Annotated in this window: 58 protein-coding genes and 1 other RNA gene (2 of these 59 only partly in view); 37 read left to right on the top strand and 22 right to left on the bottom strand. The window is 42.6% G+C overall.

Annotated elements, in window-relative coordinates:
* Together BV11031_RS07300 and yodL are read left to right on the top strand one after the other, a co-directional pair.
* Positions 1–574, top strand: partial view of a phosphatase PAP2 family protein gene (locus BV11031_RS07300; protein ID WP_121643743.1) — the 3' portion only. Its footprint begins 38 nt before the window's first position; 574 of the gene's 612 nt are visible here — the last part of the coding sequence; the start codon falls outside the window, past its left edge; it ends in the stop codon at positions 572–574.
* 60 nt (positions 575–634) lie between these two features.
* Positions 635–949, top strand: a complete 315-nt coding sequence (gene yodL, locus BV11031_RS07305) for a shape determination protein YodL (RefSeq protein WP_010328037.1) — start codon at positions 635–637, stop codon at positions 947–949.
* Between the two features lie 38 nt (positions 950–987).
* Here yodL and BV11031_RS07310 read toward each other — a convergent pair whose 3' ends face one another.
* On the bottom strand, positions 988–1,113 hold the full coding sequence (locus BV11031_RS07310; protein WP_003218142.1) for a hypothetical protein: 126 nt from the start codon (positions 1,111–1,113) through the stop codon (positions 988–990).
* A 200-nt stretch (positions 1,114–1,313) separates the two neighbouring features.
* Here BV11031_RS07310 and deoD point away from each other — a divergent pair, with 200 nt between their 5' ends.
* Positions 1,314–2,015: a purine-nucleoside phosphorylase gene (gene deoD, locus BV11031_RS07315; protein ID WP_121642742.1), complete on the top strand. Its 702-nt coding sequence runs from the start codon at positions 1,314–1,316 to the stop codon at positions 2,013–2,015.
* 82 nt (positions 2,016–2,097) lie between these two features.
* Positions 2,098–2,919, top strand: a complete 822-nt coding sequence (locus BV11031_RS07320) for a M15 family metallopeptidase (RefSeq protein WP_010328036.1) — start codon at positions 2,098–2,100, stop codon at positions 2,917–2,919.
* Positions 2,920–3,001: 82 nt separating this feature from the next.
* Here BV11031_RS07320 and BV11031_RS07325 read toward each other — a convergent pair whose 3' ends face one another.
* Positions 3,002–3,253, bottom strand: a complete 252-nt coding sequence (locus BV11031_RS07325) for a KOW domain-containing RNA-binding protein (protein ID WP_010328035.1) — start codon at positions 3,251–3,253, stop codon at positions 3,002–3,004.
* Positions 3,254–3,340: 87 nt separating this feature from the next.
* A complete protein-coding gene (locus BV11031_RS07330; RefSeq protein ID WP_010328034.1) occupies positions 3,341–4,042 on the bottom strand; it encodes a class I SAM-dependent methyltransferase in 702 nt (233 codons plus the stop codon).
* Positions 4,043–4,195: 153 nt separating this feature from the next.
* On the opposite strand from BV11031_RS07330, the gene ctpA reads away from it, so the two are divergent.
* A complete protein-coding gene (gene ctpA / locus BV11031_RS07335; RefSeq protein WP_010328033.1) occupies positions 4,196–5,596 on the top strand; it encodes a carboxy-terminal processing protease CtpA in 1,401 nt (466 codons plus the stop codon).
* A 35-nt stretch (positions 5,597–5,631) separates the two neighbouring features.
* Here ctpA and BV11031_RS07340 read toward each other — a convergent pair whose 3' ends face one another.
* Together BV11031_RS07340 and BV11031_RS07345 are read right to left on the bottom strand one after the other, a co-directional pair.
* Positions 5,632–7,122 carry a sodium:solute symporter family protein gene (locus BV11031_RS07340; protein ID WP_010328032.1) on the bottom strand — a complete coding sequence of 497 codons (1,491 nt, stop codon included), beginning with the start codon at positions 7,120–7,122 and terminating at the stop codon, positions 5,632–5,634.
* A complete protein-coding gene (locus BV11031_RS07345) occupies positions 7,122–7,322 on the bottom strand; it encodes a DUF3311 domain-containing protein (RefSeq protein WP_010328031.1) in 201 nt (66 codons plus the stop codon). Before BV11031_RS07345 ends, BV11031_RS07340 begins: the two co-directional genes overlap by 1 nt.
* 184 nt (positions 7,323–7,506) lie before the next feature.
* Between BV11031_RS07345 and BV11031_RS07350 the strand changes: the two genes are divergently transcribed.
* Positions 7,507–8,418, top strand: a complete 912-nt coding sequence (locus tag BV11031_RS07350) for a ring-cleaving dioxygenase (RefSeq protein WP_010328030.1) — start codon at positions 7,507–7,509, stop codon at positions 8,416–8,418.
* A gap of 15 nt (positions 8,419–8,433) precedes the next feature.
* Positions 8,434–9,036 (top strand): alpha/beta hydrolase, encoded by a 603-nt coding sequence (locus tag BV11031_RS07355; RefSeq protein ID WP_010328029.1) that lies wholly within the window; start codon positions 8,434–8,436, stop codon positions 9,034–9,036.
* 41 nt (positions 9,037–9,077) lie between these two features.
* On the opposite strand, the gene BV11031_RS07360 is transcribed toward BV11031_RS07355, so the two are convergent.
* A complete protein-coding gene (locus tag BV11031_RS07360) occupies positions 9,078–9,686 on the bottom strand; it encodes a nitroreductase family protein (protein ID WP_010328028.1) in 609 nt (202 codons plus the stop codon).
* 129 nt (positions 9,687–9,815) lie between these two features.
* On the opposite strand from BV11031_RS07360, the gene yodB reads away from it, so the two are divergent.
* On the top strand, positions 9,816–10,154 hold the full coding sequence (gene yodB / locus BV11031_RS07365) for a transcriptional regulator YodB (RefSeq protein WP_003220087.1): 339 nt from the start codon (positions 9,816–9,818) through the stop codon (positions 10,152–10,154).
* Between the two features lie 508 nt (positions 10,155–10,662).
* On the opposite strand, the gene BV11031_RS07370 is transcribed toward yodB, so the two are convergent.
* Entirely contained in the window at positions 10,663–11,052 is a 390-nt protein-coding gene (locus tag BV11031_RS07370) for a tautomerase family protein (protein ID WP_010328026.1), read from the bottom strand.
* Between the two features lie 595 nt (positions 11,053–11,647).
* Here BV11031_RS07370 and BV11031_RS07375 point away from each other — a divergent pair.
* Positions 11,648–11,884, top strand: a complete 237-nt coding sequence (locus BV11031_RS07375) for a hypothetical protein (protein ID WP_010328025.1) — start codon at positions 11,648–11,650, stop codon at positions 11,882–11,884.
* A 32-nt stretch (positions 11,885–11,916) separates the two neighbouring features.
* Here the strand turns inward: BV11031_RS07375 and BV11031_RS07380 are convergent, their stop codons facing one another.
* Complete coding sequence (locus BV11031_RS07380; RefSeq protein ID WP_010328024.1) at positions 11,917–12,378, bottom strand: Hsp20/alpha crystallin family protein; 462 nt, start codon at positions 12,376–12,378, stop codon at positions 11,917–11,919.
* A gap of 98 nt (positions 12,379–12,476) precedes the next feature.
* Here BV11031_RS07380 and rarD point away from each other — a divergent pair, with 98 nt between their 5' ends.
* The 5 genes from rarD to BV11031_RS07405 all read left to right on the top strand — a co-directional run bounded on the left by rarD (position 12,477) and on the right by BV11031_RS07405 (position 16,244).
* Positions 12,477–13,373 (top strand): EamA family transporter RarD, encoded by an 897-nt coding sequence (gene rarD / locus BV11031_RS07385; RefSeq protein WP_129550714.1) that lies wholly within the window; start codon positions 12,477–12,479, stop codon positions 13,371–13,373.
* 74 nt (positions 13,374–13,447) lie between these two features.
* Positions 13,448–13,723: a hypothetical protein gene (locus BV11031_RS07390; RefSeq protein ID WP_010328023.1), complete on the top strand. Its 276-nt coding sequence runs from the start codon at positions 13,448–13,450 to the stop codon at positions 13,721–13,723.
* Positions 13,723–14,073, top strand: a complete 351-nt coding sequence (locus BV11031_RS07395) for a YojF family protein (RefSeq protein ID WP_010328022.1) — start codon at positions 13,723–13,725, stop codon at positions 14,071–14,073. The genes BV11031_RS07390 and BV11031_RS07395 overlap by 1 nt, the downstream gene beginning before the upstream one ends.
* A gap of 18 nt (positions 14,074–14,091) precedes the next feature.
* Entirely contained in the window at positions 14,092–14,757 is a 666-nt protein-coding gene (bshB2, locus tag BV11031_RS07400; RefSeq protein ID WP_010328021.1) for a bacillithiol biosynthesis deacetylase BshB2, read from the top strand.
* A 134-nt stretch (positions 14,758–14,891) separates the two neighbouring features.
* On the top strand, positions 14,892–16,244 hold the full coding sequence (locus tag BV11031_RS07405) for an IS1182 family transposase (RefSeq protein ID WP_129550715.1): 1,353 nt from the start codon (positions 14,892–14,894) through the stop codon (positions 16,242–16,244).
* A 124-nt stretch (positions 16,245–16,368) separates the two neighbouring features.
* On the opposite strand, the gene rsbRC is transcribed toward BV11031_RS07405, so the two are convergent.
* Both rsbRC and BV11031_RS07415 read right to left on the bottom strand, forming a co-directional pair.
* A complete protein-coding gene (gene rsbRC, locus BV11031_RS07410) occupies positions 16,369–17,217 on the bottom strand; it encodes an RsbT co-antagonist RsbRC (protein WP_010330381.1) in 849 nt (282 codons plus the stop codon).
* 15 nt (positions 17,218–17,232) lie between these two features.
* Positions 17,233–18,591, bottom strand: a complete 1,359-nt coding sequence (locus tag BV11031_RS07415) for an MATE family efflux transporter (protein WP_010330380.1) — start codon at positions 18,589–18,591, stop codon at positions 17,233–17,235.
* 274 nt (positions 18,592–18,865) lie between these two features.
* Between BV11031_RS07415 and cdaS the strand changes: the two genes are divergently transcribed.
* From cdaS to odhB, 8 genes are all read left to right on the top strand, one after another.
* Positions 18,866–19,480 (top strand): sporulation-specific diadenylate cyclase CdaS, encoded by a 615-nt coding sequence (cdaS, locus tag BV11031_RS07420; RefSeq protein ID WP_039074187.1) that lies wholly within the window; start codon positions 18,866–18,868, stop codon positions 19,478–19,480.
* Between the two features lie 232 nt (positions 19,481–19,712).
* Positions 19,713–20,930, top strand: coding sequence for a macrolide family glycosyltransferase (locus BV11031_RS07425; protein ID WP_010331313.1), 1,218 nt, complete (start codon positions 19,713–19,715; stop codon positions 20,928–20,930).
* Positions 20,931–21,297: 367 nt separating this feature from the next.
* A complete protein-coding gene (locus tag BV11031_RS07430; RefSeq protein WP_010331312.1) occupies positions 21,298–22,533 on the top strand; it encodes a C40 family peptidase in 1,236 nt (411 codons plus the stop codon).
* A 287-nt stretch (positions 22,534–22,820) separates the two neighbouring features.
* Positions 22,821–23,411: a superoxide dismutase family protein gene (locus tag BV11031_RS07435; protein WP_010331311.1), complete on the top strand. Its 591-nt coding sequence runs from the start codon at positions 22,821–22,823 to the stop codon at positions 23,409–23,411.
* 63 nt (positions 23,412–23,474) lie between these two features.
* A complete protein-coding gene (locus BV11031_RS07440; protein WP_082246417.1) occupies positions 23,475–24,389 on the top strand; it encodes an AAA family ATPase in 915 nt (304 codons plus the stop codon).
* 10 nt (positions 24,390–24,399) lie between these two features.
* Complete coding sequence (locus tag BV11031_RS07445) at positions 24,400–26,316, top strand: vWA domain-containing protein (protein ID WP_010331309.1); 1,917 nt, start codon at positions 24,400–24,402, stop codon at positions 26,314–26,316.
* 228 nt (positions 26,317–26,544) lie between these two features.
* Positions 26,545–29,379 (top strand): 2-oxoglutarate dehydrogenase E1 component, encoded by a 2,835-nt coding sequence (gene sucA / locus BV11031_RS07450; RefSeq protein ID WP_010331308.1) that lies wholly within the window; start codon positions 26,545–26,547, stop codon positions 29,377–29,379.
* Positions 29,380–29,394: 15 nt separating this feature from the next.
* Complete coding sequence (odhB, locus tag BV11031_RS07455; protein WP_010331307.1) at positions 29,395–30,648, top strand: 2-oxoglutarate dehydrogenase complex dihydrolipoyllysine-residue succinyltransferase; 1,254 nt, start codon at positions 29,395–29,397, stop codon at positions 30,646–30,648.
* A 51-nt stretch (positions 30,649–30,699) separates the two neighbouring features.
* Here odhB and BV11031_RS07460 read toward each other — a convergent pair whose 3' ends face one another.
* Positions 30,700–31,662, bottom strand: coding sequence for a bile acid:sodium symporter family transporter (locus tag BV11031_RS07460; RefSeq protein ID WP_010331306.1), 963 nt, complete (start codon positions 31,660–31,662; stop codon positions 30,700–30,702).
* Positions 31,663–31,892: 230 nt separating this feature from the next.
* On the opposite strand from BV11031_RS07460, the gene BV11031_RS07465 reads away from it, so the two are divergent.
* A complete protein-coding gene (locus BV11031_RS07465) occupies positions 31,893–33,230 on the top strand; it encodes a sodium-dependent transporter (protein ID WP_010331305.1) in 1,338 nt (445 codons plus the stop codon).
* Between the two features lie 31 nt (positions 33,231–33,261).
* On the opposite strand, the gene BV11031_RS07470 is transcribed toward BV11031_RS07465, so the two are convergent.
* From BV11031_RS07470 to dhaS, 3 genes are all read right to left on the bottom strand, one after another.
* Complete coding sequence (locus tag BV11031_RS07470; RefSeq protein ID WP_010331304.1) at positions 33,262–34,107, bottom strand: superoxide dismutase; 846 nt, start codon at positions 34,105–34,107, stop codon at positions 33,262–33,264.
* Complete coding sequence (locus BV11031_RS07475) at positions 34,097–35,995, bottom strand: terpene cyclase/mutase family protein (protein ID WP_010331303.1); 1,899 nt, start codon at positions 35,993–35,995, stop codon at positions 34,097–34,099. Before BV11031_RS07475 ends, BV11031_RS07470 begins: the two co-directional genes overlap by 11 nt.
* A 100-nt stretch (positions 35,996–36,095) precedes the next feature.
* Complete coding sequence (dhaS, locus tag BV11031_RS07480) at positions 36,096–37,583, bottom strand: aldehyde dehydrogenase DhaS (protein ID WP_010331302.1); 1,488 nt, start codon at positions 37,581–37,583, stop codon at positions 36,096–36,098.
* Positions 37,584–37,812: 229 nt separating this feature from the next.
* Between dhaS and BV11031_RS07485 the strand changes: the two genes are divergently transcribed.
* From BV11031_RS07485 to BV11031_RS07520, 8 genes are all read left to right on the top strand, one after another.
* Positions 37,813–38,016: a DUF6501 family protein gene (locus BV11031_RS07485; RefSeq protein ID WP_010331301.1), complete on the top strand. Its 204-nt coding sequence runs from the start codon at positions 37,813–37,815 to the stop codon at positions 38,014–38,016.
* 340 nt (positions 38,017–38,356) lie between these two features.
* Positions 38,357–38,701, top strand: coding sequence for a PH domain-containing protein (locus BV11031_RS07490; protein WP_010331300.1), 345 nt, complete (start codon positions 38,357–38,359; stop codon positions 38,699–38,701).
* 230 nt (positions 38,702–38,931) lie between these two features.
* Complete coding sequence (locus tag BV11031_RS07495; RefSeq protein WP_010331299.1) at positions 38,932–39,423, top strand: TraR/DksA family transcriptional regulator; 492 nt, start codon at positions 38,932–38,934, stop codon at positions 39,421–39,423.
* Positions 39,424–39,572: 149 nt separating this feature from the next.
* Positions 39,573–40,199: an FMN-dependent NADH-azoreductase AzoJ gene (azoJ, locus tag BV11031_RS07500; RefSeq protein ID WP_010331298.1), complete on the top strand. Its 627-nt coding sequence runs from the start codon at positions 39,573–39,575 to the stop codon at positions 40,197–40,199.
* A gap of 232 nt (positions 40,200–40,431) precedes the next feature.
* Positions 40,432–40,618, top strand: a non-coding RNA gene (ssrS, locus tag BV11031_RS07505) — 6S RNA.
* Positions 40,619–40,759: 141 nt separating this feature from the next.
* Positions 40,760–42,535: a DNA helicase RecQ gene (gene recQ, locus BV11031_RS07510; RefSeq protein WP_010331297.1), complete on the top strand. Its 1,776-nt coding sequence runs from the start codon at positions 40,760–40,762 to the stop codon at positions 42,533–42,535.
* 247 nt (positions 42,536–42,782) lie between these two features.
* A complete protein-coding gene (locus BV11031_RS07515) occupies positions 42,783–43,631 on the top strand; it encodes a LysM peptidoglycan-binding and 3D domain-containing protein (protein ID WP_010331296.1) in 849 nt (282 codons plus the stop codon).
* Between the two features lie 178 nt (positions 43,632–43,809).
* A complete protein-coding gene (locus BV11031_RS07520) occupies positions 43,810–45,399 on the top strand; it encodes a solute:sodium symporter family transporter (protein WP_010331295.1) in 1,590 nt (529 codons plus the stop codon).
* Positions 45,400–45,535: 136 nt separating this feature from the next.
* Here the strand turns inward: BV11031_RS07520 and BV11031_RS07525 are convergent, their stop codons facing one another.
* The 6 genes from BV11031_RS07525 to BV11031_RS07550 all read right to left on the bottom strand — a co-directional run bounded on the left by BV11031_RS07525 (position 45,536) and on the right by BV11031_RS07550 (position 51,622).
* The gene (locus BV11031_RS07525; protein WP_129550698.1) at positions 45,536–46,888 is read right to left on the bottom strand and encodes an IS1182 family transposase; all 1,353 of its coding nucleotides are present in this window, start codon (positions 46,886–46,888) and stop codon (positions 45,536–45,538) included.
* 128 nt (positions 46,889–47,016) lie between these two features.
* On the bottom strand, positions 47,017–47,616 hold the full coding sequence (gene desR / locus BV11031_RS07530) for a two-component system response regulator DesR (RefSeq protein ID WP_010331294.1): 600 nt from the start codon (positions 47,614–47,616) through the stop codon (positions 47,017–47,019).
* A 19-nt stretch (positions 47,617–47,635) separates the two neighbouring features.
* Positions 47,636–48,748, bottom strand: coding sequence for a two-component sensor histidine kinase DesK (gene desK, locus BV11031_RS07535; protein ID WP_039074171.1), 1,113 nt, complete (start codon positions 48,746–48,748; stop codon positions 47,636–47,638).
* Positions 48,749–48,869: 121 nt separating this feature from the next.
* Positions 48,870–49,925: a Delta(5) desaturase DesA gene (gene desA / locus BV11031_RS07540; protein ID WP_121642719.1), complete on the bottom strand. Its 1,056-nt coding sequence runs from the start codon at positions 49,923–49,925 to the stop codon at positions 48,870–48,872.
* A gap of 159 nt (positions 49,926–50,084) precedes the next feature.
* Positions 50,085–51,062 carry a S66 family peptidase gene (locus tag BV11031_RS07545; protein WP_010330559.1) on the bottom strand — a complete coding sequence of 326 codons (978 nt, stop codon included), beginning with the start codon at positions 51,060–51,062 and terminating at the stop codon, positions 50,085–50,087.
* Positions 51,063–51,124: 62 nt separating this feature from the next.
* Entirely contained in the window at positions 51,125–51,622 is a 498-nt protein-coding gene (locus tag BV11031_RS07550; protein ID WP_010330560.1) for a GNAT family N-acetyltransferase, read from the bottom strand.
* Between the two features lie 173 nt (positions 51,623–51,795).
* Between BV11031_RS07550 and BV11031_RS07555 the strand changes: the two genes are divergently transcribed.
* Both BV11031_RS07555 and BV11031_RS07560 read left to right on the top strand, forming a co-directional pair.
* Positions 51,796–52,578 (top strand): VLRF1 family aeRF1-type release factor, encoded by a 783-nt coding sequence (locus tag BV11031_RS07555; protein WP_010330561.1) that lies wholly within the window; start codon positions 51,796–51,798, stop codon positions 52,576–52,578.
* A 137-nt stretch (positions 52,579–52,715) separates the two neighbouring features.
* The gene (locus BV11031_RS07560; protein ID WP_010330562.1) at positions 52,716–53,252 is read left to right on the top strand and encodes a DUF420 domain-containing protein; all 537 of its coding nucleotides are present in this window, start codon (positions 52,716–52,718) and stop codon (positions 53,250–53,252) included.
* Positions 53,253–53,338: 86 nt separating this feature from the next.
* Here BV11031_RS07560 and BV11031_RS07565 read toward each other — a convergent pair whose 3' ends face one another.
* Positions 53,339–54,016 (bottom strand): lysozyme family protein, encoded by a 678-nt coding sequence (locus BV11031_RS07565; protein WP_010330563.1) that lies wholly within the window; start codon positions 54,014–54,016, stop codon positions 53,339–53,341.
* Between the two features lie 191 nt (positions 54,017–54,207).
* On the opposite strand from BV11031_RS07565, the gene czrA reads away from it, so the two are divergent.
* The gene (czrA, locus tag BV11031_RS07570; RefSeq protein ID WP_026014533.1) at positions 54,208–54,531 is read left to right on the top strand and encodes a Zn(II)-responsive metalloregulatory transcriptional repressor CzrA; all 324 of its coding nucleotides are present in this window, start codon (positions 54,208–54,210) and stop codon (positions 54,529–54,531) included.
* Positions 54,532–54,557: 26 nt separating this feature from the next.
* Here the strand turns inward: czrA and csk22 are convergent, their stop codons facing one another.
* Complete coding sequence (gene csk22 / locus BV11031_RS07575) at positions 54,558–55,103, bottom strand: mother cell-specific sporulation protein Csk22 (protein ID WP_010330566.1); 546 nt, start codon at positions 55,101–55,103, stop codon at positions 54,558–54,560.
* A gap of 198 nt (positions 55,104–55,301) precedes the next feature.
* Between csk22 and BV11031_RS07580 the strand changes: the two genes are divergently transcribed.
* The 3 genes from BV11031_RS07580 to BV11031_RS07590 all read left to right on the top strand — a co-directional run.
* On the top strand, positions 55,302–56,240 hold the full coding sequence (locus tag BV11031_RS07580) for a helix-turn-helix transcriptional regulator (protein WP_010330567.1): 939 nt from the start codon (positions 55,302–55,304) through the stop codon (positions 56,238–56,240).
* A gap of 53 nt (positions 56,241–56,293) precedes the next feature.
* Positions 56,294–56,779, top strand: a complete 486-nt coding sequence (locus BV11031_RS07585) for a GyrI-like domain-containing protein (RefSeq protein WP_010330568.1) — start codon at positions 56,294–56,296, stop codon at positions 56,777–56,779.
* A gap of 80 nt (positions 56,780–56,859) precedes the next feature.
* Positions 56,860–57,510, top strand: the 5' portion of a protein-coding gene (locus tag BV11031_RS07590; protein WP_010330569.1) for an MBL fold metallo-hydrolase. It continues 51 nt past the right edge of the window; only the first 651 of its 702 coding nucleotides appear in the window; its start codon is at positions 56,860–56,862; the stop codon falls past the right edge of the window.

Consider the following 57,510-nt stretch of genomic DNA (forward strand, 5'->3'; position numbering starts at 1 on the left):
TCTAGCTGCGGCTATTCATACAAATGCTGTTCAATCAGCGGATGAAGCGATAAGCAAGGCAGCTGTTTTGACCCGTCTGCCATGGCTTAATGAGGTCATGACAGGGGTTACGCATCTTGGTGCTTCTTCTATTCTGCTCCCTCTTATCGTAATCATTGGAGCGGGCCTGTTTTTTTACAAAAAAACAGGGGACGGCCTTTTGATGCTCTTGATATTCGGTGCGGATCGGCTATTAAACAAAGTCTTAAAAGAATGGATCGAACGAGTAAGACCTGATTTTGCTCCGCTGGTACATGAATCATCCTTCAGCTTTCCGAGCGGCCACTCCATGAATGCTGCCTGTGTTTATCCTGTCTTAGCCTACTTTTTAGTGAAACACATTCCGTTTTTGTCCAAACATAAAAAAATCGTATACACCATAGCCGGCGTGATCACAGTTTTGGTCGGCATAAGCAGAGTATACTTGGGGGTTCACTTTGTGACCGATGTGCTAGGAGGCTTTAGTCTCGGCCTGCTTCTGTTTTTCCTAGTAAAAGATTTTGACGAAAAGATGAAGCGGTTTCGACAAAAATAGAGAGAGGAAAACGCGGCAAAAACGCCAATATGTTATAGAAATAAAAGGGAGGGGATCTTGATGATGTTATCCGTGTTTAAAAAGAAGTCTTGTTCTTATGACGTGACAATATTTCAAACACCCCGGTTTGGCGAAAAAAAAGGCTACAGAGCCGTCTATCGAACTGAACTGAACGGGAGCGGTCATCAAGATGTGCTGAAAAGGGCATTCTCTTTGTTTAATGTATTTGACACCGTTCCAAGTGATTATGATGCGAGATTTGTTGCCACAGGAGACGTGATTCTGATTGATGAAGGCAGAAAAGGCAAGACATATTACAAGCTGCTTCCCGCCGGATGGAGGAAAATCAATCGTCTGATTGTGCAAACGACATAACAAAAAGAAAACTGCGGACTTCCGCAGTTTTCTGCAGTTTAAGGCTTGCGTTTGGCAGCGGAATATTCTTTCCCGTGCGCCTCTTCAGCTGCAATGACATCTTTTGCAGGTATGTGATTGTTCTTTTTTTGGCCGGTAATCCGGTTGCGCTGTTTTTTACCCATGTCTTATCCCTCCTTCCTGCGGTTAGGTTTTCAAATAAACACCTCGTTTATCCCGTTTTTCACAGGAAGTCCCCGAACAGCCTCAGAGCATTTCTTTTTTCACTATATTCCTTTATAATCAATGCTGAAGTTTGTCTCATCATGACATTCGTTGTAAAATGAACGGACTGGATGATAATTTAGATTTAGGAGGATAAGAGATGAGTGTACATATAGGTGCTGAAAAAGGACAGATTGCGGATACAGTGCTTTTGCCGGGAGATCCTCTCCGAGCAAAATTTATTGCTGAAACGTATCTTGAAGATGTAGAATGCTACAATGAAGTCAGAGGCATGTATGGATTTACGGGTACATATCAAGGCAAGAAAATATCCGTGCAAGGCACGGGAATGGGCGTTCCTTCTATTTCGATTTATGTGAATGAACTAATTCAAAGCTATGACGTACAAAACTTAATTAGAGTAGGTTCTTGCGGCGCTATCCGTAAAGATGTCAAGGTGCGGGACGTCATTTTGGCTATGACCTCCTCAACTGATTCACAAATGAACAGGGTTGCTTTTGGAAGCATTGATTTTGCCCCATGCGCAGATTTCGAGCTTTTAAAAAATGCTTATGATGCCGCAAAGGATAAAGGCGTGCCGGTAACTGTAGGAAGCGTATTTACAGCTGATCAGTTCTATAACGACGATTCGCAAATCGAAAAGCTTGCAAAATACGGCGTGCTCGGCGTTGAGATGGAAACAACTGCATTGTATACTTTAGCAGCGAAGCACGGAAGAAAAGCGCTGTCAATTCTCACTGTGAGTGACCACGTACTAACAGGAGAAGAAACAACAGCGGAAGAGCGTCAAACCACATTTCATGATATGATAGAAGTGGCTTTACATTCCGTATCACAATAAAATAAATCAAGAGGCGTGCTGGATGCCGGCAGCCTCTTCTTTATGAATGCGGAAACGATTGATAAAAGGAAGGAAATGGAGTATGAAAAAGACCGGTAAGTGGTTCTCGCTGGCAGCCGCTCTGAGTGTGACGGCATTAGTCGGAGCCGGCTGCAGCATGTCAAACGGAGATGCTCAAAAGGATACGAAAACCACAGCAGAAACGAAGCAAACAGAACAAAAAACAGCTGACAGCAAAAAAGAAAACAAGCAGGACAGTGAGTTTTCATTGGAAAGCAAATATTTCAATGATACTAAACAAGTAGATGGTCTGGAAACTATTCAAAATCCAGAAAATATACTCGCTTTGGTCAATAAAGAATACGCTTTGCCTGAAAACTATGAACCTAGTGATCTTGTTATACCTGATGTTGAGTTTTCTTTTGAAGAAAAGATTCAAAAACGTTACATCAGGAAGGAAGCGGCCGGCGCATTAAAGACGATGTTCGATGCTGCGAAAAAGGAAGGCTATGAACTGGCAGCTGTCTCGGGATACCGCGCGTATGACAGACAGAAAGTCATTTTTAACAATGAAGTAAACTTAAAAGGGGAAAAGAAGGCAAGGGAAGCGGTTGCTTACCCGGGCGAAAGCGAGCACCAAACAGGCTTAGCGATGGACATCTCAAGCCGGAGCAATGGCTTTCAGATTAATGAAGCGTTTGGAAGCACGGCAGACGGAAAATGGGTGCAAGACAATGCTTATAAATATGGTTTTATCATTCGCTATCCGAAAAATAAAGAAGATATTACGAAATACAAATATGAGCCATGGCACCTGCGCTATGTAGGCAAAAAGGCCGCAAAAGTCATCCACGACAATGATTTAACGCTGGAAGAGTATTTTGAAAAAGTGAAGAAAATCTAAATAGAAAGCCCGCTTACAATTTGATAAGCGGGCTTCATTGTGTTTGATGAATCAGGCGCTTGCACAGACAATAAGTCTATGTTTACCAGAAGAATAAACCAGCCAGAGCCACTCCTGTAATTAAACCGAGGGAAATACCGTAAGCTGCTCCGTATCCCCAATAGCCGCCCCAATATCCGTAACCGAAACCTCTAGGACCCGCGCCGGTAGGAGTTATATAAACCCTGTCTCTTGTGACACGGGTAATTCTGCCGACGTGCACTCTTCCGCCTCTTTCAGTAATTCTGACGACTTTACCTTGGTGGTTCCTGCAAAGATGGTAATATCTCTCCAATCTTGTTTCCCTCCTATACTGACTTTCTATCAGCATATGATAGACAGGATAAAAAGGTTGGACGAAAACAGGGGGTGATACGCCGTTTTACTTATATGCAATAAAGATACAATGTCCCATGTACTCACTATAGATCTGCATGAGTTCATAATGTGTTTGAAGTGTATCGTAATAGATAGGGGCAATCGTTTGCGATAAATCCATTTCTGTGGTTGGCTCAAATTCCATGTCGTCCGGAAGAAGTGATATCGCTTCCGTTTTTTGAAAGCCATAGGTTCTCAGGAGTTTATGCCACTCGAGTTCTTCATGTAAGCAAGTAAAACCGTAGAAATCCATCATTTGCTTTTTTTCTGCGGGCGGCATCGGTTTTTTTAAAGCTGCTTCAATACCAATCAGCATCCCGCCGGGCTTCAATACTCTTGACATTTCCTGAAGAGAGGATGACAGATGGGAAAAACTGAGGACTGACTCGGACAATACGCATGAAAAGGACTCGGAAGAAAACGGGAGGCGTTCCAGTTCAGCTTGATATGATGGAATGGCGAGACCTTCATTTGCAAATCTTTTTTTCGCTTTCTCAAGCATGATAGGGTCTTTATCAACAACTGTTACAGGATAAAGCAAATGGCCTAAATAAGCCGCTGTTTGTCCTGTTCCGCATCCGGCATCAAGAATCGGCTGATCCGGGGAGGGCGCGGCTTTTTGCAAGACCGCTTTTGAAAAAGCCAGTCCGCCCGGATGCGCTCCTGCGACACCGAATAAGGACAGCATTTCTAAATATCGGCTCAATATCGAATCCTCCTTTTTTTTTATCATATGTCATATAAAGACATAGGGTTTATGAAAAGCGAAAGAAGGGCGTTTCTCATTCTTTTTTGCTCCGAGTTGACGAATAAGAATTCGTCCATGATAATATTGTAAGAAGAAAAAGGTGGTGTTTAATTGAAACGGCAATTTAAACTGTTTTTTATAGTGCTGATCACTGCGGTTGTCGCTTCGGCGCTTACTTTATTTATTACGGGCAATTCCAGTATCCTGGGCCAAAAATCAATTCGTGCGGGAGACAGTCAGTTCGACAAGTTAAATAAAGCGTATGAGCAAATCAAAGGTGATTACTACCAAAAGACAGACGATGACAAATTAGTAGACGGAGCAATTAAAGGAATGATTGAATCTCTGGATGATCCGTATTCGACATATATGGATCAAGAGGAAGCAAAATCATTCGACGAGACCATTTCTGCATCCTTTGAAGGGATCGGAGCGCAAGTAGAGGAAAAAGACGGTGAAATCCTTATTGTGTCGCCAATTAAAGGTTCACCTGCTGAAAAAGCGGGGATCAAGCCGAAGGACCAGATCCTTAAGGTGAACGGAAAAAGCGTCAAAGGCATGAATGTAAATGAAGCCGTCGCTTTAATCCGCGGAAAAAAGGGCACAAAAGTGAAGCTTGAGCTCAACAGAGCGGGTGTCGGACATATCGATCTCTCCATTAAGCGCGATACCATTCCTGTAGAGACCGTCTATTCCGAGATGAAAGACAACAATATCGGCGAAATCCAAATTACTTCTTTCTCTGAAACAACGGCAAAAGAGCTGAAAAACGCCATTGACAGTTTAGAGGAAAAAGGCGCTGAAGGCTATATTTTAGACTTGAGGGGCAACCCGGGCGGTTTAATGGAACAGGCGATTACAATGAGCAACATGTTCATTGATAAAGGAAAAAACATCATGCAGGTTCAATACAAAAACGGTTCTAAAGAAGTCATGAAGGCTGACAAAGAACGTACAATAACCAAACCTACCGTCGTTTTAGTCAATGACGGCACAGCCAGCGCCGCGGAAATTATGGCCGCTGCCCTCCATGAATCGTCAGGCATACCGTTAATCGGGGAAACGACATTTGGAAAAGGCACGGTGCAGACTGCAAAAGAATATGATGATGGCTCTACTGTCAAACTGACAGTCGCCAAATGGCTGACGGCTGACGGTGAATGGATTCATAAAAAAGGGGTCAAGCCCCAAGTGAAAGCAGAGCTGCCTGATTACGCGAAGCTGCCGTTTTTGGACGCGGATAAAACGTATAAATCCGGTGATTCAGGCACAAACGTCAAAGTCGCTCAGCAAATGTTCAAAGCACTTGGCTACAACGTAAAAGTTAACAGTGCGTATGACCAGGATTTTGTATCTGTCGTCAAACAGTTCCAGAAAAAAGAGAAGCTGAAAGAAACAGGCGTATTGACTGGCGAGACAACAACGAGATTAATGACAAAACTTCAAAAGAAACTGTCGAATAATGATACGCAAATGGAAAAAGCAATTGAAACACTGAAAAAAGAAATGTAAAAAACCCCATACGCGCCTGCCGCGTATGGGGTTTTTTATGCGCCTCTCTGACTTGGATTGGGCTCTTGTTTTTTACCAAATAAACCTTCAATGACAGGATTGGACCCTGCTTTTTTGACGAACAGCGGATTCAGAATCACCACAGCGATGATGTTGGCGGCCAAACCCCAGAACCCTTCATAAATGCCATTTGCGGATTGAGTGGTATACACAATAAATGTTACTGCAAGGCCGACTAATAATCCGATAACTGTCGCTTCTTTCGTTTGATGTTTCCAGAATAAGCTGACAGCAATCGCCGGGAAGATTTGCACCATGCCTGATACGCCTAATAGCTGAAGTGTCACTAAGGCAGTCGGAAACAGCATGCCAAACAGAAGCGCAAGGCCGATAACAACAAACACCATTGAACGTGTGACAAGGGTCAGCTTGCTTTGGGACACATTCGGATGAATCAAATCCCGATACAGGTTATTGGCAAATAAATTTGATGCTCCGATGGCCATGATAGAACAAGGGATCAATGAAGCAAGAGCAATTGTGGCATATGCAAAACCTTGCGCCACACCGCCGTAAGATGTTTGAATCAAATGCAGCAGCGCCAGTCTTGGATTTGTATCTTCCGGCAGGACAAGAAAGGCGATAAAACCAAGAAAAATGACCAAAATTAATACAATATTATAAAGCGGCAAGAACATGCTGTTTTTTCTTACTGCATCAGCGCTTTTCGCTGTGAAAACACCTGTAGCGGCATGTGCCCACATAAAAAGTGCCAGAGCGGAAACAATAGATGCTGTGATAAACCAAGGGATGCCTTTTGGCCCTTCTGACGGTATCGTCAGCATTTGAGGCGCTTCCTTCACTAACGTGTCAATCATCGGCGTCCAGCCGTTAAAATGAATGAGAGGGAGGGACACCACCATAAACAGCATAATGACCCACACTAAAATGTCTTTAATGATGGCTGTAAATGTAGGCCCTTTAATCCCGCTGAAAAATGTGTAAAGAGCAACAAGAATAAATGAGATGATCACAACGAATTTTACGTTTATATATCCGGTGCCGGCAACCTGGAGCGTATCTTGAATGCCGCTCAGCTGAAGACATATGTATGGAATGAGCATGAGCACACCGACAATGGCAACGAGACTTGCTAAAAGCTTGCTGTCAAACCGTTCCCGGGCGTAATCCGCCAGTGTTGTTAATTTGTGAATTTTTGCAATATTCCAGAGTTTTGGCAGGAAGAAGTAAGCGATAAAGTAGGCCAAAACAGAATAAGGAATGGCGAAAAATGCAACACTTCCGCCGGTAAAAGCAGTACTGGTCAATCCTAAGAAAGTGTAGGCCGTATAGAGGTCGGCGCCTACTAAAAACCAGACGAGAAGGCCGCCGAAGCGCCTGCCGCCGACAGACCATTCTTCCACTGAGGCGCGTGAGGATTTGTCTCTTCCAGCGAGAAATCCGATACAGACAACGCTTAATACGATAATAGCTGTAATGAGAAGTGCAGTCAGATTCCCTTGCATTATTCAAGTCCTCCATCTTTTTTTTGCATCTGGTATATGCCAAACGAGCATAACGGCGTAATAATAATCCACAACAGCAGCCAGAAGTGGAAAAACGGAAGGCCGAACATAATCGGTTCCATTCGATTCACAAGCGGCAATAAGGCAAGCTGAACGAATGGCAAAAGAATGAGAATAACAATAAGTGCTTTTTTAACCATTTCTTTTCCTCCTGAATCATGATAATGCTCACTATAATAGCAGTTGTAAGAAAAGATCACAAGATCATTATTAGAAAAAAGTGATTTTTTTAATTATTCAATCAAAAACACATGGTTTGCATCCTGCATGATAAAGGTTTAAAATAATAAATATCTTGAAGTCGAGATAAATAGGAGTGGAAACATGAAAACAGAAGGTTTGCATCACGTCACAGCATTCGCCAAAGATCCGCAAGAAAATTTGCGGTTTTATACAGAAGTGCTTGGGCTTCGGCTTGTTAAAAAAACAGTCAACTTTGATGATCCCGGAACATATCATTTTTACTTCGGAAATCATAATGGAGATCCCGGTACCATTATGACCTTTTTTCCGTTCCAGGGAAGCGGACAGGGAACGGTGGGCAAAGGCCAAGCGGGTCGGGTCTACTTTTCAGTTCCTAAAGGCTCCCTGTCTTTTTGGAGGAAACGCCTTGAGAAAAACGGGCTGAATCCCGAGGAGAAAACGTTATTCGGTGAAATGGGTCTGGTTTTTGGTGATACGGAAGGCCTTCCGCTAGCGATCATGGAGGATGAACAAAGCGGCAAAAGCGGGTGGGCGCCTGACGGTATTTCAGAACATGAAGCGATCACAGGGATGAAAGGCGTGCTGCTGTATTCCTATGACCCGCAGGCGACGATTCAATTGTTAACCGAAAGCCTCGGATACACCAAAGCGGCGGTAGAAGACCAGATTGTCAGGCTGACATCATCAGCGGCCATCGGGGGCATCATTGACGTACATTTACACCCTGAAAAAAGAGGAGTGGGAGGTTATGGCACGGTGCACCATGTAGCATTTCGGACAACGAAAGAGGAACAGGCGAAATGGCTGCCGATTCTTGCCGAAAATCATCTCCCTTCATCAGAAATCCTTGACAGAGAATATTTCACATCCGTTTATTTCAGGGAGAAAGGCGGTATCTTATTTGAAATCGCCACAGATGAACCGGGCTTTATGACAGATGAAACGTTTGCTGAGCTAGGGACTTCATTAAAACTGCCTGAATGGCTGGAGAAACATCGAAAACAAATTACAGACGTTTTGCCTGAACTATAAAAGGGGGAATTTACAATGAACCATATTTTTGAAAAAGGGACATCTGACAACGTATTGCTGCTGTTACATGGCACTGGCGGAAATGAGCACGATCTGCTTTCGCTAGGACGGTTTATAGACCCTCATGCCCATTTGCTTGGTGTCAGAGGTTCAGTGCTTGAAAATGGAATGCCGCGCTTTTTTAAACGTCTGAGTGAAGGGGTCTTTGATGAAAAGGATCTCGTGGAGCGGACAAGAGAACTGAAAGAATTCATCGACGAGGCAGCAGAAACGCATCAATTTGACCGTGGCCGAGTGATTGCGGTCGGTTATTCAAACGGCGCAAATATTGCGGCAAGCCTGCTTTTTCATTATAAAGATATCTTAAAAGGGGCTATTCTCCATCATCCGATGGTTCCGATACGTGGTATCAAGCTGCCTGACATGACAGGACTTCCTGTTTTTATCGGTGCCGGAAAATACGACCCTCTCTGCACGAAGGAAGAATCAGATGAGCTTCATCGCTATTTGCGTGACAGCGGGGCGTCAGCCTCCGTTTTTTGGCAGGATGGGGGCCATCAGCTGACGCAGCATGAAGCTGAACAGGCTCGCGAATGGTACAAAGATGCGATTGTATAAAAAAACCTTAGTCCGAATGCGGACTAAGGTTTTTCATATCCTTATAGCCAAGTTGAAACGTTTGAAAGCGGCAAGCGGTTGCTTTGATGGGCAGGTTTCACTGCTTTTCCGATTGAAATGAGCATAACCGGAACATAGCGCTCACTGATATCAAATTGCTTTTGGAACTGCTCTTTGTTAAATCCTCCGATTGCGCAAGTGTCATAACCTTTTGCTTTTGCGGCAATCATAAGCTGCATAGCCGCTAAAGAAGCATTTAAGAAAGCGGAATCACGAGCGAATTGTTCACTTTGATAAGCACCATTAATTTGGCCGAGCAAAGTTTGTTTGATTTCATCTGTAATATAGCCCTGGTTTACCAATTCAGCATATACGTCTTCGCCGTTTTCATTTGCCTTTAAATCGCCTAAAATAGCAACAACAGCTGAAGACTCAACGATTTGTTTTTGATTATAGGCTACAGGAAGAAGTTCCGCTTTTGCTTCATCGCTGTGAAATACGGTGAAATGCCAATGCTGAAGGTTCCAAGCTGAAGGCGCTTTAGTCGCAAGGTCCAATAGCTCAGTCAGCTCCTCCTTAGAGATGGGGGCATTCGTATCATACTCCTTTACAGAAGCACGTGCTTTTAAAACGTCCAGAGTATTCGTCATAGTGTTTCCTCCTTCGGATAAACGTGGTATGATAATAGAAAAGTTAGAAGCTTACTAAATGTAACTTGAAAGATTATTGTAATGGATCATGGAAAACATGTCAATCAATAGATGAAGGGATGAGGACTTGTGGGAAATACAATGTGCCCTAAAATGGAATCCGCTTTCTCATTGCTGGGAAAACGATGGAACGGTCTAATCATCCATGTGCTTATGGATGGGCCGAAACGGTTTAAAGAGATTACGGAAACAATTCCGATGATCAGCCAAAAAATGCTGGCGGAGCGCCTAAAAGAGCTTGAACAAAACGAGATCGTCGAGCGGCAGGTTCTTCCTGAAACGCCAGTCAAAGTTATTTACACGCTGACTGAAAAAGGAACGGCGCTTCAAGCTGTATTCCAAGAGATGCAAGCGTGGGCCGACCAATTTTGCGAGCCCGGTGAAACAGTGTGCGAAGAAGAGAAATAAGGAAAGAGGCGTCCGGGAAAGAGCCTTTGTTTCAATGTAAAGTCATGTGAGGGGTGATTCATGCCGTTTACATGACTTTTTATATTTGTCAGAGTGGCTTTTACTACAGATTAGCAAAAGTAATGGTAAGGTGAAGGCGATATACAAATATTGAAAAAAATCGATCCGTGAAAAAGTTATTAGCAGCTAACCTATTGTTAATGGATAGAATCATTTATTCCGTCATGCACATCACCAAAGCGGGCTCTATCTGTCTGAATTTTATATATACGGTCAAAAGCCAGTTAGCTTTCATTAAAGAGACATTGGCATCGAAACTGGATGTAAATAAGGAATTCAGGCTCCATCTGCCACATTTTCATTACTCCTTATCCCCGTCTTGCTGGCTGTTTTCGTTCTGATGATGAAAAAGAAATGAGCGAAAAAAGAGAGAGTATCTGCTGGAACTCTCTCTTTTTTTGCTATAAAGGAGCCGGTTATGATATGCAAACTTGCCATTTTCATTATCTTATAGTTTTCCATTCAAAAATTGCGCTTCCCCAAGACCGAAACTCCAGTCTGCGTCACCATTTTCGGTAATGGATACCATTAAATCTTCAGGGGAAATCCCACATTCGGCTTGGAGCTTTTCAGCCAGCAGGGCATACAGTTTTTCCTTTTGGCTTTCTGTTCTTGTTTTGCTTGTCATACTGATGATAACCAGATCTTTGCTTCTTTGAAACCCTAATCCTGTGTCCTGGATCATAAGCTCGTTTTCCGGATGCTGATGGACAATTTGATATCGGTCTCTTTCCGGAACGCCAAACGCTTCGACCATGGCTTGATGGGCAGTATCTAATAACAATTGCAGTGATTTTTCGTCACGGCCTTCAATTAAATCAAAACGTAATAATGGCATGTGAATTCCTCCTCTTGTGAAGTTGTAATCTGTCTGTTTTCACATTGATTGATTTGCTTTCAGACAATGCATAGATATAAGAATCGCTTACTTGATAAAAACGATAACATATAACCAAAATGTAATCAACATATAACTAATCGGTGGTTTGGGTATGTGATAGAGGAAAAAGGTGAACTATAGCATGATTGGTAGGCGTTGATGGGAAATTAGTGTGAATGATGAGTTGTCCAAAAGATAACAATTATATAACCAACACTTATTTGTTTTCTCATGATTAAAGTAAAAGGACACACGTTTGTCTCACTTAATGTGTTTCATTTTTAGTTGACATGGATATCAATAAAATCGGTCTTCATCACTTGTCATGCATATGATGGTGGATTTTAAAAGATAAAGGTATGTTTCGGCTTGAGCATGACCAAAAACATTTCTAACTGGGGCGCCGCTTACAACAGTTCTCCCAGTATCAGGGCTTTGCTGTGTGTTTGACAGAACTGATGATGTTACAATACAGGTTTTTGGTCATAGCCCAATCGTTTTTCTTCTTTGTTGAATACCTTACATATAGGCAGACATAAAGGAGGAAAAAATCATGTACCCTCATCATTCTTATTATCGCGGGAATCCAAGTGCAGCCGGATACCCGGCGCGAAGTCCTTTTGTGTTTGGCGCTCCTTTAGTCGGCGGTTTATTAGGCGGCTTTCTCGGGAGTGCACTGTTTAACTACCCACGCCCTTATGCTTATCCGCCTGGCCCTTACGGTTACGGAGGCGCGCCGTACGGTTTTGGTGCCGGTGTGCCATACGGCGGATACCCCGGTTTCTATTAACAAAAACGGCCTGCATCGGTGCAGGCCGTTTTTTATCGGAATATTTCCACCTCGGACATATTGTAGTCATGCTGCTTCTGGAACATCACTTCCAGAAGGCCGTCCTTATAGACGGCTTTTGTTCCTTTGCGTTTGACTAAACAAGGCAGGTTTATCTTTCTGGGATGGTTTACATTCGGTAAATTCTCTATCATTAATGTGTGTGAAGTGTGTTTAACTTTTACCTGATCCAGCTGGCCTTCACTGATTGGCACTTTTACAAACACATGGTCTGTTGTTTCAAAGAGATCTATATCAGATTTAGTGTCAGATTTGGCGGGCTGTTCTTTTTTGGGGAGGGGATCGCGGAAAGGAAATTGAGCCGCATAATCACTGCCGAACACGCTTTCCATCACACGATTTACATACGTTTCCACTTCTTTTGGATCTGCTTTTTTTAATGCTTCCTTGGAAAATTGATTGTGGAAAGGAAAGTACTTGTTCCATTCAAACATTGTCGTCACACCCTTTCTTCACGGACAAAATAGTATATGCCCGCCCGATCCTTCACGTGATATAATCTAAGATGCTCTATAGAAAGGCAGGGATATCAATGCAAAATTCAGAAACTAAAAAAGGCATTCTCTACACAGCCGTTTCCTTTATCATGTGGGGGCTGTTTCCGCTCTATTGGAAGCTTCTCGAACAGCTGCCGGCTCTTGATATCTTGGCCCACCGCATGATATGGTCTTTTGTTTTTATGTGTATCGTACTTTTTTTCTTGCGGCAATGGAAAACAGGATGGCAGGTGCTGCGCTCATTGAAAAAGAACGGAGGCATCCTTTCTTTATTTCTCGCTTCTATTCTGATTTCGATTAACTGGTTTGTATACATATGGGCTGTCAATCATGGTTTTTTGCTTGAGGCTAGTCTTGGCTATTACATTAATCCCCTTGTATCCGTTCTCCTCGGCATTTTATTTTTAAAGGAAAAACTGAATCGCCTGCAACTGGTGGCGGTTTCGATTGCAGCTGCCGGCGTTATCATCTCTGCGTTCCAATACGGCTCCATTCCTTATGTCGCGCTTCTGCTCGCATTCAGCTTCGGACTGTACGGGTTAAGCAAAAAAAGAACCAGCCTGCCGAGCGCCATCGGTTTAACGCTGGAAACATTTATGATTATGCCGATTGCATTGGGGTATTTGCTGCTGAGCGGCCATGTTCAGCCAGCGGGTGCAGAAAGCGGGGGCATGTGGATGCTTCTCTTTTTTGCTGGTGTGTTTACGGCTTTGCCGCTATTATTGTTTGCGGAAGGAGCGAAACGGCTGCAGCTGTATCAGATCGGTATTTTGCAATATATTGCACCGACCATTACCTTGCTGATCGGGCTGTTTGTTTACCATGAGCCCTTTTCAAGCTCGAAGGCTTTTACATTCAGTTGTATATGGGCTGCGCTGCTCTTGTTTACGTTTTCACAAGTGAAGTGGAAACGGGCGTCAAAAAGCCATTGAGGCCTTTGGCTTTTAGCTGAAGCATATATTATGTATAATCATTTCATGTATGTAAGACATAAAGGAGCAAGACGATGGACAATGATATAGAGATAGTGAAAGCCTACGCTTCACTCTGGAACAACAGATCTCTCGCAAGTGATGACGCGGAGGCGGTAGCAGAGGCAATTGATCTTGAGCTCTTGGATAAACGAACACATCCGAGACTCCGGAAACCGATGCTGGAAAAATATTTTGCCGCAATCCAGCGCATTGTGAATGCGCAGCTCGAACCGGCAGTGAAATGTCAGCTGGTCAAATTACATACAGAACGTGCAGAGCATTTAAAAGAAGAAAGAGGGGAGCAATAATGAAAGCAATCATAAAAGAAGATGTGCAAGCATCTTTAGAACGATATGCGGACCGCCCTGTATATATCCATTTAGAAACCACAACCGGTTCTTATTCAGCACACTTAAACGAAAAAAACATGACAGTTGTTGCATATATTCGCAATGCAAAAGTCACCTATCATCAGGCAAAAATCAAAGGAACCGGGCCTTACCGTGTCGGCTTAAAAACAGAAGAAGGCTGGATTTATGCTGAAGGTTTGACTGAATACACGATAGATGAAGAAAACCGTATATTAATGGCCGGACACCTGCCGGGCGGTAAACTGGCTATTTCTCTGCAAATCAGTGAAAAACCGTTCACAGTTTAAAGAAGAGGGTGAAAAATAATGAAAGAACACGTACTTGTAATCCTGCCTCACCCTGATGACGAATCATACGGAGTGGCAGGCCTGATTGCCTTAAACAGAAAAAAAGACATTCCCGTCACTTACGCCTGTGCCACTTTAGGTGAAATGGGGAGAAATATGGGCGATCCATTTTTCGCGAATCGGGAAACATTGCCGCTCTTAAGAAAACAAGAGCTCATTAACGCTTGCAAAGAAATGGATATTCATGACCTGCGGATGCTGGGGCTCCGTGACAAGACACTCGAATTTGAAGACGATGAGTATTTAGCTGATATTATGGAAGAGATCATAGATGATGTAAAACCAAGTTTAATTGTCACATTTTATCCTGAACACGGCGTGCATCCTGACCATGATGCATGCGGAGAAGCGGTCATTCGTGCATTGTACCGAAAAAAGAAAGAAGACCGTCCGCGTACACTTTGCATGGCGATTACTCGCAACAGAGAAGAGGTACTCGGCGAAGCTGATGTCGTACTTGATATCAAAGAAGTAGCTGATATTAAGTTGAATGCGTTACGAGCTCACAGAACTCAAACAGAAGGCATGCTAAGAGAACTTGAAGAAAAATTGAAAAACAATGAACCTGTTATGGCAACATGGTTTGAAGAAGAAGTATATTGGACGTATCAATGGAATGATTAATCAAAAAGGTATAAGGCCTTAAGCCTTATACCTTCAGGCTGTCGAGAAAATCTCGACAGCCTTTATTTTTCCTTAAAATATCCATTCTCGTGTAATAAAATAAAAGATAGACTAAAAAGGACGGTGTCTTTCTCATGTTCCACACAAGAAAGTCTTCTCAAAACGCAGCCGAATTTGTTCTGCTTGACCAACTCGTCGAAGAGGATCATTTGCTTCGAAAAATTGATAAACACATTGACTTCTCTTTTATCATTGAAAAGGTTAAGCCTTACTACAGCGAAAACAAAGGCCGCCCCTCACTCGATCCGCTGATTTTATTCAAAATGATGTTTATCGGCTACCTCTACGGTATCCGTTCAGAAAGACAGCTTGAAAAAGAAATTTATTACAATATGGCGTACAGATGGTTTTTGGGCCTGAATATCAATGACCCAGTTCCGCACCACTCCACCATCAGCTGGAACAGACGCACACGCTTTAAAGATACAACGATTTTCCAAGACATTTTTGATGAGATCGTTCTTCAGGCCATCAATCATGATATGGTGGGCGGACGTGTCCTTTTCACTGATTCAACTCATCTGAAAGCCAATGCCAACAAGCACAAATACACAAGAAAAACGATTGAACAGGATACACAAAACTATATCAAAGATTTAAATGAAGCCATTCAAGAAGATCGGGAGGAGCACGGAAAAAAGCCATTACCAGCCAAAGAGGAGGTGAAAGCTGAAAAAGAAATCCGCCACAGTACAACTGATCCTGAAAGTGGATATATGTATCGTGAAAACAAACCGGAGGGTTTCTTTTACTTAGATCACCGAACAACGGATATGAAACATAACATTATCACCGACGCCTATGTTACGCCTGGAAATGTCCATGATTCTGTGCCTTATCTTGACCGATTAGATCACCAAATTGCACGATTTCGTTTTGAAGTAGAAGCCGTCGCTCTTGATTCTGGTTATTTAACGACTCCGATCTGTAAAGGGTTAGCCGACCGCCATATTTTTGGCGTTATTGCGCATAGACGATATCACCCTACTAGAGGTTTGTTTCCAAAATGGAAGTTTCATTATGACAGTGAACAAGACAGTTACATTTGCCCGAACCAGCAGGTACTTACATACTCAACAACTGACCGAAAAGGCTACAGGTCATATAAATCAAATCCTGAGATCTGTTGCGCATGCCCATTGCTTGCGCAATGCACAAGATCAAAGAAGCGTCAGAAGATCATCACCCGGCATGTATGGGAGGACCACAAAGAAAAGGTCAGACAAAACCGCTTGTCTGTTTCAGGAAAAACCCTCTATAAAAAAAGAAAAGAAAAAATAGAGCGAAGCTTTGCAGATTCAAAACAGCTGCATGGGCTTCGCTATTGCAGGTTGAGGGGAAAACGGAATGTGAGTGAACAAGTTCTCCTCACAGCCGCATGCCAGAACATGAAGAAGATTGCCACATACCTAGCCAAGCAGGGCTAGGTATGTGGGAGCTCTTTTTCAGTTTTTGAAATCCGCTGAACAACTAAAGAAACAGCAGAAAACAAAAAAGCTTGTAGAAAAAACGTCGTTTTCTCTACAAGCTGAAGGTATAAGGCCTTAAGCCTTATACCTTTTTTAGTTTTAAGTCAGATGCGATCGCTTGCGCGAGGGTGGATCTCATGGAAATTTCTTCGAAAGACAAACCTAACTGGACCGCGGTTTGCGCGATTTCCGGGCGGATTCCCGACAATGTGGAGGAAACGCCGATTAAACGCAGCGCTTCAATCAGGCTGAACAGCTGGTGGGCAACCATTGTATCAATAACAGCTACTCCTGATAAATCAATGTACAGCTGCGTCACTTTTTTCTCCGCACATTGATGCAGGGTGTTTTCCATAATCAGTTTGGCGCGTACGGTATCAATATCGCCGATTAAAGGCAGCAATCCGACGCTGTGAAACAGCACAATGACAGGCGCGCTTAATTCAGTAATCATGTCTTTTTGAGCCTGAAGCTGGAGGCTTGTGTTTTTGTACATTTCTTCTATAAAAATATGAATCACAAGATCGAACGCTTTGATAAGGGAATGATAAAGATTTTCAGCTTCTTCGCCTTTCACAGTGTCCTGATTGAGATGGACAAATTCTTTCACATAGGAAATATATAAATCTCTCACTCTGACAAACTCCCGGATAATATAGTGAATAGGAGTCTTTAAATGCTCTTGATCCTGTGTCACTTCAAAGGCCCATTCTTTCAGTATAGGCAGGTATACCTCCTCATCATCTATGAAAATGCGATTTATCTTATAATTGAAAGCTAGATTCTGGTTCTTTAAATTGTGAATGACAGCAGGGTCTGTTGATGCATAAATGGAATTCGGATCAGCCTCCTCGATTGTTTCGTACCATGTTGAACTGATCGTCTCCGCATGCTGAGAAAGATATTCGTATAATTTCTTATTTTTAGCCATGATTGATCACCTCTTTTAAATGTATTGTTTTTGCGAATAACGTTTTTGCAGGTTAGCCAGCCTGAAAAACAGTCCAACTGCTCCGGCGGCGAGTCCAGCAATGAGTCCGATCCAATACCCGAACGCGCCGAGACTTGTATACGTGCCGACCACATAACCGACAGGAAGGCCAATGACCCAGTAAGAAACAAAAGCGGCCGCCAGCGTATAGTTTACATCTTTGTATCCCCTGAGCGCTCCCTGAATCGGTGCTGCAACAGCATCGGAAAGCTGAAAAAACAGTGCGTAAATTAAAAAGTGCTGTGTCAGCCGGAACACATCAGGGTCAGACGTGTACATGCCGGCGATTTGGCCTCTGAATAAAAGGATACAGGCAGCGGTCATCAAAGAAAAACCGATTGCCATCATGATGCCGATTAAGCTATAGGAGCGTGCATCCTTAAAACGAGATGCACCGGCTTCAAAACCGACAACAATTGTTAAAGCCATGGACACGCTGAGCGGCAGCATATATAAAAGTGAAGCGAAGTTCATGGCCGCCTGGTGGGACGCGATTGTGACTGTATGAAAATGGCTCATCAGAAGCGTGACAGCTGCGAAAATGCTCGTTTCAAAAAAGACGGCAAATCCAATCGGCAGCCCGATTTTGAGCATATTTTTGCATGCTTTCCAAGAGAATGTATACATTGTAAGGAAAATCCCGTATTCCGAAAACGGTGCGAATTTATAAATAATGAAAAAACTGATGATGCAGATACACCAATAAGTAAGCGCTGACGCTAGTCCGGCGCCAACGCCGCCAAGGGCCGGCAGCCCGAATTTCCCGAAGATGAATACGTAATTCAATACAAAATTGATCGGAAGAGAACTAAGTGTAATCATCATGGTGACTCTCGTTTTTCCTAGTGAATCAATAAATGATCTCAAAACGGTGTAAACAAATAAAGGGAAAATGCCCAGCGATAAAAAACCTAAAAAGTGTTTGGCAACCTCATACACTTGTGCCTCAAGGTGTAATCGACCAAGAATAAGGTCAACTGCAGCATATCCAATCACTAAAACGGCGATGCTAAGAAGCGCAGCCACATATACAGCCTGTAAAACAGTAAAGGGAATCTTCTGTTTTTTTTCAGCGCCCAATAAATGAGCGACAATCGGAGTGACCGCCATTAAAATGCCTGCAAGTCCCGTATAAACAGGGGTCCAAAGGCTTGAGCCAATGGCGACACCGGCTAAATCAGCGGCACTCACTCTCCCTGACATCACCGTATCTAAAAACGTCATAAGAGAAAGCCCTACCTGGGTAATGAATATCGGAATGAAAATGTGCAAAAGCTGTTTGATCTTTTGCCGGGCGTTTTGAGTTTCTTTCATACATTGATCTCCGTTTCTTTTTCATAACGAGAGAAATTATAACATTTTGTTTATAAAAAGCAATGAACGCCGGCCCTATTCTTTTTTTGTCGGCTTCGTTTTTTTAAACATTTGGGCATAAATAAAAGAAAGCGAAATCACGCCTAAAAAGGTGAAAATATACTGAATGATTCTTTGAATTTCCATTCTTTACATCCCTCCTTTACCTATAGAATGTGCATCAATAAAATAAGCATGCGTGAAAAGTTGGAAATTTGATAGGAGATGAAGGTCTATGCGCTATGAACAAATGTCGGAAAATGTATTTAAGGGAAAGATACAAATATTCTTGGAGGAAATATTGGTTGATACGTCGCTAATTTTGAAAACACTTCACGAAAAAGACCAGTGCCTTCTTTGTGAGTTAGATGAATTAGGGCATATTTTTCAGGACATGCAGGGCATCGCATCATCCTTTTATTTGCAGTCATACATTGAGCAATTTACGCCGGCATTCATTGAGCTGGCCAAGGCGATTAAAGCTTTATCAGAACATAAGCATGGTGCTCTAATTGTGATAGAAAGAACGGACCCGGTTGAACACTTTATTCAAAAAGGGACCTCCCTTCATGCGGAAATTAGCGCTTCATTAATTGAGAGCATCTTTTTCCCCGGAAACCCTCTTCATGATGGCGCTTTATTGGTGAGAGAAAACAAACTCGTCTCAGCAGGCAATGTCCTCCCGCTGACAACAAAGGAAGTGGATATCCATTTGGGAACCCGGCACCGCGCTGCTCTTGGTATGTCGGGGTATACGGATGCGCTTGTGCTCGTTGTTTCAGAAGAGACAGGGAAGATGTCGTTTGCTAAAGACGGTGTATTATATCCATTAATTTCGCCAAGAACGTAAAAATAAATAAAAGGGCCTGAAAATGACTCCTATCTTGAGTCAATAGGACTGAATCCACCTCTTTTTTAAAGCATTCACTTTACGCTGAATGCTTTTTGGCTTGAATCAGAAAATATAAACTGGTAGAAAAGTTATATGTGATGAATATTAATTAAGTTAAATACTTTACCTGATTTTGTATTTGTAGTACCGTATAAAATTATTACATCTATTATAGGAAGGGTGCTGCCGCATGGCTAAAGTATTAATGATCGGTTTCCCCGGTGAAGGGCATATTAATCCGTCTATCGGTGTAATGAAGGAGCTGAAATCCCGGGGAGAACAAATTACTTACTATGCAGTGAAGGAATACAAAGAAAAAATTGACGCTCTTGATGTTGAGTTTCGTGAGTATCAGGATTTTCGGGAGGATCACTTCGGGAAAAACGCAACCGGAGACGAAGAAAGAGATGTCACAGAAATGATCTGCGTCTTTTTGAAAGGCTGTATTGAGATCGTGACTCATATTTATGATGAAGTCAAACATGAATCATATGATTATGTTATCTATGATCACCATCTTCTCGCTGGTAAAATCATTGCCAATTTGTTGAAGCTGCCGAGATTTTCATTGTGTACAACCTTTGCAATGAATGAAGAATTTACGAAGCAAATGATGGGAGCATACATGAAAGGATCACTTGAAGATTCGCCTCATTATGAATCTTATCAGCAGCTTTCAGAAACCTTAAATACTGAATTTCAAGCAGAGATCAAGAAGCCATTTGATGTTTTTTTAGCAGATGGGGACTTGACGATTGTCTTTACATCAAGAGAATTTCAGCCATTAGCCGAGAAATTTGGCGATCGCTATGTATTTGTCGGTCCTTCCATTACGGAAAGAGCCGGAAACAAGGATTTCCCATTTGATCAAATTGACAATGAAAACGTGCTGTTTATTTCAATGGGAACCATTTTTAACAATCAAAAGCAGTTTTTTAATCAATGCCTAGAAGTGTGTAAAGACTTTGACGGTAAAGTTGTGCTTTCCATCGGCAAGCATATGAAACCGAGTGAGTTAAACGACATTCCGGAAAATTTTATTGTACGCCCGTATGTCCCTCAGCTAGAGATCCTGAAAAGAGCTAGCTTATTTGTGACTCACGGCGGGATGAACAGCACAAGTGAAGGTTTGTATTTTGAAACCCCGCTTGTTGTCATTCCGATGGGAGGTGACCAGTTTGTCGTCGCAAATCAGGTGGAAAAAGTCGGCGCAGGAAAAGCGCTGAAAAAAGAACAATTATCTGAAAGCCTTCTGAAAGAGACGATTCAAGAAGTAATGAACAATCGTGCATATTCTGAAAAGGCAAAAGAAATTGGACAATCACTCCAAGCGGCGGGCGGCTCTAATAAAGCTGCCGATCGTATTCTTGAATTTGTGAAACACAAAAAGCAATCTGCTAACGCATAGTGTAATAGCCTGTTCTTACAATAGGACAGGCTTTCTATTTTTTCGTGAAGGGATTTGACACGCCGATAGAGAATTGATAGGAAAAACAGACAAGAAAGGAGGCAAAACTGCTCCGTTCATCAAAGAAACCCATCATTTGTACCCCTCGCTTAAATAGTTCCTTAGACTTTCGAAAAAATATAGGCAACTCATGTAAAATATTAGGTGTTTGTTTGAAGGACTAAAGGTCGAACGATGCTGAAATGGCTGCGGATTATTTGAAAAGGGTTTAACTTGCTGAAAAAGTGACGATAAAACTGATGTGTGCCCATTTTTGGAAAGAAAATACTACTGTTTTTGCGCATAAACAGTTTAGGAGGTTGATTGAATGAAAAAGAAGATTGTAGCCGGCTTGGCTGTTTCCGCAGTTGTTGGGTCATCGATTGCCGCAGCGCCCGCGGAAGCAAAAACAATTAAAGTGAAAAACGGTGACTCTCTTTGGAAACTTTCCCGCCAGTACGATACGACGATATCAGCTCTGAAATCCGAAAACAAATTGAAATCAACGGTGATTTATGCCGGACAAAGCCTTAAAATTCCTAAGAGCAGCAAAAAAAGCACGACATCCCCATCACACTCAAGCAAAACGTCAACATACACAGTTGCCTATGGTGATTCGTTGTGGATGATTGCTAAAAATCATAAAATGAGTGTTTCTGAGCTTAAAAGTATAAACAGCCTGACAAGTGACCTCATTCGGCCCGGACAAAAGCTTAAGATTAAAGGGACAAGCAGTTCAAGCGGCTCAAACGGATCGAAAAAAAACAGCGGTTCCAATTCCTCAGGCTCGTCAAAAAGTACATATACAGTTAAGCTTGGTGACTCGCTGTGGAAAATCGCTAACAGCTTACATATGACAGTAGCCGAATTAAAAACCTTAAATGGCTTAACATCAGATACGCTGTACCCTAAGCAGGTACTCAAAATAAAAGGGAACAGTTCATCTAACAGCGGAAGCAGCGGTTCCAAGAAGCCGTCAAACTCCAATTCTTCAAAAACAGCTACATACAAGGTGAAAGCAGGCGATTCGCTGTGGAAAATCGCGAATCAGCTCGGGGTTACTGTGCAAAGCATCCGTGATAAAAACAAATTATCATCTGATGTTCTGCAAATCGGGCAGGTTCTGACGATTTCGGGAGCATCAAAACCTGACAATTCAAATCAGACAAAGCCAAAAGACAACTCGGGATCAAACGTTCAAATAGGCTCGAAGATTGACAGAATGATAACAGAAGCGAAAAAATATGTCGGGGTGCCATACCGCTGGGGCGGAAACACGCCTGCCGGTTTTGATTGCAGCGGTTACATTTATTACCTCATTAACAAAGTATCATCGATATCTAGATTAAGTACGGCAGGGTATTGGAATGTGATGCAAAAAGTCAGCCAGCCGTCAGTTGGAGATTTTGTCTTCTTTACCACATATAAATCAGGACCGTCTCACATGGGGATTTACCTGGGCGGCGGAGACTTTATTCATGCAAGCTCATCAGGCGTCGACATTTCCAATCTCAGCAATTCATATTGGAAACAGCGCTATTTGGGCGCAAGAACCTATTTTTAAAAATGAGTATGGACAACATCCTAAAACGTTTTCGGTTTAGGATGTTGTCATCTTTTCATCGTAATTGAAAACCCTTGAAGCGTGAGCATCGGAGGCGACTTCCGCACGATACGGTGTGACACAGGCGTTTGAGCAGGGTCTCTAGATTGTAGCGACTGAGCTCGCGGCAGGGCCGCAATGAATGCGAGGATTTATCCGACACGCTGTAAAAAGCCTTTTTATAGGCTTTTTTGTTTAGATCAGACAATGATTGACCACACTGTTAGAAAAAACAAGGGGGAGACAGTATGTACCGTCTCTTGCTGTTGATGTTGCTGACGGCCCTGGGAGTTGCGGGATGCGGACAAAAAAACCCTCATGATCCTCCTGAACGGGTGCCGGAAAAAGAAGTGATTAAAACGTCAGCGTTTGGTCACCATGTCCAGCTGGTTAATCGTGAAGGCAAAGCAGTCGGTTTTATAGAAATCAAAGAATCAGATGACGAAGGCCTCGATATTCACGTTTCAGCTAACAGCCTGCGTCCCGGCGCTTCACTAGGTTTTCATATTCATGAGAAAGGTTCATGTGTCAGGCCGGATTTTGAATCAGCGGGAGGCCATTTTAATCCGCTGAACAAAGAACACGGCTTCAACAATCCGATGGGGAATCATGCCGGAGATCTGCCAAACCTTGAAGTTGGTGCCGATGGAAAAGTAGATGTCATAATGAATGCGCCGGACACCTCACTGAAAATAGGAAGTAAGCTAAATATCCTCGATCATGATGGGAGTGCGTTTATTATTCATGAACATGCCGACGATTATTTAACAAATCCTAGCGGAAATTCAGGTGCGCGTATCGTCTGCGGAGCCCTTTCCGGAAATAACGAGAAGCAGTAAAATCATCCAAGCCCTTTTGTATTGAGTATACAAGGGCTTTTTTAGTATACTCGTTTATGGAATATGAACAGGAAAGGGAACCAGACTATGACAACTCAAATACAGCACGTAACATTGCCTGAAGAGATACAACAAAAGCTTTTATTATATAAAGACCAGCCGATTTCCCCTGAGTTTCAGTCGCTTATCGGAACGCCAGGCTATGAGGCGGAGGATGAAGCGATTTTATTTGACGCCATCATCGCATTAGCCATGGGAAAAAATGTCCTGCTGAAAGGGCCTACTGGCTCAGGAAAAACAAAGCTGGCAGAAACATTGTCAGGCTATTTTCATAAACCGATGCACAGTGTCAACTGTTCAGTGGACTTGGACGCTGAAGCCTTAGTCGGCTATAAAACGATTGAAAATCAATCTGGCCAGGCAACGATCGAGTTTGTTTCCGGGCCTGTCACAAAAGCTATGAAAGAAGGCCATTTTCTTTATATAGATGAAATCAATATGGCAAAGCCGGAAACACTGCCCATTTTAAACGGTGTATTAGATTACAGAAAAATGATGACAAATCCGTTTACAGGCGAGGTCATTCGGGCTAAAGAAGGGTTCGGAGTCATTGCGGCCATCAATGAAGGCTATGTCGGAACTGTTCCGCTGAATGAAGCATTGAAAAACCGTTTTGTCATCATTGATGTACCTTATATTAAAGGCGAGCTGCTAAAACAAGTGCTCATGTCTCAGTCAGCCCTGAAAGATGAGAAATTGATTGACCGGTTTATCACGCTTTCCTCTGACCTGATCGTCCAGGCCAATAACGGCCAGGTGTCTGAGGAGGCGGCATCCATCAGAGCATTAATTGATACATGTGATTTAGCCGCTTATATTCCGCCGCGTCGTGCGATTGAACGGGGAATTGTAGAAAAGCTTGATGATGACCGGGAAAAGGCGGCAGTCCGAAATATCGCTGAAACTCTGTTTGAATGAGGGAGCTGCGATGAAATTTATCAAATTTAACGACAGCACAATCGATTCGTTTTTATTTATGATGCTCACTGATTTGGCCAAAACACTGACCAAGAGTGAAGCGGTAGAAGTGGAGTATGGCGTTCAGTCGTATTACAACCCTTTTGAAAAGAAAATTTATATGAGCCATTTTTGGAAGGACAGGGCGGCTGAGGACATGGAAGCGGGCCTAAAAAGCGACGTCTACTTGCGTTCGGTCGGAACGAGATATAGCTCTTTGCAAGAGTTTGCGAGCTTTTTGGATGATATTCATCGGCATCTGACATTCAAAAGCTTTGCAAAGCAGCTGTTTATGCTGCTTGAGGACATCAGAATTGAAGAATGCATCAAACACGAGCGTCCGGGTACGAAACATGTATTTGCGAAGCGAAAAGACATGTACAGAAAACACTTCTCCACCCAGCTGAATTTAAATTTAGAGCGAAGCATTTTTACGGATGCCCTCTTTTGCGCGATCTATGTCAAGCTAACAGCTGAATCGCCGCTCGAGACCCTTCCGTCTATGCGTGAAGATATCGATCTGATGCGCCCGTTTATTGAGCAGCAGCTTTTGCGTGTGTATGAAGCAGATACGACACGTCAGGTTCTGAAAATTGTTGAAGACCTCATGGACGGGCTTGAAGAGGTGCTTGATAAAGACATGCTGAATACCTACTTCTTTTTGCCTGAGCTTGATTACGCAAAAGCTGCAGAACAGCCATTGTTTGAAGAAGAGAAAAAAGCGCCGAAGCTGAGTGATGACATCACGCTTCCGAAAAAGTCAGACGGCGACGAGGATATTCATGAAGAAGAAATGCCGACGTGGCACCGGGAAACAGAAGCTCCGTCTAAGAGCTTCCTTCAATTTGATATTGAACACGGCGCGAAATCAGATGTAGGAAAAGACGCTTCAAGGGAAGGCGACGATGGAGATCAAGCGCTTGGTTCAGTCCAAGGATCAGCCAGACAAACAAAACGGAAAGACTATTCCAAGCTGGAAGCGCTGGAGTCCCGGAAAGACCAGCCAAACGGAGCGGGTATGGCCGACGGAAAAGAAAATAAATATGCATTTTCGATTTACAAAGAACCGAAGCCGGCTACCAGTGAAGAAGCGCTTTCTTATAAACAGCAGGCAAAAACGATCGAATCATATCAAAAGCGTTTGAAACAAATGATTCAAAAAACGCTGGAGCATAAAAAAACATTGCCGAGAACAGATCTTCATGCCGGTCGGCTGAACAATAAGCTCCTCCGTTACTTCACTGAGCGGAATCCGCGCCTGTTCTACAAAAAGCAAGAACCGTCTTCCGAAATTGACGCAGCTTTTACTTTGCTGGTCGACTGTTCAGCCAGCATGTTCGACAAAATGGAAGAGACAAAGCGGGGAATCGTGCTGTTTCACGAAGCGTTGAAATCGGTAGCCGTTCCGCATCAGATTGTCGGTTTCTGGGAAGACACAAACGATGCGACCGAAACAAGCCAGCCAAACTATTTCAATACGGTTATTCCTTTCCAATCGTCATTAAGACAAGATGCCGGGTCTGCCATTATGCAGCTCGAGCCTGAGGAAGATAACCGTGACGGCTATGCGATCCGCCAGATGACGAAACAAATGCTGCAGCGCAGCGAGGCGCAAAAGTTCTTAATTGTTTTCTCGGATGGAGAGCCGGCCGCGTTTGGCTATGAACAAAACGGAATAGTCGATACAAGTGAAGCGGTTATTGAAGCGCGAAAAAGAGGAATAGAAGTCATAAATGTTTTTCTTTCCAACACAGAAATAGAAGAATCACAGATGAAGACCATTCAGGATATGTACGGAAAATTCAGTATATTCGTCCCGGATGTCGATCAGCTCCCGGATGTTCTGTATCCGCTGCTGAAAAAACTGCTCCATAAAAGCATAGGTTAACTCTTGATCCTATGCTTTTTGGCGTTCCTTTTTTCAAATGATTAAATTTTTTGTTTTTTATGAAGGTTTTTTACTATTTTGTGAACAATCAAGGTAGAATCAAATTGCAAACAGTGGTAAAATATCGTTGGAAGCGTTTTTATTACATAATTTTGGACACATCGTTCGAAAGTTATTTTAAGATAGTGAATCAATCACTTGATTATCTAAGTTGGGGGTAATATTCAAATGTTTCAAAATAGTATGAAACAACGAATGAATTGGGAAGATTTTTACGGTCCGAACCTCGGCTATGCGCTGGAGCTTTACGATCAGTACACCCAGGATCCGAACAGCATTGACCCGGATCTAAAGGAAATGTTCGACGAGCTCGGTGCTCCGCCAAACGATATAAAAGAGGCCTCGGGAACAGAAGAAAAGGGGCGTGTTACAGCCGATCTGATTCAAAAGATCGCAGCCGCAGTCAGACTTGCAGAAGATATCCGAACCTATGGCCATTTAAACGCTTCCGTCAATCCGCTCAGAAAGGATGGGAAAAAGAGCGAACTCTTTCCATTATCCGATTACGGGCTAACAGAAGAGGAAATAAAAGCAATACCTGCGTCAGTAATTTGCAAAGACGCTCCTAAAAACATTACGAACGGTTTAGAAGCCATTCAGTATTTACGAAATACGTATAAAAGAACGATCTCATTTGAATTTGACCACGTGCATGACTTCAAAGAGCGCGAGTGGCTGACAAAGATGATTGAATCCGGCGAGCTCTTTCAGAAGAACTCAGCTGAAAAGCTGTCGGCTGTGCTGGAAAGACTGACAGAAGTAGAGGGCTTCGAGCAGTTTTTACACCGCACATTCGTCGGACAGAAGCGTTTTTCCATTGAGGGTCTGGACGCACTTGTTCCAGTGCTGGATGACATTATTGCACAATCTGTCAAATCCGGTACGACGAGTGTCAACATCGGGATGGCGCACAGGGGGCGCCTGAATGTCTTGGCGCACGTGCTCGGCAAACCGTACGAAATCATTTTCTCCGAATTCCAGCATGCGCCGAACAAAGATCTTGTCCCGTCTGAGGGATCAATCGGAATCAGCTACGGATGGACAGGGGATGTCAAATACCATCTCGGGGCGAATCGGGAGCTTCAAGACGCTGCAACCAAATCAGCGCGCATTACGTTAGCAAACAACCCGAGCCATTTGGAATTTATCAACCCGATTGTTGAAGGCAGCACAAGAGCGGCACAGGAAACGAGAACACAAAGCGGATACCCTGTGCAGGACGAAACGAAATCGCTTGCAATTTTAATTCATGGAGACGCAGCATTCCCTGGGGAAGGAATTGTCGCTGAAACATTGAATTTAAGTTCTTTAACAGGGTATCAAGTAGGCGGTGCGATTCATATTATCGCCAATAACATGATCGGATTCACAACAGAAAGCGCTGAATCAAGATCAACAAAATATGCCAGTGATCTGGCGAAGGGCTATGAAATTCCAATTGTCCACGTGAATGCGGATGATCCTGAAGCCTGTCTTTCAGCTGTTAAGTTTGCGGTAGAATACCGAAAAACATTCAACAAAGACTTTCTGATTGACTTGATCGGGTACAGACGCTACGGACATAACGAAATGGATGAGCCGTCTACCACTCAGCCAATGCTGTATGATGCTGTCAGAAAGCATCCGACCGTCAAACACATTTTCGCTGAAAAGCTTGTGAAAGAAGGCGTGCTTGATGAGGAAGTTGTTGAAAACATCGAAAAATCGGTAACGAAGCGCATTGAGGATGCTTATCAGAAAGTGCCGGCTAAAAAGGAACCGACCGCTACTGAAATTGAACTTCCAGAGCCTGTTTCAAACGGTTTTCCTGATGTTGACACATCCATTGATTTTGATGTGCTCCGCAAGCTGAATGGCGAATTGGTCAACTGGCCGGAGTCATTTAACGTTTTCGGCAAGCTTAAGCGCATTTTAGAAAGACGCGCCAAAGCGTTCGATGATGACAGAAAAGTGGAATGGTCTTTGGCAGAATCACTCGCATTTGCATCTATTTTAAAAGACGGAACACCGATTCGTTTAACAGGACAGGATTCTGAGCGCGGAACGTTCGCCCAAAGAAACCTTGTGCTTCATGACAGTGAGACGGGCGAAGAATTTGTGCCGCTTCATCACTTAACTGACTGTGAGACATCTTTTGCGGTTCATAACAGCCCGCTGTCTGAAGGATCGGTTCTCGGCTTTGAATATGGCTATAACGTGCATTCACCAGAAACGCTTGTCATGTGGGAAGCGCAGTATGGAGATTTTGCCAACGCTGCTCAAGTGTATTTTGACCAATTCATTTCTGCCGGACGCGCAAAATGGGGCCAAAAATCCGGATTAGTCATGCTTCTTCCGCACGGTTACGAGGGCCAGGGGCCCGAGCACTCAAGCGGAAGAATCGAACGGTTCCTGCAGCTTGCGGCGGAAAACAACTGGACGGTTGCCAACCTGACAAGCGCCGCACAATATTTTCATATTTTAAGAAGACAGGCCAAAATGCTGCTTCGTGAAGAAATCAGGCCGCTCGTCATTATGACGCCAAAGAGCCTTCTCCGTAATCCGAATACGGTTTCGGAAGTGCAGGAGCTCAGCGAAAGCCGCTTCCAGCCTGTTTATGAACAGTCCGGACTTTCTCATGACTATGAAAAAGTAACCAGACTTGTATTATCCAGCGGGAAAGTGTCCATAGACATCAGCGACCATTTCAACAAGTTAGAAGACGGTAAAGAATGGCTTCACATTGCGAGAATTGAACAGCTGTATCCATTCCCGGCAAAAGGAATCAAAGAATTATTTGCAAAACTTCCGAACCTGAAAGAAATCGTTTGGGTGCAGGAAGAACCGCAGAACATGGGGGCTTGGAGTTATATCAGCCCGTATTTGACAGAAATTGCACCAAAGGGAGTAGGCGTTCAATATATTGGACGAAGAAGACGATCCAGTCCTGCAGAAGGAGATCCGACAGTTCATAAAAAAGAACAGGAACGTATTGTATCTGATAGCTTGACTCGCAAAAACTAAGGGGGAAATGAAAAAATGGCGGAAATTAAGGTACCTGAATTAGCAGAATCAATCTCAGAAGGAACAATAGCCCAATGGTTAAAGCAGCCTGGTGACTATGTAGAACAGGGTGAATATCTGCTTGAACTAGAAACGGATAAAGTAAATGTTGAATTGACAGCAGAAGAATCGGGCGTACTTCAAGAGGTATTGAAAGATTCGGGTGATACCGTCCAAGTCGGAGAAATTATCGGTACGATTTCAGAAGGCGCGGGTGAAAGTTCTGCCCCTGCTCCTTCAGAGAAAGCTGAAAGCAAAAATAGCGAGAAAGAAGAGAAACAAGCTGAACCAGCGGCGCAAGAGGTGAGCGAGGAAGCGCAAACCGAAGCAAAGTCCAGAACAATCGCTTCTCCTTCAGCCCGTAAACTGGCTAGAGAAAAAGGAATTGACCTGTCTCAGGTTCCAACGGGAGATCCGCTTGGAAGAGTGCGCAAGCAGGATGTCGAAGCGTACGAAAAACCGGCATCAAAACCGGCTCCTCAGCAAAAACAGCAGCCTCAGGCTCAAAAAGCACAGCAAAGCTTTGACAAACCTGTCGATGTGCAAAAAATGTCACGCCGCAGACAAACGATTGCAAAACGCCTTGTAGAGGTACAGCAGACATCAGCAATGCTGACTACATTTAATGAAGTAGACATGACGGCTGTCATGAATCTCAGAAAACGCCGCAAAGATCAATTCTTTGAGCAAAACGAAGTGAAGCTCGGCTTTATGTCTTTCTTCACGAAAGCAGTCGTCGCTGCGCTGAAAAAATATCCGCTTTTGAATGCGGAAATTCAAGGCGATGAGCTCATCGTTAAGAAATTCTACGATATCGGGATTGCTGTTGCGGCTGATGAAGGCCTTGTCGTTCCTGTTGTACGGGATGCGGACCGTCTGACATTTGCAGGAATCGAAAAGGAAATCGGCGAGCTTGCGAAAAAAGCAAGAAACAATAAATTAACCCTTAGTGAGCTTCAGGGCGGTTCCTTCACGATTACAAACGGGGGGACTTTCGGTTCACTGATGTCGACTCCGATTTTAAACAGCCCTCAAGTCGGTATACTGGGCATGCATAAGATTCAACTGCGCCCTGTCGCAATTGATGAAGAGCGTTTCGAAAACCGTCCGATGATGTATATCGCTTTATCTTATGATCACCGGATTGTTGACGGTAAAGAAGCGGTTGGTTTCTTAGTGACAATCAAAAATTTACTGGAAGATCCTGAACAGCTTTTATTAGAGGGATAATTAACAAAGGGTACATCACGTAAAAAGTGATGTACCTTTTTTAATGGGAATTTAAAGTGACAGATTGCTGTTAGGTGCAGTTTGTTTCTTTTTCGCTTTCTTTGACCAGTACGTTGCAAGCATGGAGCCTGAAAGGTTATGCCACACACTGAACATCGCGCTAGGTACGGCAGATAACGGTGCGAAATGAGCCGTGGCAAGTGCGGCCCCAAGTCCTGAATTTTGCATGCCGACTTCGATTGCAATCGCTTTTTGAGATGGATAATCCAATTTGTAAAGCTTTGCGCAAAGAAATCCAAGCACATAACCGATACCGTTATGCAGAATGACAACAGAAAAAATGAGCAGCCCAGATTGAAGCAGATGTTCCCGGTTGCCGCTGACGACAGCTGAGACAATCGCAACGATGCCAATGACAGAAACAAGCGGAAGGGTATGTATGGCTTTTTCCACTTGTTTTCTGAAAAACATTTTGACGATCACGCCTGCAATGATCGGAAATAACACAGCCTGCAAGATTGAAATAAATAAAGACCCCGGAGAGACAGGAAGCCATTCCTTGGCAAACACCATAATCAAAATCGGTGTTAAAACGGGCGCCAATAAGGTGGAAATTGTTGTAACAGCAACAGAAAGAGCTGTATTTCCTTTTGCTAAGAAAGTCATGACATTCGAGGCTGTGCCGCCAGGACAGCAGCCGACAAGAATAACACCCACTGCGATTTCTGCTGGAAGGTGCAGCCCAAATGCCAGACCGAAAGCAACAAGCGGCATGATGGTATACTGTAAAATCACCCCAACCATGACATGCCAAGGTTTTCTGAGGAGCTCTTTGAAATCACCGGCTTGCAGTGTAAGACCCATTCCAAACATGATAATGCCAAGAAGAATCGTAATATAAGAACTAATCCATGTAAAAAAAGACGGGAAAGAAAACCCCAGCACGGCAAAAACAATGACCCATATACCGAAGGTTTGTCCCGCGAAATGACTTATTTTTCTAATGATGTCCATCAAAACACTCCTTACACATTTATCAAGAACTTCAGCAGAAATTCTCGCAGATTTTAAAGCATCCTCTTATTATAATTAATTTTCTGAATAATTCAATATCAGCAATTAAATTGTCTTTATATGAATAACAATAAAAATATTATGTAAACTAAAGAAAATGTTCTTGACTATATAGGAGGATATTCTTACAATGAATCTTTATAATGGTTTGATAAATTAGGAGTGATAGGGTGAAGGAAGCAAATCAATGGTCTTCGAAGCTCGGCTTTATTTTGGCTGCGGCAGGATCAGCTATCGGGCTTGGTGCGATATGGAAATTTCCATATGTAGCGGGCACCAGCGGTGGAGGCGCATTTTTACTTATTTTTATTTTATTTACGGTTTTAATCGGACTGCCTTTATTGTTTGGTGAATTCATCATAGGCAGAAAAACACAGAAAGATGCCGTTCAATCCTATAAAACACTCGCTCCGGGGACGAAGTGGCATTGGATCGGTTATTTAGGCATGGCGACGTGCTTTATTCTTTTATCTTTCTACAGCGTCGTCGGCGGGTGGATTTTAATTTATATTACAAAAGGTTTTACTGGCGGTTTAACGAAAACATCTGGTTTTGATACGATATTTGCTAGTACAATTTCAAATCCTTATTTGGCTGTAGGAGGCCAACTGCTCTTTATGGTGGTGACCATTTTAGTAGTTGCCAAAGGGGTAAGCAGCGGAATTGAAAAAGCCAGCCAAGTGTTAATGCCGGCGCTTTTTATATTATTTCTCATATTAATGGTGCGTTCTGTCACACTTGATGGCGCGATGGAAGGGCTCAAGTTTTTCCTGATGCCCGACATAACAGCAATTGATGCCAATACGATTTTATATGCGATGGGCCAATCCTTTTTCTTATTAAGTGTCGGCGTATCTGTCATGGTAACGTATAGCTCTTATTTAGAAAAACAGGAAAATCTTGTGCAGTCTGCTGTATCCGTAACGGTATTGAACATGCTTGTTGCTGTCATGGCCGGAATTGCGATTTTTCCAGCTGTATTTTCATTCGGCCTCAAACCAGACCAAGGGCCTGTGCTGTTATTTAACGTGCTGCCGACTGTGTTTAATCAAATGCCGTTTGGAATTATCTTTTTATTAGCATTTTTAATTTTATTTTTATTTGCGGCACTCACATCCGCTTTTTCAATGCTGGAAATTCTGGTCGCAGTGCTTTCTAAAGGCGATGTCAATAAGAGAAAACGATTCGCTTGGGTAGGCGGAATTGCTATTTTTATTGTCGGTGTGCCGTCTGCACTATCATACGGTGTCTTAAGTGACGTTACTATTTTTCACTTGTCTATTTTTGATGCGGCCGACTATCTTGTCAGCAATATCTTAATGCCGTTAGGCGCGTTATTGATTTCTATATTTGTTCCTTTAAAAATACCGAAACAGGATTTGTTTGACGAGCTAAAAAGCGGGTCCAATTTGAAACGAAAGTGGTTTGCGGTTTGGCTCCTGCTCATTCGTTATCTATCTCCTGTTGCCATTATCATCGTATTTTTGCATGTGATCGGCATTTTTTAAAACATGAGGCCCCCGGAAAAGGGGGCTTTTTTTAATAGAGTTTCCAAACGACTTCTTTTGCCTGCTGGAACCGTTTTTCTGGCTCGCGCCAATCCACGACATTCCACCAGTGATCGACATAGCTCGCCCGGTCATTTTTATATTGCAAATAATACGCGTGTTCCCATACGTCAAGCGCTAAAAGAGGGATCACATCCCATTGGCTGAAGAGCTGGTGCTTTTCTGCGGCTAAAATCTCCAGCCGTCCCGACCGAGGCGCCCAGACCAGAATGGCCCAGCCGACACCCTCCACTTTTTTAGCGGCCTGAGTAAAATGTTCTTTAAAAGCGGAATAGCTTCCAAATGAAAGATCAATCATTTGGAACAATGCCCCGGTAGGACGCCGTTTTCCGTTTGGATGCATCGAAAACCAGAAAATGCTGTGCAAATAATGGCCTGCTCCATGGAATGCAAGCTCTCTTTCCCAATGAGTGATCAAGTCATAATTCTTTGATGCTCTTGCTTTTTTAAGCTCTGTTTCTGCTTTATTCAGGCCGTCAACATAGCTTTGGTGATGCTTCGTATGGTGAAGGACCATAATGTCGCGTGAAATATAAGGTTCTAAAGCGGAATATTTGTACGGAAGCTTCGGCAGCACATGTTTTCCTATAGGGACGTACGCGCGTCTTTCACTTGTATCCTCTGATTCTGTAATATCCCGATAAAGGGCAGCGGCCTGCTTATACCAATCATCTTCTGTTGTTTGGTCATCTTCCAATGCTGCAATCATCTTGTCAATTTGATCTTCAAACTGATCAAGCTGTCCTCGCTTTTGAATCTGGTCCTTCAAGGCTTCACACCAATTGAACATTTCTGTTTGATAAGATTCACGTTTCATTTGCTGTCTCCTTTTTAATAGAATTCAAATATCTCCCGACAGCCTGCAAAGAGAATACATATGGATAACTGTGATAGCGGATATAAAATTGCTTTGGCAATCCGATCCCTGTTGGATAAGCCAGACTATCGGCGCCATGAGAACTGCTGTCAGTAAGGTAATGCATACCTTTCACAACAGAGGGGTGTTCGGGATTTTCGTATGTGAGCAAAGCGTCTAAAGCCCAGGCCGTCTGTACAATTGTTCCTCTATTAAGCGGAACGTACGTTTTGACTTCGGCGCTTTTGCATGATTCTCCCCAGCTGCCATCATCTAGCTGAATGGATTTGAGCCAGCGAAGGCTCTTTTGTATTGCAGGGTGCTTCCGGTCAACCCCGCAGGCATGCAGCCCCGTAAGAGCAGCCCATGTGCCGTAAATATAGCAAACCCCCCATCTCCCGTACCATGACCCATTTTGTTCTTGATGTTCGAAAAGCCAGTTCACTGCGCGCTGAATAAGTTGATGTTTTTCTGTGAATCCGGCTTTCTTGCCTAAAAAGTGCAGCACACGTCCGGTAAGGTCGGCGGTTGAAGGGTCAACTGCCGCGTCCTCGGCGGATTCAAGCGGGAGAAGGCGTATCAGAGGATGGTTCACATTTTTCTCAAAAGCTGAAAATCCGCCGTCATTGTTTTGCATCGATAATAGCCAAGATACTCCTCGCCCCCAAGCTGAAGGAGAATAACTGCGGGGGATCGCTTTTAATGCCGCAGCCGTATCGTCACAGTCAGGGTTGTTTGTATTGATGTTTGAAAATCCCCACCCGCCAGGGGCTGAACCTGAATTTTTGACAGACCAATCTGCTATTTTCGTATGCTGGCGTTTCAGCAAAAAGGCAGCTGCTTTTGCAATAGAGCCGTCAGTTTCAGTCACGCCGTTTTTTTGAAGGGCATAGCTGATCAGTGCCGTATCCCAAACAGTGGAAGTGGAGTTTTCCAGATAAGGAATCCCGCTGCACTGTGTCACTAACGATTTGATGCCTTTCAATGCCTTTCTTATGGCAGGCGAGTGCCGCGACACACCAAGTGACAGAAGGCTGTAAACCATAAATATGGTTGCGCTCGCGTAGCTGTATAATGTTCCGTCTTTTTCAATCCGGTCCAGCATATATGTTTTAGCTGTCTGTAAGCCCAACTGCTGAAAAGCAAATGGTGCATGAAAAATGTGTTTCCAATGTGACAAAATAGATGTGAGATCTCTTTCTTCAGAAGCATCAGATCGAAGCCAAGTGAAAGGGTTTTTTGTCATGTGCGGATCGAGATGGCGCAGGGATGGAATGTTGCGGTTTTTAAGGACAAATCGCTGATTGAGTGTTACAGCCATAGGAGCGAAATGAATGCGGGCATAGGTGCTGAATTGATAAAAATGAACCGGTAATGTTGGCGGGAGCGCCATGAGCGATAATGGTAAATACAATACAGGCCAAGGGTAGAGCCCGTTTGCGGCAAGCATCCATTTTGTCATAAAATGAACATGCCTCAAACCGCCATGTGAGATGATAAATTGTTCTGCCTTCTTCATAAGCGGGTCAGATCTAAGAAAACACCCTGAAGCCAGCATCCCGACATATCCTTGTACGGTAGCCGTTATATGTCCGCTCGATTCATCGGGATAATTGATGAATGTGCCATCGGGCTGCTGTTTTTGACGAATGCCGGCCGCAAGCGCTGATATCAGTTCTTTTTCATTCTCGCCTTCATCGAGTGAGGTGAGGAGCAAAATAAAAAATGAATTTGTCATGATTGGTCCTTCAAAACAAAATGTCCACGAACCGTCAGCATTTTGCCGGTCTTTTAACTCTAAAACGGTTTTCTTTTGAAAACGCCTGACATTCTCCTGAAGTGTGCCCATCACGCTCAACTCCTTCAGAAGCATATATATTCAGCGTTTCTAGCCGTCATTACAGAAAGAAAAAAACTGCTGGCTGGCAGCAGTTTTTTTGACATGCATGTTAGTCTTCGAGATGAATCCAGACACTTTTGACTTCTGTGTAGTTATCCAAGGCATATGAACCCATTTCACGTCCGAGCCCTGACTGTTTATAACCGCCAAATGGAGACGCCGCGTCAAACACATTATAGCAGTTCACCCAGACGGTTCCCGCTTGAAGGCGGTCCGCTATATAGTGGGCATGCTTGACGTTCTCAGTCCACAATCCAGCCGCAAGTCCATATTCTGAATGATTTGCTCGCTCAATGACTTCATCGACTGTATCATACGGAATCGCAGTCAGCACCGGCCCGAAAATCTCTTCTTTTGCGATGGTCATCTCGTCTTCAACATTCGCAAACACTGTCGGTGCGACAAAATACCCTTCTTCAAAAGGGCAGCTTCCGCCAGTCACTGCTTTTGCCCCTTCGTCTTTGCCTTTTTGAATGTAGGAAAGAACGCGTTCGTGCTGTTCCTTGCTTACGAGAGGCCCGATTTGTGTATCCTTATGAAGTCCAGCTCCTTGGCGGAGTGATTCAGCATAGGATGCCATCTCATCAACAACTTGATCATATTGGTCTTTATGAATGAAAACGCGCGAACCCGCACAGCAGACTTGGCCCTGGTTAAACATCACACCATTTAAAGCGCCTGGGATTGCTTTTTTCAAATTCGCATCAGGCAAAAGAATATTAGGTGATTTTCCGCCCAGCTCCAATGTAACCCGCTTAATGCTTTTCGCAGCGGTCGACATGATTTTCTTTCCGATTTCAGTGGAACCGGTAAAGGCAATTTTATCAACCGCTTCATGGTTCGTCAGCGCTTCTCCCGCATCCTCACCGAATCCCGGAATAATATTGATGACACCGTCAGGGAAGCCGGCTTCGTCAATTAACTCTGCCAAGTAAAGAGCTGAAAGCGGTGTCTGTTCAGCCGGTTTGAGCACGATTGTACAGCCTGTTGCAAGAGCCGCACCCATTTTCCACATCGCCATCAGAAGCGGGAAATTCCATGGAATGATCTGGCCGACGACGCCGACAGGCTCATGGCGCGTATAATTAAAATAGGCGCCGGAAACCGGAATCGTCTGTCCAGTTATTTTTGTACACCAGCCGGCGTAATAGCGCATATGTTCAATAGCGAGCGGAATATCTCCATTCGTCGTTTCATTTATCGGTTTTCCGTTATCAAGCGTTTCAAGCTGAGCAAGTTCTGTTTTATGCTCTTCCATTAAGTCTGCCAGCTTATACATCAGTCTGCTTCTCGAAGCTGAAGACATGGTTCTCCATTCACCTTGGTCAAAGGCTTTGCGGGCAGCTTTAACCGCTTTGTCGACATCCGCAGCCTGGGCTTCATAAAGCGTTATCAAGGTTTCGCCGGTCGCCGGATTGGGAGTGTCAAAGGTTGCCCCTGAGTCACTCGGAACAAACTTTCCATCAATGTACAGCTTCTTGGTTCCCTGTAAAAATGTCTCCAGCCTTTTCGTCACTTGCATCGTTAAAGAACTCATCCGTAACAAACCTCCAGTCATTTTTATGGTCTGTTTTGAGATTCTTGGTGATAGTACATTGATTCTTTGATTCAATAGCAGAAAGAAACGATGACATTTGCTGTAAGAGTAAGCGTATACAAACATTTTATAATAGAAAACAAGCCAAAATCAATGAATAACCGATATTGCAATTTACAAAAGAAAAAAGCTACAATAAGCTTATAGATATGAAAAGGAGATTTCATTTATGATTCATAACAATTGGTTAGAAAAAGAAACCATCAAAAAGGTAAAATGTGTCCAGACAAACGCAAAAAAATATATCGTAAACCGCGTGTTAACGCCGGGAAAAGAATATGAAGTGAAAAACGAAACAGAGGAGTTTCTCTTTGTCATCGACAATACGAATAAAGTCGGCGGCTATTATAAAGAATACTTCGAGGAGATGTAATGCCTGATATCTTAAAGGATTAGCCAGAAAAAAGATTGAAATCAAAAACCGCAGCCCAGCTGCGGTTTTTTGATTTGGCTAAAACAGGAAAAATAAAACAAAATCAATAACTTGATTTAAAAAAATATTGCTGACTATTGAAACTTTTTTCTTTACACGTGCGTATTACTTGATAACAACAGCACAAAAGGCGAAAAACACATCAAAAATTTGAAAAATGTAATCTGTTCGTAATGGTTTAAATGTGTTCTATGTCGTATTCTTATATAGGGATAAAGGACTTATTTTTATGTAATGAATGATAAAACAAATAGATAAATGCAGAAAGAGGGGTTCTTCATTGGGTATTTTTTCTGTTAACAGATCAACGGACGCAAAGAAGCTTGAAGCTTTGCTCGTTGAAGGGGAAAGAATAGAATCGATTTATAAGCTCCGGGTTGACCAAATTTGCTTTACAAATAAACGGATTATTTTCTTTGACAATAAGATGTTTTCTAAAAAGAAAGTTCGTGTATTTCTACCATATAAAACAATTGAAAGCTTTGCGATCCAAGAAGCGGGCATGTTTGATCCAGACACTGGACTTTTATTGATGACAAGAAGTAAAACCTTTGAATTAGAATTTGCGAAAGACACCGATTTAAGCGAAGTTCAAGCTGTGCTGACAAAGCACTTATGCAGCTGAATATTTGATGAGCCAGCCGTTCAAAAATGGTTAGGCTTTTTTTATGTAAAAACAGAGCAGAGTGCACATACCGTGTACGGCAAGAGGAGAAGGGAAATAAAGAAAACCTAAACATTTCATAATCGCCGATGGTCAGAATCCGTAAAAAAGCAGCAGCTCTCCTTTCCATCAAAGTTCCCATGTTTGACAGGAGCCAAAACGGGAAACAGGATAGAAAGGAGAGGATACATATGACACTGACAAAAGAACAAAAACAGCATCTCTACCATAAATTACTCGATATGAAAAAGGAATTGTCTGACGGGAAAAAGGAAACAGAATCAATGACGGAAGAAGTGGGGGAGCTAACGAACGGAGTTGACAACCATATGGGGGATCACGGCACACTTGTCACAGACCGGATGACAGACCAAACGGTGAGAGAAATTGACCGGGAGCTTTTAGAGGAGGTCAATCATGCGTTACAAAAAATGAAAGACGGAACGTATGGTGTGTGTGAAAAAACGGGCCGAGACATTCCTTATGAAAGGCTTGAAGCCGTTCCCTATGCAAGAATGACAGTAGAAGCTCAAGCAAATACGGAGGATGATTTGGAGACAGATGCTCCGTCATTTGAAAGAGAGTTTCACGAACAGGTAAAAGATTTATCCAATGAAGAAACAGTTGATCAAAAAAGCTCACAAACGTATGAAATTTTGGATCGAGAACAAGATTCGAAGTGAAAATGGCTAGCAAGTACACCTATAGTAGATGTACTTGCTTTTTTTTGAAATAAATCTCACATTCAAAATAAAGTGATTGACTTCGGGTAGAAAAGAAAGTAACATACTATTTGTAAGTAAATATAAAAAGTTTACCGGGAGGAATACAAATGTCTACAGTATTATTTGTAAAATCAAGCGATCGTACAGCTGAAGAGGGCGTTTCAACTAAACTTTACGAAGCTTTCTTAGCTGCTTATAAAGAAAACAACCCTGCTGATGAAGTGGTTGAATTAGATCTTCATAAAGAAAACCTTCCTTACCTTGGAAGAGATATGATTAACGGAACGTTTAAAGCAGGTCAAGGAATGGACATGACAGAAGAAGAGAAAAAACAAGCAGCAATCGCTGACAAATATCTCAATCAGTTTGTAAAAGCTGACAAAGTTGTTTTCGCATTCCCGCTTTGGAACTTCACAGTGCCGGCAGTGCTTCATACTTATGTTGATTACCTGTCTCGTGCAGGCGTTACATTCAAATACACACAAGAAGGGCCAGTTGGTTTAATGGGCGACAAAAAAGTTGCGCTTCTTAACGCGCGCGGCGGCATTTACTCTGAAGGACCAATGGCTGCACTTGAAATGTCATTAAACTTCATGAAAACAGTTCTTGGTTTCTGGGGCGTTCAAGACTTGCACACAGTTGTCATCGAAGGACATAACGCAGCGCCTGATCAAGCGCAAGCAATTGTTGAAAAAGGATTACAAGAAGCAAAAGATCTTGCTGCAAAATTCTAATGAAGCAGAAACTCCTATCGTTGCGATAGGAGTTTTTTGTTCACATCTATTATATAGAAGAAAGTGATCATTCCTCGTGGCGGAATAGGTTGTTTTTCTTATTGTAATATATTTTGTGTTTGTCGAATCGTCAGATATAATAGCGAAAAATCAGTTTTTATTGCTGGAAAAAGTTTTTCTAAACAATTGTTCTGAGCTCTTGATAAAAATCGACTGATGGTGTACTATATAAAAGAAGCTACTTTGTGCGTATTGTTAATTAAGTTTTAACCTTTAAGCTGTAATAGGGAGTTTTATATCGAAGCCGGAATGTCATGCCTCCAGTGTAGAGGACGACAGGAACGCTTCTGCAAACACCCACTTTGAGGAGTGGTGGTTTAAAACTTTCTTACTTGCATACGGCAAGACGTAGCGAAAGCCATTTCCTTTTTGGAAATGGCTTTTTATTTTATCTAAATAGGTTTGATATCGTGAAAATTCAATTTCAGTGTGAAAGAAATGAAGGGCGATTTTTTGTGATATGATAGGAGAAATTCAAGAAAAAGCGAGGTTTACACGTTATGTTACATAGAGCCCAATCCCTTCTGGCTCATTATTTTGGCTACGAAAAGCTTCGCAACGGCCAAGAAGAAGCGATCCGCTCGGTGACGGAAGTGAGGCAAAACACAGCCTGCATTATGCCGACGGGAGGAGGGAAATCAATTTGCTATCAAATTCCCGCCCTGATGTTTGAAGGAACGACGATTGTCATTTCGCCGTTGATTTCCTTGATGAAGGATCAAGTCGATGCGTTAGAAGAAGCGGGGATCAGCGCCGCCTATATCAACAGCACACAATCCAACCAGGAAATATATGGAAGGCTGAACGGGCTTAAAGAAGGGGCTTATAAACTCTTTTACATTACACCGGAGCGATTAACATCCGCTGAGTTTATTCGGATTTTACAGGGGATTGATGTGCCCTTAGTCGCAATAGACGAGGCACACTGTATTTCTCAATGGGGACACGATTTCAGGCCAAGCTACAGGAATATTGAAATATTGTTCCGAGAATTACATGACAAACCTGTCATCATGGCATTAACAGCAACGGCAACACCCGAGGTCCATGAGGATATCTGCAAACAGCTTCATATTCATAAAGAAAATACGGTCTATACCGGATTTTCCCGTGACAATCTAACGTTTAAAGTAGCAAAAGGAGAAAATAAGGACCGTTTTATTGATGAATATGTGCAGCAAAACAAACATGAAGCAGGCATTATTTATACAGCGACCCGAAAAGAAGCTGATCGGATTTATGAGAAACTGAAACGAAACCAGATTCGTGCAGGGCGGTATCACGGGGGCTTGGCTGACGATGTGAGAAAAGAGCAGCAGGAGAGGTTTCTTAATGATGAGCTGCAGGTTATGGTGGCAACCTCTGCTTTTGGAATGGGCATTGATAAATCAAATATAAGATTTGTTTTGCATGCCCAAATTCCGAAAGATATGGAAAGCTACTATCAAGAGGCTGGACGAGCTGGGCGGGACGGTCTTGAAAGCGAATGTGTTCTCCTGTTTTCGCCGCAAGATATTATGGTGCAGCGTTTTTTAATTGAACAATCAGAACATGAAGAGAAACAAAAGCAGGATCTAAAAAAACTGAGACAAATGGTCAACTATTGTCACACGGAAGATTGTCTACAGCGTTTTATTCTTATGTATTTCGGAGAAAAGGAGCCTGATGCGTGCGGACACTGCGGGAACTGCACCGATACAAGGACGGCCCATGACGTGACGCGAGAGGCGCAAATGGTCTTATCGTGTATCATTCGCATGAAAGAACGATTTGGCAAGATGATGGTTGCCCAGGTGCTGGCCGGGTCTAAAAATAAAAAAGTTCTTGAAAACGGCTTTACCGATCTCTCAACATACGGGATATTAAAACACCAATCAGTAGGGGAAATCAGTGACTTTATCGAATTTCTGATTTCTGACGATTTCATTAGGATGTCAGATGGAACATTTCCGACTCTTATAGTCAGCAGTAAAGGAAGCAATGTACTGAGAGGGGAATTATCTGTAACAAGAAAAGAAGCAATAAAAGCGGCTGCGATTACTGAAAATGATGAACTGTTTGAGCGTCTGCGGATGGTTCGCAAAGAAATTGCAGCAGAGCAGGGGGTTCCGCCATTTGTCGTTTTCTCTGACCAAACATTAAAAGAAATGTCAGGCAAACAGCCTGTAAATGACGAGGAACTTTTGTCAATAAAAGGAGTCGGTGAACAAAAAAGAGCAAAATACGGCCGGCTTTTTTTACAGGAAATACAAGCTTATGCAAGAGTGACAGACTAAAAAAATAGGAAATCAACCTTTTTTTCTATAAAAAACACATTTTATTTTCTCTTTTTCGCCTCAAATGAAAACGACTTATGAAGCCTATGATACCAAGGGTTCAGCAAGTCTTTCCAGCCGAGAGAATTCCTTCATGTAAAGGAACTGTAATCTAAATCATATCTTTTTGTTATTGATTTGACATTTACGTGTGTTACGATAGCACCTGTTAGCCGCCAATAAAAAGCTAACAAGGGAGGATTTACTTATGAAGAAGACGATTATGTCCTTTGTAGCAGTTGCTGCACTTTCATCAACTGCATTCGGAGCTCACGCTTCTGCAAAAGAAATCACGGTGCAAAAGGGTGATACGCTCTGGGGAATCTCTCAGAAAAACGGAGTGAACCTAAAGGACTTAAAAGAATGGAACAAGTTAACTTCTGATAAAATCATTGCAGGAGAAAAACTGACCATTTCTTCAGAAGAAACAACCACTACTGGGCAATATACAATTAAAGCGGGAGACACGCTGACAAAGATTGCTCAACAATTCGGAACGACAGTCAACAACCTGAAAGTTTGGAATAACTTAAGCTCTGACATGATCTATGCTGGATCAACACTATCAGTAAAAGGTCAGGCGACAGCAGCAACTGCGGTTACTGAGAATACGCAAACAAGCGCACCTCAAACTGAAGCAAAACAAGAAGCTGTGCAAAAAGAGCAACCTAAACAACAACCAAAACAAGAAACAAAGGCTGCAGCAGAAACTTCTGTTCCTACAGAAGAAAAGGCTGTTCAATCAAATACAAATCATCAAGAAGCTTCAAAAGAGCTAACAGTTACGGCTACTGCTTATACTGCTAACGACGGCGGCATTTCCGGCGTTACAGCAACAGGCATTGACTTAAACAAGAACCCGAACGCGAAAGTCATCGCGGTTGATCCTAATGTGATTCCTTTAGGTTCTAAAGTCTATGTTGAAGGCTACGGTGAAGCAACAGCAGGAGATACTGGCGGCGCTATTAAAGGAAATAAAATCGACGTATTTGTACCTAATAAAAGTGATGCATCCAATTGGGGCGTCAAAACTGTAAATGTAAAAATCTTAAACTAATCATATAGATTGTGATAAAAGACGCAAGCTCTTGGCTTGTGTCTTTTTCGTTTGTATAGCTATGTTTCTATCTTATGCTGATAAAAGAAAAGCGCACCTGATGTTTTTCGCGTGTGAAAAATGGGTAGATGGTATATGTCCCTATCATCTAACTATGTGCAGAAGGAGTTGCTGACTGTTGCTTTGGATTATTGTATCTTTTCTGATTATCAATATTGGGATATTTCTATTTTCATGGCGGAGAACAAAGGAGGTCAACTTGCAATCGTCCGATGGATATTTCCTCGGGGGAAGAAGTCTTACTGCGTTATATATCGGAAGTTCGCTGCTGTTAACCAATTTATCAACCGAGCAGATGGTTGGGTTAAACGGACAAAGCTATGCAGGGTCTATGACAGCGATGTCATGGGAAGCGAGTGCGCCGCTTGCGTTAATTTTTCTGGCACTTGTCTTTTTGCCCCGTTATTTAAAAACAGGAATTACTACCATACCTGATTTTCTAGAGAAGCGGTTTGACCAAAGAACAAGGCAGATCGTTTCCGTGCTGCTTATTATCGGATACGCTGTTTCATTCCTGCCGACAGTACTGTATTCAGGGGCTCTTGTGTTGAATCAAGTATTCCGCATTACAGAGACATTTGGCATCAGTACATTTATGGCTGTCTTGCTGATATCCTTAATCATTGGCGTAACGAGCTGCTGTTATATCTTTTTCGGCGGATTGAAAGCCGCTGCATCAGCGGATGCCATATACGGAATCGGATTAATTTTAGGCGGTTTTTTTATTGTGGTATTAGGTGTTCTTGCAGTCGGGCAGGGCAGCTTTGGGGGCGGAGTTGCGCAACTGACCACTTTACATACGGAAAAACTCAATTCAATTGATATCAGCAATTCGGCAGATGTGCCGTGGCCAACGATTTTAACAGGGCTTTTAGTGAACAATCTCTTTTACTGGGCTGTTAACCAAGCGATCGTTCAGCGGACATTAGGAGCGAAAAATCTAGCTGAAGGGCAAAAGGGCGCTCTTTTAGCAGGTTTCTTTAAACTGATTGGCGTGTTTTATTTAGTCGTGCCTGGAGTGATTGCCTTTCATTTATATGGAGGCGGCATTGGAAATGCTGACAGTGTATATCCTCGGCTGATCGTCGATTTATTGCCTGCATCGCTTACCGGTGTATTTGCCGCTATATTATTCGGAGCGATTTTAAGCTCGTTCAACGGCTCTCTGAACAGTACCATTACGTTGTTTACTCTAGATATATACAAACCGGTATTTAAGCCTCATGCAGATGAAGCTGATCTCGTCAAAACAGGACGGATTTTTGTCGCGGTTCTCGGGCTCGTTTCGATTGTCATTGCGCCTTTTATTTTATATGCGCCATCAGGGCTGTACAACTATCTTCAAGAGATGTTCGGATTTTTTAATGTTCCGATATTAGCGGCGATTGTCATTGGATTCTTTACAAAAAAAGTGCCGGCTTTAGCTGTGAAAATAGCAATACCAGCCCATATTCTTTTATACGGCTTATCAAAAATCTATTTAGGGCACATTCATTTTCTATACATCCTTGCCGTGCTCTTTCCATTTTCAGTGGCTGTGATGCTTCTGACAGGAAAGCTGTATCCGAGGGAAACGGATTATAAGCTTGATCACAACCCGCAAGTGGATGTCACACCTTGGAAACACGTAAAACTGGCGTCAGGCATCATTTTGATTCTGGTTGCGGCGACGTATCTTTTGTTTTCACCATGGGGAATTGCGGGTTAGCAAAAAGGATCTTGGCATTTGCCAAGATCCTCAGCTTGTAGAGAAAACGACGTTTTTTCTACAAGCCTTTTTTGTTTTCTGCTGTTTCTTTAGTTGTTCAGCGGATTTCAAAAACTGAAAAAGAGCTCCCACATACCTAGCTCTGCTTAGCTAGGTATGTGGCAATCTTCTTCATGTTCTGGCATGCGGCTGTGAGGAGAACTTGTTCACTCACATTCCGTTTTCCCCTCAACCTGCAATAGCGAAGCCCATGCAGCTGTTTTGAATCTGCAAAGCTTCGCTCTATTTTTTCTTTTCTTTTTTTATAGAGGGTTTTTCCTGAAACAGATAAGCGATTTTGTCTGACCTTTTCTTTGTGGTCCTCCCATACATGCCGGGTGATGACCTTTTGGCGGTGCTTTGATCTTGTGCATTGTTCAAGCAATGGGCACGCGGAACAGGTTTCAGGATTTGATTTATATGACCGGTAGCCTTTTCGGTCAGTTGTTGAGTATGTAAGTGTTTGCTGGTTCGGGCAAATGTATCTGTCTTTTTCACTGTCATAATGAAACTTCCATTTTGGAAACAAGCCTCTAGTAGGGTGATATCGTCTATGCGCAATAACGCCAAAAATATGGCGGTCAGCTAACCCTTTACAGATCGGAGTCGTCAAATAACCAGAATCAAGAGCGACGGCTTCTACTTCAAAATCAAATCGTGCAATTTGGTGATCTAATCGGTCAAGATAAGGCACAGAATCATGGACATTTCCAGGCGTAACATAGGCGTCGGTGATAATGTTATGTTTCATATCCGTTGTTCGGTGATCTAAGTAAAAGAAACCCTCCGGTTTGTTTTCGCGATACATATAACCACTTTCCGGATCAGTGGTACTGTGGCGGATCTCTTTTTCAGCTTTCACCTCCTCTTTGGCCGGTAATGGCTTTTTTCCGTGCTCCTCTCGATCTTCTTGAATGGCTTCATTTAAATCTTTGATATAGTTTTGTGTATCCTGTTCAATCGTTTTTCTTGTGTATTTGTGCTTGTTGGCATTGGCTTTCAGATGAGTTGAATCAGTGAAAAGGACACGTCCGCCCACCATATCATGATTGATGGCCTGAAGAACGACCTCATCAAAAATGTCTTGGAAAATCGTTGTATCTTTAAAGCGTGTGCGTCTGTTCCAGCTGATGGTGGAGTGGTGCGGAACTGGGTCATTGATATTCAGGCCCAAAAACCATCTGTACGCCATATTGTAATAAATTTCTTTTTCAAGCTGTCTTTCTGAACGGATACCGTAGAGGTAGCCGATAAACATCATTTTGAATAAAATCAGCGGATCGAGTGAGGGGCGGCCTTTGTTTTCGCTGTAGTAAGGCTTAACCTTTTCAATGATAAAAGAGAAGTCAATGTGTTTATCAATTTTTCGAAGCAGGTGATCCTCTTCGACGAGTTGGTCAAGCAGAACAAATTCAGCTGCGTTTTGAGAAGAATTTCTTGTGTGGAACATGAGAAAGACACCGTCCTTTTTAGTCTTTCTTTTATTTTATTACAGAAGAATGGATATTTTAAGGAAAAATAAAGGCTGTCGAGATTTTCTCGACAGCCTGAGGATCTTGGCATTTGCCAAGATCCTTTTTATTTAAACCAGCCTTTCTCCTTTGAGCGGGTAATGGCTTCTATTCGGTTTTTTACTTCAAGTTTGTCTAGAATCATTGAGATATAATTTCGAACTGTCCCGCTTTTGATGCTGAGCTCCTGAGCGATTTCTTTTGTGTTTTTACCGTCAGCGACAAGTTCGAGCACTTCTTTTTCTCTGTCTGTAAGAGGATTAGCTTCGCTGTATATGTCTTCCATCAACTCAGGTGCATAAATGCGTTTTCCGTTCATGACGCTTCGGATGGCGCTCGCGAGCTCTTCGCTCGGGCTGTCTTTCAACAAATAGCCCTTAACGCCAGCTTTAATGGCTCTCTGAAAGTAGCCGGGTCTGGTAAAAGTGGTTAAGATTATAATGTTGCAGCCTGTATTTTTTAACTCCTCAGCAGCTTCAAGCCCCGTTTTTCCAGGCATTTCTATGTCCATGATGCATACATCAGGCTGATGTGTTTTGACAAAATCAACAGCGTCTTGACCGTTTGTCCCTTTGCCGACGACTTCCATATCATCTTCTAAATTCAGAAGTGATCCTAAAGCGCCTAAGAGCATTTGCTGATCTTCCGCAATAAATATTCGAATCATGTAAGTCACCCTTTTTTGTTTATTTAGAGTTATTAGGAATTGACATGGTAAGCGTGGTGCCGTTTTTTGTATCAATGTGAAGGTGTCCGTTTGCGAATTCAAGACGTTCTCTCATGCCAAGCAGGCCGTGTCCTTTTGAAAAGTACTTCTCTTCACCTTGAAATGTTCCATCATCAGTCACTGTAATGACAACTTCCTTCCAGAGCTGCTGAATGTCGACTCGGCAGTTCTTAGCTTGGCTGTGTTTGACGACATTAGTGACAGCTTCTTTTAAGCACATGCTCAATATGTTTTCATTAAGCAATGAGATATTTTTTGGCAATTGATCTTCCTCGTAGATAAACGTAATGCCGGCTGCTTCAAGAATTTGTTTAATGTTTATGATTTCATCCTTGAGCCGGATGCCTTTCATGGAAGATACGATTTTTCTGACTTCATTTAAAGACGTTCTCGCTGTTTGCTGAACGCTTTTCAGTTCACGTGTTGCTTGTTCAGGATCTTTGTATATCAATTTTCTCGCCAAGTCACTTTTTAAACCGATGAGAGACAGCTTTTGCCCTAGTGTGTCGTGGAGGTCACGGGCAATTCGCTGCCGCTCTTCTAATTTCACCAGCTCAGCAATCCGTTCATTTGCATCCTCTAGTTTTTCTTCCAGTCGTTCGCGTTCCTTGCGGCTTCTGATACTGAAGGGCAATAAAATCGCGCTAATGAGGGTAATGACGACAAAAGGGATCTGAGTCAGAAAGAATTCTTTTTTTAATACGAGGCTGAAATTGGCTGCAACGGCTGCGCTTATTAAATGGACGTAATATAAAATATGAAAAGGGACACGTTCTTTTATGTTTCCAATAAAATACGCGATAAAAAAAGCAAAATAAATATAACTGAACAGCGTAATCGAGGCGGTTGAAATGCCGATTAACAAAAACGCCCACAAATAAATGGACCAGCCTTTTGAAACAAAAGCAAATCGATATACCGAAAAAAACAAAAGCGTCAAAATGATGCCGATGATGATAACAAATGTAGATGATGATTTCCATATAAAGTAGAAGGGGAGGATGAAAAATATCGTCCATATATAGGGCGTAATCCCGTTTAGTTTTTGAAATGTAAAATGCTTTTTAATCATGATATTCCCTCATTTTCAGCTTTTCATCTTACATGTAACTTTATCATTGCGAAAGCTAGAATGCACCCTTGAATAATAAAAAGGAAGCCTTCTTGTGTATAAGAGAAGACCTCCTTCATCATCAGGCGTTCCGCAGCTTTTGTTTTTCTGTTGAATCAGGCGGAAGGCTGGAAGGGATATGTTTGATATCCCGAAATGATACAAATTGTTTTTTATCTTCATCCCAAAGGCGGAAACCAAGTGACTGCAAACTCGTTTTTAAGGTGATTGTCGGTACGTTTTTTAATGGCTCGTGATGTTCATGTGCAACTTCAAGCTTATAGTTAGGAACCTTGGGGCTCAAATGGTGTACGTGGTGGTACCCGATATTTCCTGTGAGCCATTGAAGCAGTTTCGGGAGTTTGTAAAATGAACTGCCTTCCACAGCTGCCTGCACGTAACTCCAATTTTCATCCGCTTCAAAGTAAGAATCTTCAAAGGTATGCTGCACATAAAAGAGCCATACACCGATTGAGCCTGAGATCAGAAAAATAGGGCCTTGCACCAGTAAAAACGATTGCCAGCCAAAGATTAGGCAGCAAACAGCAGCCAATGCCACGATTGCCAGATTTGTAAGGTAAGTGTTAACACGCTCCTTACGTCTTGCCCCTTTTTTGTTAAAACGGTTCGTAATCAGAAAAACATAAATCGGTCCGAGAATAAACATGACAAACGGATTTCTATAAAGTCTGTATGCAAGCTTTGTTCGTCTGGATGCAGCTTGATATTCGTTTACAGTTAACATCCAGATGTCTCCTGTTCCGCGTTTATCCAGATTGCTGCTTGTCGCATGATGAATCGAATGGCTGTGCTGCCATTGAAGATAAGGGAAGAGAGTCAGGACACCAGTCACAAAACCGAGTATGTGGTTATAGCGCTTTTGTTTGAAAAATGATTGATGGCAGCAGTCATGGAAGATGATAAAGATCCTTGTCAAAAATCCTGCGGCAATCACTGTTAATGCTATCGTAAGGAGATAGGAGACATTGAGGCACAGATAAGCAAGAAACCATAGTCCAAAGAAAGGAATAAACGTGTTCGAAAGCTGAATCAGGCTGTTTTTTGTTTCGGGCTTAGCAAAAGCAGCGACTTGCTTTGTCAGCTGTTTTTGTTTTTGCGCAGTGGTTTGTTCAGTCATAGTAAGTATCCTCTCATTGTGTGTCTCGGTTAAGTATACGCGAATGAGAGGAGTTCTTTGTAGTAGCACCCATCATACACCCTATATGACATTTGTCATGTCGTGCCGCTTGCATCACTGTTTACGCTAAAAAAGCTTGTAAAATAATTTACAAGTTGATTAATGTTTATCGATCCATATTCGTGATGCACCTGAAACAGCTTCTATCCTGCATGTTCCCCCTATAGGAAACGTGGCAATTGGTGAGGTGTGGCCGGCATTTATATTTGCGATGATTGGGAGGCCGGATAATTCTTTTTTTGTTCCAATCATGGCTTTTACCTGTTCTATTGATACATTGGATGCTTTTTGAAATCGGCCGATCAAAATCGCCTTCACATGATAAAAAGCGGGGAGGTGGATGAGCGATTGCAGATCACGGTCAAACATATGGATGTCTGACATATGATCATCTTCAATCAATAAGATGGAATTCTCTGTTTCAGGAAAATACTCCGTTCCCTGCAGCAAATTAAGTGTGCATAGGTTTCCGCCAATCAAGGTGCCTTCCGCAAAACCCTCTTGGATCACAACAGGGCCTTCATGAGGATAAAAGCGCCTGTTTTCTTGATCCAAATACCAGCGATCATCGCTCCATTCGCCAGAAGGGTGAACCTCAAACGGACTGTCCGAAGCGCAGCAAGAAAGAAAATACTCTTTTGTATAGTCGAGTCCTTTTTTCATTGCGAATGTTGAGAAGTGGGGGCCTGAATACGTAACAAGGCCCGTTTTTTGATAGATGGCGTTGCAAAGAGCCGTGATATCGGAATACCCGCACAGAATTTTTGGATGCTGTTTGATTTTATCGTAATCAAGATAACGCAGCAGCTGATTTGAATTGAAACCGCCGAGTGTCGTTAAAATCGCTTTGACACCTGGATCGAAAAAGGCAGCGTGCAGATCATGGACTCTTGATTCAATAGAGGATGAATCAAACTCGTTACATTCATTTGCATGTTCAGCAATGGTTACCCGATAACCTAATCGTTCTAACGCCGTTTTTGCTTGAATTTTTGTTTCATTTGATAATAGAGACATGCTGGTCGCGGGAGACACGATCCGGATTTCGTCTCCCTTTTTCAGTTTTGAGGCGTACATAGATTCCTCCAACAATGGTTTTACACCATTAGAGCACACCTTGGTTCATTCTTCCAGACTTTTTACAAATCAACCCACTTAATGCTGCCTGATTGTGTATCATGATCAATGCATACTGTAAATTCATGTTTTTCATAAAAATGAATCAGCCGGTCTACATGATTCCAATCCCGTTTGGCAATGTCCCCGGTGACTTTTGGGATATTGTGGTCTCTGGCGATATCTTTTATATATTTCATACAAATGGAACCAAACCCGTGATTCGGAGGGCCTTTTATGTCGCCGATATGAATGGCATCTTCCTTGTAGGACGCTACAAGTGAAAAACAGTCTTTTCCTCTATAAGCCGTTTTACAATCAGTAAGCATAATTTTGCATGTTTGGCCATCATCAATCGAGGAAACAATCATCCATTCTTCATGTTTCGATTGATCAATACCAAGCACTTTGGCATCTTTAGATAGATCCTTCATATTCTCCTGCATGCGGTAAATTTGAAATTCTAAATCATGCAGTTCTTCCTCTAGTTCTTCGCGATTTTTTTCTTTAACAGTAAACAAGACCAAACTCCTTTCAACAAACCGTTTTAGAAACACAGTTATCAATTGTATTAGATGAAAGGGGCATCTGTAAATAACAAATCCATTATTAGTAGAAATTAGCGCAAAGTAAGGTTTGATTGTTTCTAAGAGAGGAAAAAGAAAACTAACTTGTTGAAAAAGGAGGAATTGGAATGGCGATTGATTCATTGATTAAGAAATTACACTATGTCCAATTGGAACCGCCCGATAAAATTCTCTCCCTATATCTCAATACAGACATGAGAGATCCCGAGCAGCAGGGGGGAGAATGGAAGATTGCCCTAAAGTCAGGATTTGGCCGATTAAAAGAGTATTTGGCAGCAAGTGATCCAGAGGAAGAGAAGTGTCTGGAAGGGATCAGAACGAAGATTAATCAATACCTTAATAAAATGGGGAAGGATATGCCCCGAAGTCTCGTGTTTTTTGTTTCCGATAGCGGTATATGGGAACCAATAAAGCTACAAATCCCTGTAGAAACAAGATTTTACTGGGAAGAAACAGCTGTTCTGGATCAGTTGAGGGATTTGCGTCAAACATACCCAAGCACGGCGTTTATTTTAACGCAGCAGCATGAAGTGAAAATTATTGAAACCGTTTTAGGTAAAATTGAGGCGGTTGAGCATTATGAGTATGATATCATCAATGAGTCTTGGGAGAATCGCCATTCCTCTGCAGAAAAAGCGGTGCCGTTTGAAGAGGATCGAATGAGGGAACATGTAACGGAAAACCAAACAAGACTGTATAAGCGGCTGGCTGCCAACCTTGATCAAAAAGCAGCCGCGAAAAGATGGGAACGAATGGTTATCGCCGGTGATAAAGAAACAGCGGATATTTTGGATCAGCATATGAATAAACCGATTCATTCGAAAATCCAAAAGAACCTGTTGAATGAAAATGAACATAAAGCTGTTGAGCATTTAATCAAAGAGGCGTGAAATCGAACAGGGCCGGGGCTGCAAGCTGCCGGCCTTTGAAGTGTGTCTAATTTCTGACGAAGCATTCGAAAACGTTGACAACCTCTTTGAATTTGCATACGATTTGGATAGTCAGTACAAATAGGAGAGATCATCAAATGAATCAAACAGAAAATAAACCGAAAAATTATACGGGGATTGTCCTTACGCTGACAGTTCTGATTAACGGTTTAATCGCAGTGCTGTTTTTTATGCCTAAATTAGACCAGTTCAGCCATGCGAATATTCACATTTTGCCAATGCTGAATGCGATATTCAACAGCTTTACATTTATCTTTTTATTGGCCGCGCTGATGATGATTAAACAGAAAAATATTAAAGCTCATAAACGCTTTATTCTAGCAGCTTTTACAACAACATTACTATTTTTGGTTTGTTATGTTGTTTACCATTCGATCGCGGAGAATACGCTGTATGGCGGGGAAGGTATCATGCGTCCGATTTACTTCTTTATCTTAATTTCGCATATCGTCCTTTCTGCAGTCATTGTGCCGCTTGCGCTGTTTACACTGATCAGAGGCTTTAGCATGCAGGTCGAGCGCCATAAAAAAATAGCCAGATGGACAATGCCTTTGTGGCTGTATGTAAGTCTTACAGGCGTTATTGTATATCTGATGATATCACCGTATTATTAAAAGCCATACTCAGTATGGCTTTTTTGTGCTTGTAGACATGCCAAAAGCCCAAATAGTTGGGCTTTTGCGTGCAAATGGATAGACTCCTATTTATGGGCCTCTGATTCCATGGTTTCAAGTGTTGCAACCTGTAAAGATTCTTCAACAGTTTTTGTTTTTTCTTTTACTTTTTCTGCATACGTATAATCACCGTAGCAATACGGATAGCGGAAATTATTCACATTTCCCCCGCAAGTATACAGATCGGGATTTCTTTTGACTTGCTGCTCGGAGTATTGTTTTGCCAATTCCTCAGTATGCGTTCCTCCATGTTCAGCTACAAAATCAATGTAACCTGCCCCCATGTTGTAGCTTTGAATAATGGTATCCAAATCCATACCTTTTTCCTTACCGGTCTTGTACATGAGGGTAAATTGCTTGATGCCTTGTTTAACACTGAGTTGAGGGTCTGTGATCTCATTGCGTTTTAACCCCAGAGATTCAGAGGACTGCATAGGATCATTGCCTTTTCCTTTTGACTCCTGATACATCATGCCAAGTATGAGTGATGTATAATTGGTGAGTCCTTGATTTTCAAGCTCGTCTTCCACCAGCGGTTTATAATCAGTTAAACGTTCCAAAACAATCATTTTCGTGTCAATCGGAAGTTTCTTGATTAAATCCCGGTTAAAAAAAAGCAAGACGAATAAAAAAGAGGCGGTGACAAAGACAAAAATCATCATAAAACCCGCAGCAGCGAAACAGCCTTTTCTCTTTTTCTTCACTGTGTTTCACCCTCAATGTTTGGAGCAGTATGACCTCTTTATTATGACACAGTACGATATATCAGACCAAGTAAAAACCTGATTTGAAACATAAATTTAACCTATGAGATTGAATTGGAACACAGGCGGCTGGTTTGCACCCAAGCACATTTGTTATAAAATAAAACTATGAATAAAGAAAGGTGATACAGATGACTGAATTTAGAGAAATGGAGCGGGCGGCTGCTGATCTGGACGAGGAAACCTTGTTTCTTGTCGCGCAAACGTTCAAAGCGCTTTCTGATCCGACCAGAATCAGGATTCTCCATTTATTATCCCAAGGTGAACATGCTGTAAACGGAATTGCAGAAAAACTGAATTTATTGCAATCCACCGTTTCCCACCAGCTCAGATTCTTAAAAAATCTCCGGCTTGTCAAATCGCGAAGAGAAGGAACATCCATTTATTACTCTCCGGAGGATGAACACGTTTTAGATGTTCTTCAGCAAATGATCCATCATACCCAACATGATTAAAAAAGACATCCTTGCGTTTATCGCTGTTAGCGGGCAAGGATGTCTTTTGCTTTATTCTGTCCGTTCTGATCGAGTTCGTTTCTGCTGAGCTTGATGACGAACGAAGAAAAACCGATATAATAAACAGCTATTAGAAAAAAGACGCCAATTGTCAGAGGATCCGTTCCGATTGACTGACTGTACGATCCAAGGCTGTTTAAATCAGGTGAAGTATGATACAGCTCTGTCACTCGATACAGAAATCTAGAAAGGAATAAGGTTAAAAGAATCATTTCTACCCAAATATGAGTGCGAAAGTAAATTTTTCCTCTGCGTTTTTCAAAGGAGATGTTTCTTTTGGCGAAAAAGACAAGAAGCCAGCCGCCAAGAGTGCCGAAAATGAGATAACCATATAAAGACGGATGAATGATGCTGAAGATTGAAAGACCGAAAGCAAACAGTGAGAAAAGAATCATACGGGTGAACAGCCAGCGAGGCCTCAGCGGCTGATATCCGATGGACCTTTTAATTTTTTTATACAGAAAAAAGATAATAATCATGGCAGGATAAATGCTTTGAAGTGTAAGATGCATGATGTGAAATCCCCTCCGTTGAGAAGTGTATGCTTATCCGGTTCAAAATAGTAATACTTGACACAAAAAAGAAGGGGAGACCCCTGTATTCATACCATATGCGGGATTTCGTTGGGCCGCATAATAGATATGCCCAAGCTTTATGAAAATGTTAAGATAGATTTTTTTTGTAAAACAATGGAAGAAAAGGTGCGCAAAATGAAATTGGAACGTTTGTTAGCAATGGTTGTGTTATTAATCAGTAAAAAACAAGTACAGGCCGCTGAACTTGCTGAGATGTTTGAAGTATCTGTAAGAACAATTTACCGTGATATTGAGACGATCAATAGAGCTGGTATTCCAATTGTGACCTCACAGGGCTCCGGAGGCGGAATTGGCATTATGGAGTCGTATCGGCTTGAGAGAGAGTGGCTGAAAGAGGAGGAGTTATTTGCGATTGCTTCTGCTTTGCAGAGTGTCTCGTCTATGTATGAACCCGCCTCTCACAGTACAGCTTATCAAAAAATCAAGCATCTTATACCGGAGAAGTCTGCTGAAGCATTTCAGCACCAAACTGAAAAATGGTTTATTGACATGACGGCTTGGGGCCAAACTGAGGATCAAAAGGCGCTTCGTGAGAATATCAGCGCCGCCATTGATCAATTGTCAACCATATCATTTACATATACAAACGCAAGCGGGGAAACACTTCATCGTCAAACGGAACCTTACACGTTGGTTTGCAAGGCGGGACACTGGTATTTATACGCCTATTGCCTGATTAGAAACGATTTTCGCTTTTTTAAATTGAATCGGATGAATGATCTGACCATTTTATATCAATCATTCACCAGAAAAGACATTCAGCTGGATACCTTGCCATGGGATAAGAATTGGTACCAAAAGGACCGCTTAACTGAACTGGTCATTCTTGTTCAGCCGGCAGCACGCCAGCGCATACGGGAATGGTTCGGAAATGAAGTTCTTCATTATGATAAAGATGAAATTTGCCGGGCAGTCATTTCTCTTCCAGACGATCAATGGCTGATCGGGTTTTTGCTGCAGTTCGGAAAGGATATTGAGATTCTGAAGCCTCTCCATATACGGGATAAAGTAAAAGATACCATTCATCAAATGCAAAAAGTTTATGAAACCTGACACACTGCTGTCAGGTTTCTTTTTTTATAATCTAGGTAAAAAGGAGGGATCGTATGAGTTTTTCACATATGACACACTTAGAACAGAAACGGTTTGCCGGGCTTTCACAACGGACCACCAATGCTTTGGAAATGACGGAACAAAGGCGGATTCCGGCACTGTGGGATCAATTCTGGCAGCTCGATATGAGCGCTCTATTCTCGCAGGCTGAGAAAGATCAAAACATTATCGCCTTATATTCCAATTACGAACAGGAGACGAATGGGCTCTACACATTTTCAGTCGGTACGTTTCAGAAGGAAAGTAGCACTCTTTCGGAACCCTATGAAACCATTGATTTGCCAGCTTCCGATTATGCCGTTTTCACTTCCAGAATCGGTCCTATTGAAGAAGTTGTGCTTGAAACGTGGAAGGAAATTTGGTCTTGGGATAAGCGTCATCTCCGCACATTTACAGGTGACTTTGAAATGTACGATCAAAGTGCAGCAGTACCTCAGCGGGCGCAAGTTCGCATATATGTCGCCATAAAACACTCATGAACTGAATGCTTGAGAAAACGAATGATGTTAGTCCATAATAAAACTAACACCATTCGTTTTTTAATAGGGGGACTAAATAAATGAGAGTGACTCAGCATCAAACGGTTTGGCAGCTGACTTTCTTGCCGGCATTATTTCCGGTCAATTGCTATTTAGTAGAGGAAGAAAATGAAGTCACCCTTATTGATGCCGCACTACCGGGCAGCTATAAAGGAATCATTCAAGCTGTAAATCAGCTGGGAAAGCCCCTTCAGCATATTTTACTGACCCATGCACATGGGGATCATGTCGGCTCACTGGATGCATTGACAGAAGCATTTCCCCATGCAAAGGTGATGATCTCAGAACGGGATTCTTTTCTGCTGCAAGGCGACACATCGCTGCGTCATGATGAGCCGCAGACATCTATAAAAGGAGGTATTCCGAAACACGTGCAAACAAAGCCTCACCAGCTGCTGACAGGCGATGAAACAATCGGTTCACTGCTTGCGATCCCCACACCGGGCCATACACCGGGCAGCATGTCATTTATTGATACAAGAAACGGCACAATCATAGCTGGTGATGCGTTTCAATTGCGCGGAGGAATTGCTGTATCAGGCCAGGTGAAATGGACGTTTCCTTTTCCCGCCTTCGGCACATGGAATAAGGAGGAAGCCATTAAAAGCGCACAATTGCTCACCGACAAGGCGCCTTCGTGTCTCGCGGTGGGACATGGGAATTTCCTGAGA

Source organism: Bacillus vallismortis, from assembly GCF_004116955.1.
In the GTDB taxonomy this organism is placed as follows: Bacteria; Bacillota; Bacilli; order Bacillales; family Bacillaceae; genus Bacillus; species Bacillus vallismortis.

Excerpts from the sequence above, each read along its gene's own strand:
- czrA (WP_026014533.1), top strand. The coding sequence starts at position 54,208 with ATGACTGAATTTAGAGAAATGGAGCGGGCGGCTGCTGATCTGGACGAG.
- desR (WP_010331294.1), bottom strand. The coding sequence starts at position 47,616 with ATGATTCGAATATTTATTGCGGAAGATCAGCAAATGCTCTTAGGCGCT.
- BV11031_RS07355 (WP_010328029.1), top strand. The coding sequence starts at position 8,434 with ATGAACCATATTTTTGAAAAAGGGACATCTGACAACGTATTGCTGCTG.
- BV11031_RS07360 (WP_010328028.1), bottom strand. The coding sequence starts at position 9,686 with ATGACGAATACTCTGGACGTTTTAAAAGCACGTGCTTCTGTAAAGGAG.
- desK (WP_039074171.1), bottom strand. The coding sequence starts at position 48,748 with ATGATTAAAAAGCATTTTACATTTCAAAAACTAAACGGGATTACGCCC.
- BV11031_RS07340 (WP_010328032.1), bottom strand. The coding sequence starts at position 7,122 with ATGCAAGGGAATCTGACTGCACTTCTCATTACAGCTATTATCGTATTA.
- BV11031_RS07350 (WP_010328030.1), top strand. The coding sequence starts at position 7,507 with ATGAAAACAGAAGGTTTGCATCACGTCACAGCATTCGCCAAAGATCCG.
- azoJ (WP_010331298.1), top strand. The coding sequence starts at position 39,573 with ATGTCTACAGTATTATTTGTAAAATCAAGCGATCGTACAGCTGAAGAG.
- BV11031_RS07460 (WP_010331306.1), bottom strand. The coding sequence starts at position 31,662 with ATGGACATCATTAGAAAAATAAGTCATTTCGCGGGACAAACCTTCGGT.
- dhaS (WP_010331302.1), bottom strand. The coding sequence starts at position 37,583 with ATGAGTTCTTTAACGATGCAAGTGACGAAAAGGCTGGAGACATTTTTA.
- BV11031_RS07580 (WP_010330567.1), top strand. The coding sequence starts at position 55,302 with ATGAAATTGGAACGTTTGTTAGCAATGGTTGTGTTATTAATCAGTAAA.
- BV11031_RS07430 (WP_010331312.1), top strand. The coding sequence starts at position 21,298 with ATGAAAAAGAAGATTGTAGCCGGCTTGGCTGTTTCCGCAGTTGTTGGG.
- yodL (WP_010328037.1), top strand. The coding sequence starts at position 635 with ATGATGTTATCCGTGTTTAAAAAGAAGTCTTGTTCTTATGACGTGACA.
- BV11031_RS07370 (WP_010328026.1), bottom strand. The coding sequence starts at position 11,052 with ATGCCATTATTACGTTTTGATTTAATTGAAGGCCGTGACGAAAAATCA.
- odhB (WP_010331307.1), top strand. The coding sequence starts at position 29,395 with ATGGCGGAAATTAAGGTACCTGAATTAGCAGAATCAATCTCAGAAGGA.
- BV11031_RS07445 (WP_010331309.1), top strand. The coding sequence starts at position 24,400 with ATGAAATTTATCAAATTTAACGACAGCACAATCGATTCGTTTTTATTT.
- BV11031_RS07425 (WP_010331313.1), top strand. The coding sequence starts at position 19,713 with ATGGCTAAAGTATTAATGATCGGTTTCCCCGGTGAAGGGCATATTAAT.
- BV11031_RS07485 (WP_010331301.1), top strand. The coding sequence starts at position 37,813 with ATGATTCATAACAATTGGTTAGAAAAAGAAACCATCAAAAAGGTAAAA.
- cdaS (WP_039074187.1), top strand. The coding sequence starts at position 18,866 with ATGCGCTATGAACAAATGTCGGAAAATGTATTTAAGGGAAAGATACAA.
- BV11031_RS07395 (WP_010328022.1), top strand. The coding sequence starts at position 13,723 with ATGAAAGCAATCATAAAAGAAGATGTGCAAGCATCTTTAGAACGATAT.
- recQ (WP_010331297.1), top strand. The coding sequence starts at position 40,760 with ATGTTACATAGAGCCCAATCCCTTCTGGCTCATTATTTTGGCTACGAA.
- BV11031_RS07310 (WP_003218142.1), bottom strand. The coding sequence starts at position 1,113 with ATGGGTAAAAAACAGCGCAACCGGATTACCGGCCAAAAAAAGAACAAT.
- deoD (WP_121642742.1), top strand. The coding sequence starts at position 1,314 with ATGAGTGTACATATAGGTGCTGAAAAAGGACAGATTGCGGATACAGTG.
- rsbRC (WP_010330381.1), bottom strand. The coding sequence starts at position 17,217 with ATGGCTAAAAATAAGAAATTATACGAATATCTTTCTCAGCATGCGGAG.
- BV11031_RS07440 (WP_082246417.1), top strand. The coding sequence starts at position 23,475 with ATGAACAGGAAAGGGAACCAGACTATGACAACTCAAATACAGCACGTA.
- BV11031_RS07475 (WP_010331303.1), bottom strand. The coding sequence starts at position 35,995 with ATGGGCACACTTCAGGAGAATGTCAGGCGTTTTCAAAAGAAAACCGTT.
- BV11031_RS07435 (WP_010331311.1), top strand. The coding sequence starts at position 22,821 with ATGTACCGTCTCTTGCTGTTGATGTTGCTGACGGCCCTGGGAGTTGCG.
- desA (WP_121642719.1), bottom strand. The coding sequence starts at position 49,925 with ATGACTGAACAAACCACTGCGCAAAAACAAAAACAGCTGACAAAGCAA.
- BV11031_RS07495 (WP_010331299.1), top strand. The coding sequence starts at position 38,932 with ATGACACTGACAAAAGAACAAAAACAGCATCTCTACCATAAATTACTC.
- BV11031_RS07525 (WP_129550698.1), bottom strand. The coding sequence starts at position 46,888 with ATGTTCCACACAAGAAATTCTTCTCAAAACGCAGCTGAATTTGTTCTG.
- BV11031_RS07545 (WP_010330559.1), bottom strand. The coding sequence starts at position 51,062 with ATGTACGCCTCAAAACTGAAAAAGGGAGACGAAATCCGGATCGTGTCT.
- sucA (WP_010331308.1), top strand. The coding sequence starts at position 26,545 with ATGTTTCAAAATAGTATGAAACAACGAATGAATTGGGAAGATTTTTAC.
- bshB2 (WP_010328021.1), top strand. The coding sequence starts at position 14,092 with ATGAAAGAACACGTACTTGTAATCCTGCCTCACCCTGATGACGAATCA.
- BV11031_RS07555 (WP_010330561.1), top strand. The coding sequence starts at position 51,796 with ATGGCGATTGATTCATTGATTAAGAAATTACACTATGTCCAATTGGAA.
- rarD (WP_129550714.1), top strand. The coding sequence starts at position 12,477 with ATGCAAAATTCAGAAACTAAAAAAGGCATTCTCTACACAGCCGTTTCC.
- BV11031_RS07390 (WP_010328023.1), top strand. The coding sequence starts at position 13,448 with ATGGACAATGATATAGAGATAGTGAAAGCCTACGCTTCACTCTGGAAC.
- BV11031_RS07405 (WP_129550715.1), top strand. The coding sequence starts at position 14,892 with ATGTTCCACACAAGAAAGTCTTCTCAAAACGCAGCCGAATTTGTTCTG.
- BV11031_RS07345 (WP_010328031.1), bottom strand. The coding sequence starts at position 7,322 with ATGGTTAAAAAAGCACTTATTGTTATTCTCATTCTTTTGCCATTCGTT.
- BV11031_RS07585 (WP_010330568.1), top strand. The coding sequence starts at position 56,294 with ATGAGTTTTTCACATATGACACACTTAGAACAGAAACGGTTTGCCGGG.
- BV11031_RS07380 (WP_010328024.1), bottom strand. The coding sequence starts at position 12,378 with ATGTTTGAATGGAACAAGTACTTTCCTTTCCACAATCAATTTTCCAAG.
- BV11031_RS07320 (WP_010328036.1), top strand. The coding sequence starts at position 2,098 with ATGAAAAAGACCGGTAAGTGGTTCTCGCTGGCAGCCGCTCTGAGTGTG.
- BV11031_RS07515 (WP_010331296.1), top strand. The coding sequence starts at position 42,783 with ATGAAGAAGACGATTATGTCCTTTGTAGCAGTTGCTGCACTTTCATCA.
- csk22 (WP_010330566.1), bottom strand. The coding sequence starts at position 55,103 with ATGCATCTTACACTTCAAAGCATTTATCCTGCCATGATTATTATCTTT.
- BV11031_RS07560 (WP_010330562.1), top strand. The coding sequence starts at position 52,716 with ATGAATCAAACAGAAAATAAACCGAAAAATTATACGGGGATTGTCCTT.
- BV11031_RS07470 (WP_010331304.1), bottom strand. The coding sequence starts at position 34,107 with ATGAAACGTGAATCTTATCAAACAGAAATGTTCAATTGGTGTGAAGCC.
- BV11031_RS07375 (WP_010328025.1), top strand. The coding sequence starts at position 11,648 with ATGTACCCTCATCATTCTTATTATCGCGGGAATCCAAGTGCAGCCGGA.
- BV11031_RS07415 (WP_010330380.1), bottom strand. The coding sequence starts at position 18,591 with ATGAAAGAAACTCAAAACGCCCGGCAAAAGATCAAACAGCTTTTGCAC.